The 56,767-nt window shown below is 72.2% G+C and carries 50 protein-coding genes and 2 pseudogenes (1 of these 52 cut by a window edge); 26 read left to right on the forward strand and 26 right to left on the reverse strand.

Features of this window, described 5'->3' with window-relative positions:
- Positions 1-89 precede the first annotated feature (89 nt).
- The 7 genes from ACFWBF_RS07750 to ACFWBF_RS07780 all read right to left on the reverse strand — a co-directional run bounded on the left by ACFWBF_RS07750 (position 90) and on the right by ACFWBF_RS07780 (position 9,635).
- Positions 90-1,235: an ABC transporter substrate-binding protein gene (locus ACFWBF_RS07750; RefSeq protein ID WP_385596795.1), complete on the reverse strand. Its 1,146-nt coding sequence runs from the start codon at positions 1,233-1,235 to the stop codon at positions 90-92.
- A gap of 123 nt (positions 1,236-1,358) precedes the next feature.
- Positions 1,359-4,025 (reverse strand): SpoIIE family protein phosphatase, encoded by a 2,667-nt coding sequence (locus ACFWBF_RS07755; RefSeq protein WP_385596798.1) that lies wholly within the window; start codon positions 4,023-4,025, stop codon positions 1,359-1,361.
- A gap of 319 nt (positions 4,026-4,344) precedes the next feature.
- On the reverse strand, positions 4,345-5,187 hold the full coding sequence (locus ACFWBF_RS07760; RefSeq protein WP_385596801.1) for an ABC transporter ATP-binding protein: 843 nt from the start codon (positions 5,185-5,187) through the stop codon (positions 4,345-4,347).
- Positions 5,154-6,149, reverse strand: a complete 996-nt coding sequence (locus ACFWBF_RS07765; protein WP_385596804.1) for an ABC transporter ATP-binding protein — start codon at positions 6,147-6,149, stop codon at positions 5,154-5,156. The genes ACFWBF_RS07760 and ACFWBF_RS07765 overlap by 34 nt, the downstream gene beginning before the upstream one ends.
- A gap of 5 nt (positions 6,150-6,154) precedes the next feature.
- Positions 6,155-7,054: an ABC transporter permease gene (locus tag ACFWBF_RS07770; RefSeq protein WP_385596806.1), complete on the reverse strand. Its 900-nt coding sequence runs from the start codon at positions 7,052-7,054 to the stop codon at positions 6,155-6,157.
- Positions 7,051-8,004, reverse strand: a complete 954-nt coding sequence (locus ACFWBF_RS07775; protein ID WP_385596809.1) for an ABC transporter permease — start codon at positions 8,002-8,004, stop codon at positions 7,051-7,053. Before ACFWBF_RS07775 ends, ACFWBF_RS07770 begins: the two co-directional genes overlap by 4 nt.
- A complete protein-coding gene (locus ACFWBF_RS07780; RefSeq protein WP_385596812.1) occupies positions 8,001-9,635 on the reverse strand; it encodes an ABC transporter substrate-binding protein in 1,635 nt (544 codons plus the stop codon). The genes ACFWBF_RS07775 and ACFWBF_RS07780 overlap by 4 nt, the downstream gene beginning before the upstream one ends.
- 131 nt (positions 9,636-9,766) lie before the next feature.
- Between ACFWBF_RS07780 and ACFWBF_RS07785 the strand changes: the two genes are divergently transcribed.
- On the forward strand, positions 9,767-10,861 hold the full coding sequence (locus ACFWBF_RS07785; RefSeq protein ID WP_385596815.1) for a LacI family DNA-binding transcriptional regulator: 1,095 nt from the start codon (positions 9,767-9,769) through the stop codon (positions 10,859-10,861).
- Here ACFWBF_RS07785 and ACFWBF_RS07790 read toward each other — a convergent pair.
- A complete protein-coding gene (locus ACFWBF_RS07790; RefSeq protein ID WP_385596819.1) occupies positions 10,828-12,468 on the reverse strand; it encodes an amidohydrolase in 1,641 nt (546 codons plus the stop codon). The genes ACFWBF_RS07785 and ACFWBF_RS07790 overlap by 34 nt on opposite strands.
- Before the next feature lie 91 nt (positions 12,469-12,559).
- Between ACFWBF_RS07790 and ACFWBF_RS07795 the strand changes: the two genes are divergently transcribed.
- Positions 12,560-13,270 (forward strand): TetR/AcrR family transcriptional regulator, encoded by a 711-nt coding sequence (locus ACFWBF_RS07795; protein WP_385596822.1) that lies wholly within the window; start codon positions 12,560-12,562, stop codon positions 13,268-13,270.
- A gap of 119 nt (positions 13,271-13,389) precedes the next feature.
- Here the strand turns inward: ACFWBF_RS07795 and ACFWBF_RS07800 are convergent, their stop codons facing one another.
- From ACFWBF_RS07800 to ACFWBF_RS07815, 4 genes are read right to left on the reverse strand one after another with little or no spacing between them, the layout of a single operon-like run.
- Positions 13,390-13,845 (reverse strand): MaoC family dehydratase, encoded by a 456-nt coding sequence (locus ACFWBF_RS07800; protein WP_385596824.1) that lies wholly within the window; start codon positions 13,843-13,845, stop codon positions 13,390-13,392.
- Between the two features lie 50 nt (positions 13,846-13,895).
- Complete coding sequence (locus tag ACFWBF_RS07805; protein WP_385596827.1) at positions 13,896-15,416, reverse strand: long-chain fatty acid--CoA ligase; 1,521 nt, start codon at positions 15,414-15,416, stop codon at positions 13,896-13,898.
- Between the two features lie 2 nt (positions 15,417-15,418).
- A complete protein-coding gene (locus tag ACFWBF_RS07810; RefSeq protein ID WP_385597096.1) occupies positions 15,419-16,294 on the reverse strand; it encodes an amidohydrolase family protein in 876 nt (291 codons plus the stop codon).
- A 14-nt stretch (positions 16,295-16,308) separates the two neighbouring features.
- A complete protein-coding gene (locus ACFWBF_RS07815; RefSeq protein WP_385596830.1) occupies positions 16,309-17,220 on the reverse strand; it encodes an SDR family NAD(P)-dependent oxidoreductase in 912 nt (303 codons plus the stop codon).
- 156 nt (positions 17,221-17,376) lie between these two features.
- Between ACFWBF_RS07815 and ACFWBF_RS07820 the strand changes: the two genes are divergently transcribed.
- Complete coding sequence (locus ACFWBF_RS07820) at positions 17,377-18,243, forward strand: PaaX family transcriptional regulator C-terminal domain-containing protein (RefSeq protein WP_385596833.1); 867 nt, start codon at positions 17,377-17,379, stop codon at positions 18,241-18,243.
- 183 nt (positions 18,244-18,426) lie between these two features.
- On the opposite strand, the gene ACFWBF_RS07825 is transcribed toward ACFWBF_RS07820, so the two are convergent.
- The gene (locus tag ACFWBF_RS07825; protein WP_385596837.1) at positions 18,427-19,122 is read right to left on the reverse strand and encodes a substrate-binding domain-containing protein; all 696 of its coding nucleotides are present in this window, start codon (positions 19,120-19,122) and stop codon (positions 18,427-18,429) included.
- Between the two features lie 75 nt (positions 19,123-19,197).
- Here ACFWBF_RS07825 and ACFWBF_RS07830 point away from each other — a divergent pair, with 75 nt between their 5' ends.
- From ACFWBF_RS07830 to ACFWBF_RS07870, 9 genes are all read left to right on the forward strand, one after another.
- Complete coding sequence (locus tag ACFWBF_RS07830; RefSeq protein ID WP_385596839.1) at positions 19,198-19,965, forward strand: IclR family transcriptional regulator; 768 nt, start codon at positions 19,198-19,200, stop codon at positions 19,963-19,965.
- A gap of 104 nt (positions 19,966-20,069) precedes the next feature.
- Positions 20,070-21,281 carry a 4-hydroxybenzoate 3-monooxygenase gene (locus ACFWBF_RS07835; RefSeq protein WP_385596842.1) on the forward strand — a complete coding sequence of 404 codons (1,212 nt, stop codon included), beginning with the start codon at positions 20,070-20,072 and terminating at the stop codon, positions 21,279-21,281.
- Between the two features lie 26 nt (positions 21,282-21,307).
- On the forward strand, positions 21,308-22,333 hold the full coding sequence (locus ACFWBF_RS07840) for an amidohydrolase family protein (protein ID WP_385596844.1): 1,026 nt from the start codon (positions 21,308-21,310) through the stop codon (positions 22,331-22,333).
- Between the two features lie 18 nt (positions 22,334-22,351).
- The gene (ligK, locus tag ACFWBF_RS07845; RefSeq protein ID WP_385596847.1) at positions 22,352-23,041 is read left to right on the forward strand and encodes a 4-carboxy-4-hydroxy-2-oxoadipate aldolase/oxaloacetate decarboxylase; all 690 of its coding nucleotides are present in this window, start codon (positions 22,352-22,354) and stop codon (positions 23,039-23,041) included.
- Between the two features lie 12 nt (positions 23,042-23,053).
- A complete protein-coding gene (locus ACFWBF_RS07850) occupies positions 23,054-23,971 on the forward strand; it encodes an amidohydrolase family protein (protein ID WP_385596850.1) in 918 nt (305 codons plus the stop codon).
- Between the two features lie 24 nt (positions 23,972-23,995).
- The gene (gene ligA, locus ACFWBF_RS07855) at positions 23,996-25,303 is read left to right on the forward strand and encodes a protocatechuate 4,5-dioxygenase subunit alpha (protein WP_385596853.1); all 1,308 of its coding nucleotides are present in this window, start codon (positions 23,996-23,998) and stop codon (positions 25,301-25,303) included.
- A gap of 1 nt (position 25,304) precedes the next feature.
- Complete coding sequence (locus tag ACFWBF_RS07860) at positions 25,305-26,279, forward strand: Gfo/Idh/MocA family oxidoreductase (RefSeq protein ID WP_385596856.1); 975 nt, start codon at positions 25,305-25,307, stop codon at positions 26,277-26,279.
- Between the two features lie 132 nt (positions 26,280-26,411).
- Complete coding sequence (gene panD, locus ACFWBF_RS07865; RefSeq protein ID WP_385596859.1) at positions 26,412-26,837, forward strand: aspartate 1-decarboxylase; 426 nt, start codon at positions 26,412-26,414, stop codon at positions 26,835-26,837.
- Positions 26,838-26,851: 14 nt separating this feature from the next.
- Positions 26,852-27,193, forward strand: a complete 342-nt coding sequence (locus tag ACFWBF_RS07870) for a GNAT family N-acetyltransferase (protein ID WP_385596863.1) — start codon at positions 26,852-26,854, stop codon at positions 27,191-27,193.
- Positions 27,194-27,533: 340 nt separating this feature from the next.
- On the opposite strand, the pseudogene ACFWBF_RS07875 reads toward ACFWBF_RS07870, so the two are convergent.
- A pseudogene (locus ACFWBF_RS07875) lies at positions 27,534-28,312 on the reverse strand (NADP-dependent phosphogluconate dehydrogenase); the annotation flags it as partial.
- A 244-nt stretch (positions 28,313-28,556) separates the two neighbouring features.
- Here ACFWBF_RS07875 and ACFWBF_RS07880 point away from each other — a divergent pair.
- Positions 28,557-29,801: a transglycosylase family protein gene (locus tag ACFWBF_RS07880; protein ID WP_385596866.1), complete on the forward strand. Its 1,245-nt coding sequence runs from the start codon at positions 28,557-28,559 to the stop codon at positions 29,799-29,801.
- A gap of 180 nt (positions 29,802-29,981) precedes the next feature.
- Here ACFWBF_RS07880 and ACFWBF_RS07885 read toward each other — a convergent pair.
- Positions 29,982-30,692: pseudogene (locus ACFWBF_RS07885) on the reverse strand (DMT family transporter); the annotation flags it as partial.
- A 512-nt stretch (positions 30,693-31,204) separates the two neighbouring features.
- On the opposite strand from ACFWBF_RS07885, the gene ACFWBF_RS07890 reads away from it, so the two are divergent.
- Positions 31,205-32,686 (forward strand): SDR family NAD(P)-dependent oxidoreductase, encoded by a 1,482-nt coding sequence (locus tag ACFWBF_RS07890; RefSeq protein ID WP_385596869.1) that lies wholly within the window; start codon positions 31,205-31,207, stop codon positions 32,684-32,686.
- 72 nt (positions 32,687-32,758) lie between these two features.
- On the opposite strand, the gene ACFWBF_RS07895 is transcribed toward ACFWBF_RS07890, so the two are convergent.
- The gene (locus ACFWBF_RS07895) at positions 32,759-33,286 is read right to left on the reverse strand and encodes an HD domain-containing protein (protein WP_385597098.1); all 528 of its coding nucleotides are present in this window, start codon (positions 33,284-33,286) and stop codon (positions 32,759-32,761) included.
- A 333-nt stretch (positions 33,287-33,619) separates the two neighbouring features.
- Here ACFWBF_RS07895 and ACFWBF_RS07900 point away from each other — a divergent pair, with 333 nt between their 5' ends.
- Complete coding sequence (locus ACFWBF_RS07900; RefSeq protein WP_385597118.1) at positions 33,620-33,796, forward strand: hypothetical protein; 177 nt, start codon at positions 33,620-33,622, stop codon at positions 33,794-33,796.
- Between the two features lie 137 nt (positions 33,797-33,933).
- Positions 33,934-34,917 carry an NAD-dependent epimerase/dehydratase family protein gene (locus ACFWBF_RS07905; protein WP_385596870.1) on the forward strand — a complete coding sequence of 328 codons (984 nt, stop codon included), beginning with the start codon at positions 33,934-33,936 and terminating at the stop codon, positions 34,915-34,917.
- On the opposite strand, the gene ACFWBF_RS07910 is transcribed toward ACFWBF_RS07905, so the two are convergent.
- The 3 genes from ACFWBF_RS07910 to ACFWBF_RS07920 are packed head-to-tail and all read right to left on the reverse strand — an operon-like array spanning position 34,903 to position 37,762.
- Positions 34,903-36,342, reverse strand: a complete 1,440-nt coding sequence (locus ACFWBF_RS07910; protein WP_385596873.1) for a lipase maturation factor family protein — start codon at positions 36,340-36,342, stop codon at positions 34,903-34,905. The genes ACFWBF_RS07905 and ACFWBF_RS07910 overlap by 15 nt on opposite strands.
- Before the next feature lie 20 nt (positions 36,343-36,362).
- A complete protein-coding gene (locus ACFWBF_RS07915) occupies positions 36,363-36,911 on the reverse strand; it encodes a DUF1990 family protein (protein ID WP_385596876.1) in 549 nt (182 codons plus the stop codon).
- Positions 36,908-37,762 carry a YndJ family protein gene (locus ACFWBF_RS07920; RefSeq protein WP_385596879.1) on the reverse strand — a complete coding sequence of 285 codons (855 nt, stop codon included), beginning with the start codon at positions 37,760-37,762 and terminating at the stop codon, positions 36,908-36,910. Before ACFWBF_RS07920 ends, ACFWBF_RS07915 begins: the two co-directional genes overlap by 4 nt.
- A gap of 236 nt (positions 37,763-37,998) precedes the next feature.
- Here ACFWBF_RS07920 and ACFWBF_RS07925 point away from each other — a divergent pair, with 236 nt between their 5' ends.
- The 4 genes from ACFWBF_RS07925 to ACFWBF_RS07940 are packed head-to-tail and all read left to right on the forward strand — an operon-like array spanning position 37,999 to position 42,743.
- Entirely contained in the window at positions 37,999-39,366 is a 1,368-nt protein-coding gene (locus ACFWBF_RS07925; protein WP_385596882.1) for a DUF6777 domain-containing protein, read from the forward strand.
- A gap of 7 nt (positions 39,367-39,373) precedes the next feature.
- Positions 39,374-41,437: a SpoIIE family protein phosphatase gene (locus ACFWBF_RS07930; RefSeq protein ID WP_385596885.1), complete on the forward strand. Its 2,064-nt coding sequence runs from the start codon at positions 39,374-39,376 to the stop codon at positions 41,435-41,437.
- Between the two features lie 4 nt (positions 41,438-41,441).
- Positions 41,442-42,302: an Fpg/Nei family DNA glycosylase gene (locus tag ACFWBF_RS07935; protein ID WP_385596888.1), complete on the forward strand. Its 861-nt coding sequence runs from the start codon at positions 41,442-41,444 to the stop codon at positions 42,300-42,302.
- A 27-nt stretch (positions 42,303-42,329) separates the two neighbouring features.
- Positions 42,330-42,743, forward strand: a complete 414-nt coding sequence (locus ACFWBF_RS07940; protein ID WP_385596891.1) for a hypothetical protein — start codon at positions 42,330-42,332, stop codon at positions 42,741-42,743.
- A 4-nt stretch (positions 42,744-42,747) separates the two neighbouring features.
- Here the strand turns inward: ACFWBF_RS07940 and ACFWBF_RS07945 are convergent, their stop codons facing one another.
- A complete protein-coding gene (locus ACFWBF_RS07945; RefSeq protein WP_385597101.1) occupies positions 42,748-43,248 on the reverse strand; it encodes a hypothetical protein in 501 nt (166 codons plus the stop codon).
- Positions 43,249-43,428: 180 nt separating this feature from the next.
- Positions 43,429-43,968, reverse strand: coding sequence for a sigma-70 family RNA polymerase sigma factor (locus ACFWBF_RS07950; RefSeq protein ID WP_385596893.1), 540 nt, complete (start codon positions 43,966-43,968; stop codon positions 43,429-43,431).
- Positions 43,969-44,238: 270 nt separating this feature from the next.
- Between ACFWBF_RS07950 and ACFWBF_RS07955 the strand changes: the two genes are divergently transcribed.
- A complete protein-coding gene (locus ACFWBF_RS07955; protein ID WP_385596896.1) occupies positions 44,239-45,456 on the forward strand; it encodes a CapA family protein in 1,218 nt (405 codons plus the stop codon).
- Positions 45,457-45,507: 51 nt separating this feature from the next.
- Here ACFWBF_RS07955 and ACFWBF_RS07960 read toward each other — a convergent pair whose 3' ends face one another.
- Complete coding sequence (locus ACFWBF_RS07960) at positions 45,508-45,969, reverse strand: universal stress protein (protein WP_385596899.1); 462 nt, start codon at positions 45,967-45,969, stop codon at positions 45,508-45,510.
- Positions 45,970-46,029: 60 nt separating this feature from the next.
- Here ACFWBF_RS07960 and lysX point away from each other — a divergent pair, with 60 nt between their 5' ends.
- Both lysX and ACFWBF_RS07970 read left to right on the forward strand, forming a co-directional pair.
- The gene (lysX, locus tag ACFWBF_RS07965) at positions 46,030-49,332 is read left to right on the forward strand and encodes a bifunctional lysylphosphatidylglycerol synthetase/lysine--tRNA ligase LysX (protein ID WP_385596902.1); all 3,303 of its coding nucleotides are present in this window, start codon (positions 46,030-46,032) and stop codon (positions 49,330-49,332) included.
- A 70-nt stretch (positions 49,333-49,402) separates the two neighbouring features.
- The gene (locus ACFWBF_RS07970; RefSeq protein WP_385596905.1) at positions 49,403-50,311 is read left to right on the forward strand and encodes a polysaccharide deacetylase family protein; all 909 of its coding nucleotides are present in this window, start codon (positions 49,403-49,405) and stop codon (positions 50,309-50,311) included.
- A gap of 52 nt (positions 50,312-50,363) precedes the next feature.
- Here ACFWBF_RS07970 and ACFWBF_RS07975 read toward each other — a convergent pair whose 3' ends face one another.
- Complete coding sequence (locus tag ACFWBF_RS07975) at positions 50,364-51,032, reverse strand: class F sortase (RefSeq protein ID WP_385596908.1); 669 nt, start codon at positions 51,030-51,032, stop codon at positions 50,364-50,366.
- Between the two features lie 353 nt (positions 51,033-51,385).
- On the opposite strand from ACFWBF_RS07975, the gene ACFWBF_RS07980 reads away from it, so the two are divergent.
- Complete coding sequence (locus tag ACFWBF_RS07980; RefSeq protein WP_385596912.1) at positions 51,386-51,898, forward strand: hypothetical protein; 513 nt, start codon at positions 51,386-51,388, stop codon at positions 51,896-51,898.
- 100 nt (positions 51,899-51,998) lie between these two features.
- Here ACFWBF_RS07980 and ACFWBF_RS07985 read toward each other — a convergent pair whose 3' ends face one another.
- From ACFWBF_RS07985 to ACFWBF_RS07995, 3 genes are all read right to left on the reverse strand, one after another.
- A complete protein-coding gene (locus ACFWBF_RS07985; RefSeq protein ID WP_385596915.1) occupies positions 51,999-52,700 on the reverse strand; it encodes a hypothetical protein in 702 nt (233 codons plus the stop codon).
- Between the two features lie 183 nt (positions 52,701-52,883).
- On the reverse strand, positions 52,884-53,654 hold the full coding sequence (locus ACFWBF_RS07990) for a hypothetical protein (protein ID WP_385596918.1): 771 nt from the start codon (positions 53,652-53,654) through the stop codon (positions 52,884-52,886).
- A gap of 32 nt (positions 53,655-53,686) precedes the next feature.
- Entirely contained in the window at positions 53,687-53,896 is a 210-nt protein-coding gene (locus ACFWBF_RS07995; protein ID WP_385596922.1) for a hypothetical protein, read from the reverse strand.
- Positions 53,897-54,674: 778 nt separating this feature from the next.
- Between ACFWBF_RS07995 and ACFWBF_RS08000 the strand changes: the two genes are divergently transcribed.
- Complete coding sequence (locus ACFWBF_RS08000; RefSeq protein ID WP_385596925.1) at positions 54,675-55,505, forward strand: SAM-dependent methyltransferase; 831 nt, start codon at positions 54,675-54,677, stop codon at positions 55,503-55,505.
- A 74-nt stretch (positions 55,506-55,579) separates the two neighbouring features.
- Positions 55,580-56,767 carry the 5' portion of a putative bifunctional diguanylate cyclase/phosphodiesterase gene (locus tag ACFWBF_RS08005; protein WP_385597104.1) on the forward strand. It continues 975 nt past the right edge of the window, so the window shows 1,188 of its 2,163 coding nt (coding positions 1-1,188); its start codon is at positions 55,580-55,582; its stop codon lies off the right edge, out of view.

Genomic DNA, 56,767 nt, shown 5'->3' on the forward strand with positions numbered 1-56,767 from the left:
TTGCGATGCACCGCACCGGACACCGCGACCCGGCAAACCTTTCCGGCCACAGCACCAGTGCTGTGGCATCGGTCGGACAGTCCCGGTCCTCAGCCCGAGACGGCCTCGGCCCAGTTGCGGTTGACGGTCTCTCTCGCCTTCTCCGTCTGTGCCTCCGTCGGAAACGTCGGCGTGCCCTCGACCGTCGGCAGTTTTGCTGCGGCGGCCTTGTCGAGGGTGCCGTCCTTCTTCATGGCGTCCATGAGGACGGGGCGTGCATAGGCGCCGAGCCGGATGTTCTGGCCTTCCGGGCTGAACACGTACTCCTGCCACAGACGTGCCGCCGCGGGGTGCGGGGCGTCCTTGTTCACCCCCTGCGCGTAGTACTCGGCGAAGCTGCCGTCGAAGGGGATGGACGTCCGCCAGTCGACGCCCGCGCCCTTCTCGCGGAATTCGTCGGCGTAGCCGAGGTTGAGGAAGTCCCAGTCGATGCTGATCGGGGTCTGGCCCTTCGCGATCGTGGCCGGTGTGGATTCGACCGGGTTGAAGTTGCCGTTCTTGCTGAGCTCGGCGAAGAAGTCGATGCCGGGCTGGATGTCGTCGAAGGAACCCCCGTTCGCCAGGGCCGCCGCATGGACTCCGGCGAAGGCGGAGCCGGATTTGGTGGGGTCGCCGTTGAGCGCGACCTGGCCCTTGTACTCGGGCTTGCGCAGATCGGCGAAGGTCGAGGGGCAGGTCTTGACGCGCGTGGCGTCACAACCGATCGAGATGTAGCCGCCGTAGTTGTTGTACCAGCGGGCATGCGGGTCCTTCTGTTGCTTGGGGATCTGGTCGTACGCGGCGACCTTGTACGGAGCGAGCAGGCCCTGCCTGGCCGCGGACTGTGCGAAGGAGCCCCCCACGTCGATCACGTCGGGGGCGCGGCCTTCGCCCCTGTGCTCCTTCAGGGCGTTGATCTCGTCCTGGCTCGTACCTTCCGGCTTCTCCACCATGACCTTGATCCCGTACTTCTTCTCGAAGCCGTCGATCAGTGCGCCGTAGTTGGCCCAGTTGCCCGGGAGCGCGATCGTGTGGAGCGAGCCCTCTTGCTTCGCCGCTGTGGTCAGTGCCGCCATTCCGCCGGCGTCCGCGGCGGAGGTGGCCACCGCGGGCGCTCTGGGCCCGGCGGGGGGTTTGTCTCCGCAGGCGCCGAGGGGCGCCGCCGCGAGGGCCAGGCAGGCGGCGACGGAGGCTGTCCGGAGACGGGGTGCGGGCACAAAGGCTCCATTACGGGCGGATCGCGTACTGATCGAGGCCAGGGTACGTTCGGCGGCCTGGGCAGCGCAGTCCCAGACGGTGGTGTCCGCGTCTTCCCTGCGACTGCCGACCCCGGCGCGTTCTCAGAACCCCTCGTCGTCCCACGCGGACAGGAGAGCCTCCCCGAGATCCGCCGCGGGCGGTCCGGCCTCGTCGTGGAGGGCCTGTTCGCTCCAGATGATCTTGCCGCGGGCGGTGTAGCGGGTGCCCCAGCGCTCGGCGAACTGCGCGACGAGGAACAGGCCGCGGCCGCCCTCGTCGGTGGCCTCGGCCCGGCGCAGGTGGGGGGAGGTGCTGGACCCGTCGGAGATCTCGCAGATCAGGCTGCGGTCGAACAGCAGCCTCACCCGGATGGGCTCGCTGCCGTAGCGGATGGCGTTGGTCATCAGCTCGCTGAGGATGAGTTCCGTGGTGAAGGCGATGTCCTCCAGGCCCCAGTCCGCGAGTCGGCGGGCGCAAGCCTTTCGCACCGGGGACACCGCCGCGGGGTCGGGGGGCACGTCCCACTCGGCGATCCGCGCGGGGTCCAGTCGGCGGGTGCGTGCCACCAGCAGCGCGACGTCGTCGCTGGGCCTGGTGGCCAGCATCGCGTCGATCACCGCGGTACAGGTTTCCTCCGGGGTGCGGGCGGGCCCGGCCAGGGCGGCGCGCAGCGCTGCCAGGCCCGCGTCCGGATCGCGGTCGCGGCTCTCGATCAGCCCGTCGGTGAAGAGCGCCAGCCGGGAGCCCTCGGGCAGGGTGACCGTCACGGTCTCCACGGGCATGCCCGCGCCCAGGCCCAGCGGCGGGGAGACCGGCACCTCGGGGAAGGACACGGTTCCGTCGGGGTGGACCAGAGCTGGGCCCGGATGCCCGGCGGTGGCGGCGGTCACCTGCCCCGAGACGGGATCGTAGATGGCGCACAGGCAGGTGGCTCCGGTGATCCCCTGCCACTCCTGCTCGTCGGTGTCGATGTGGGCGACCAGTTCGTCCAGGTGGCTCAGGAGTTCGTCCGGGGGCAGGTCGAGGGTGGAGAAGTTGTATACGGCGGTGCGCAGGCGGCCCATGGTGGCGGCGGCGTGGAGACCGTGGCCGACGACGTCGCCGACCACCAGGGCCACGCGGGCGCCGGGCAGCGGGATGACATCGAACCAGTCACCGCCCACCCCGGCCCGGGCGGCCAGATAGCGGTGCGCGACCTCGACGGCGGACTGCTCCGGTACGACCCGGGGCAGCAGGCTGCGCTGCAGCGTGACGGCCATGTTGTGCTCGCGGGTGTAACGGCGGGCATTGTCGACGGACAGTGCCGCCCGGGCGGTCAGCTCCTCGGCGAAGGACACATCCTCCTCGTCGAACGGCGGGGAGTCCTGCTCCCGCCAGTAGCCGGCCATCCCCAGCACCACGCCCCGGGCCCGCAGGGGCACGACGATCAAGGAGCGGATGCCGCGGTCCAGGATCTGCGGCGCGTTGGCCTGGTCCTGGGCCCGCCAGCGGTGGGTGGCACGCAGGTCCGCCTCCAGGACCGCACGGCCGCCGGCCAGCCCGGCGGCCACGGGGCCGGTGGGTGCGAACCGGATCAGCTCGCCGACGGGGGAGAGCGGGTGGTCGCCCTGAAGGCCGACGACGGCGGTGCGGCGCATCTCGGTGCTCGCTTCGGGCGGCTCCTCGCCGCGCAGTACCGGGTCCAGCAGGTCGACGGTGACCAGGTCGGCGAACCGCGGGACCGCCACCTCTGCCAGTTCCTCCGCGGTGCGCTCCACGTTCAGCGTGGTTCCGACCTGCACCCCCGCGTCGTAGAGCAGCTTCAGCCGCTCTCGGGCCACCTCGGCCCTGCCGGAGAGTGCCCGCAGCTCGGTGGTGTCCCGCAGCGTGACGACGGTCCCGGCCTTCCCGTAGGGGGCGGTGGGCCGGATGTTCACCGCCAGTAGCCGATCGGCTGCCATGTGCAGCTCGTCGGTCGCGGAACGGCCCGATGCGATCGGATGGGCGATCCCGTCCTCCAGACCCAGGTCCGTGACGGGGAGCCCTTCCGCGTCCGCCGGCAGGTCCAGCAGCCGCCGCGCCTCGTCATTGGCCAGCAGCAGCCGTCCGCCGCCGCCGACGATCAGTACGCCCTCTCGCACCGCGTGCAGCACCGCGTCGTGGTGCTCGTACATCCTCGTCATCTCGGCGGGTCCCAGGCCGTGCGTCTGGCGCAGCAGCCGACGGCTCACCAGAGCAGTCCCGCCCGTGGACAGGGCGAGCACCACGGCTGCGCTGCCGAGGACGACCGGCAGTTGCCGGTTCACCATGCTCTGGACGTTCTGGACCGTGACCGGGGAGGAGACGACGGCGATGACGGAGCCGTGGGAGTCCTTGACGGGGACCACCGAGACCACGGACCGCCCCAGGGACCCTTCGAAGGTCTCGGTGAAGGACTTGCCGGCCGCCGCTCCGGCGAAGGGGCCGACGACGCGTTTCCCGATCTGTTCCGGGTCCCTGTGGGTGAGGGTGACCCCGTCGAGCGTGTACACGTTGATGCCGTCGACCCCGGCGATCTTCCGGGCCGCCTCGGCGCTCGGCTGTAGCACCGCGCTCGGATGGGGGCTGTGCAGGGCCGCGACGATTCCCGGCGATTTCGCGAACGTTCCGGCGGCGGCGAGCGTACGGTGCCGGGCGTCCAGCATGCCGGCGCTCCCGGCCTGCACCACGAGCGCCACCACCGCGGCGGCGACGAGGAGAACCACGACGGCCAGCTGCAGGAGGAACACCTCGCCGGCCACGCTGCGCACGCTCAGCAAAGAGGACAGACGCCACGCCCTTCCCGCGGGGGGCCGGGAGTGCTCCTGATGCTCCTGGTGGTGTCCTGAGCGCGGACGCCGAGGGGCAGAGGGAGAGCTCGTGGTCCAGCCGAGCAGCTGACGCCGGAAACGTCCATGGAGGTCGCCCATACTCCATTTTCTAACCTCTACGGGCCGACGGCAGCGGGGAGCGAGCGGTAGCCGATCAGTAGCGTTCCGGCAGCCCCCTCGGCGGAGCGAGGATGTGGCGCGACGCGTGGGGGCGCGGGCGGGATCCGGGCCGCTGATGTGGCCGGTGTCCCGGTGCCGGTCAGTCGAGCGCTCGGCGCCCCGGCACCGCGGCGCCCGGGTCCCAGCCGCGCCGGGGTACGGAGTCGAGCAGCAGGCGCGTGTAGGGGTGCTGCGGTGCGTCCAGTACGTGGCCGGTCGGGCCCGATTCCACGACCTTCCCCGACTTGAGCACCAGCACCTCGTCCGCGATGTGCCGGACCACCGCCAGATCGTGGGTGACGAAGAGATAGCCGATGCCCGCCTCGCGGCGGATCGTGGAGAGCAGTTCGAGGATCTGCGCCTGGATGGACACGTCGAGCGCCGCGACCGCCTCGTCGAGGACGAGGACCCTGGGCTCCACCGCGAGGGCACGCGCGATGGCCACGCGCTGGCGCTGCCCGCCGGAGAGGCGCCGCGGCAGCGCCGAGGCCTCGCGTTCGCCGAGGCCGACCTGGTCCAGGAGCTCGGCGACCCGGGCCCCGCGGGCGGCGGTGTCCAGCCGGGTGTGGAGCCGCAGGACCTCGTCCACGCATCCGGCAGCCGTCACCCGCGGGTCCAGCGAGAGGTACGGGTCCTGGAAGACCATTTGGATCTCCCGGGCCCGGGCCAGCCGTTCGGCTCGGCCGCGGACCCGCGCCGAACGGTCCCGGCCGCCGAGGCGTACGGTGCCGGCGTCCGGGCGTTCCAGGCCGACGAGCATGCGGACCGTCGTGGTCTTGCCGCTGCCGGACTCCCCGACGAGGGCGAGGGAGGTCCCCGGTGCGAGGGTGAACGACACGTCATCGACGGCGGCGTGGTTCCCGTACCGCTTGCACAACCCCTCGACGACGAGATCCTGGGTCGCGGTGGTCACAGCGTGATCCCTTCGTCGGCGCGGTGGCATGCGGCGAGTCCGTCGCCGTACCGCGCAAGTGCGGGTGTCTCCTCGGCGCAGCGCGGCAGCGCGTGGGCGCAGCGCGCGGCGAAGGCGCAGCCCGGCGGCGCCTCGGCCAGGGAGACGGGGCGGCCGGGGATCGGCCGGGGGGCCGGTGAGCCCCGTTCGATGCGCGGGGTGCAGGCGAGCAGCCCCGCCGTGTACGGATGGCGCGGCCGTTCGAACAGCTCGTCCGTGCCCCGCGTCTCGACGATCCGGCCCGCGTACATCACGTACACGCGGTCGCAGATGGCGGAGGCCAGTTCGAGATCGTGGGTGACGAAGAGCAGGCCCGTGCCGCGCTCGGCCCGCAGCCGGGTGAGGATCGCGATGATCTCCGCCTGGGTCGTGACGTCCAGGGCCGTGGTCGGCTCGTCGGCCACGAGCAGGGCGGGTTCGGCCGCGAGCGCCGCGGCGATGACCACCCGCTGGAGCATGCCGCCGGAGAACTCGTGCGGACGGCGGCGCAGGGCGCCCCGCGGATCGCGGATGCCGACCGCGCTGAGGAGTTCCTCGGCCCGGGCGGTGGCCTCGGCGGCGGGGGTTCCGGCGGCGCGCAGCCCCTCGGTGAGGAAATCGCCGACCCGGCGCAGGGGGTTGACGCAGGACCGCGGGTCCTGGAAGACCATCGCGACCTGCCGGGCCCGCAGTGCGGTCAGCTCGGCGCGGTCCATGGTGAGCACGTCCCGGCCGGAGACCCGGACGTGTCCGCTGGTGCGGGCGCCTGCGGGCAGCAGCCCGAGAACGCTGCGACAGGCCACCGATTTGCCGGAGCCGGATTCGCCGACCAGGCCGACCGTCTCGCCGGGCAGTACCCGCAGGCCGACCCCGTCCAGGATCGGCCGGGCCGCCCGGTCGTCCGGCAGGCGGATGCCGAGCCCGTCGATCTCCAGGAGGGGCGGGCCGCCGGCCGGTGTCTTCTCTTTGGCCATGGTGTTCACCGTTCCCGCCTCGCGATCCGGTCGGCGAGTCCCTCGCCGACGATGCCGAACGCCACCACGGCGAGCACGATGCACGCCGAGGGGGCCAGGGCGGGCAGCATCGCCCCTTGCTGGACGGCCGACTGGCCTTCGTTGATCATGGCGCCCCAGTCGGCGGTCGGCGGTTGCACACCGAAGCCGAGGAAGGAGAGCGCCGCCAGGTCCATCAGCGCGTACCCGAAGTTCATCGCGGACTGGGCGAAGACGGTCGGGGCGATGTTCGGCAGCAGGTGCCGCAGGCACACGTTCCAGCCGGACCAGCCCTGTACCCGGTACGACTCGATGTACGGGCGGGCCTTCTCCTGGCGCGCGATCCCGCGCACCAGCCGTCCCACGTACGGGGTGTAGGCCACCGCCATGGCGATCACGGGCGCGGTCATGCCGGAGCCGACGACGGACACGAGCAGGATCGCGAGCAGCAGACCGGGGATGGCGAAGGCCATGTCCATCGAGCGGGACAGGACCGAGTCCGCCCAGCCGCCGCGCCAGGCCGCCACGACGCCGAGCAGGGTGCCGAGGAGGGTGGAGACCCCGACGACGAGCAGCGGCCCGAGCAGACCGGTGCGGGCGCCGTGGATCAGCCGGGACAGGACGTCCCGCCCGGACTGGTCGGTGCCGAGCAGGTGCTCGCCGGTGGTTCCGGCCAGGGGCGAGGAGAGGTCGAGGACCTCGGGGTCGTACGGGGAGAGGACGGGCGAGAGGACGGCGACCAGGACGAGTACGGCGAGCACCGCGACCGAGGCCGTGAACAGCGGGCCCTGGCCGAGCCGGCGCAGGCCGCGCAGGCCGGGCCGGCGGCGCAGCGGCGTCGGCGCCGCGCCGGCCGGGGAGGACGCGGAGGGCGTGGTGAGGGTCATGAGGAGCCTTCCCCGTGGAGGGACAGCCGGGGGTCGATGAGCGGGGCGAGCAGGTCCACGGCGAGGTTCACCAGGACGAAGGCCGCCACGCTGAGCAGCGTGATCGCCTGGACCACGGCGAAGTCCTTGGCGGTCACCGACTGCACCAGCAGGGAGCCGAGCCCGGGCACGTCGAAGGCGGTCTCGACGATCGAGGTGCTGATGAGCAGTCCGGCGAGCGTCGTGCCGCCGACGGTGACGACCGGGCCCAGGGCGTTGCGCAGCACGTGCTTGCGGACCACGGTCCGTGGTGCGACACCGCGGGCGTGTGCCACCTCGACGTGTTCGCGGCCGAGTTCGTCGAGCATCGCCGAGCGGGTCACCCGGGCGAGCAGACCCGCGAAGGTCAGCGCCAGGGCGAAGGCCGGCAACGTCAGGTGGTACAGCCGGTCCGCGAAGCCCACGGGGGTGCCGCCCGGCCCCGGGAACCAGCCCAGTTGGACGGAGAAGAGCGACACGAGCGCGATGGCGGTGACGAACGAGGGGGTCGCCGTGGCCACGCCGGTGCCGAGGAGCACCGCGCGGTCCAGCGGACCGGGGCGCAGCGCGGCGAGGATGCCGGCCGCCACACCGAGGACGGCGACGAGCAGGGCCGCGTACCCGACGAGCAGGGCGGTGCCGGGCAGCCGGGAGGCGATGAGCTCGGTGACGTCCTGGTGGAACTGGGCGGAGCGGCCGAAGTCGCCCCGCAGGACCCCTCCGAGCCACTTCGCGTACTGCACGGGCAGCGGATCGTCCAGGTGGTACTGCGCGCTCAGGGCAGCCACGGCCTCGGGGGTCGCGGGGCGGCCGTGGAGCAGGAACGACACCGGGTCGCCGGGGGCCAGGTGGATGGAGCCGAAGACCACGAGGGAGGTCACGAAGAGCACCGTCACCAGGCCGAGGAGCCGACCGACGAGGTAGCGGGTCATCGCTTCGCGGCCCCGATCGTCGCGGCCCACGGGTAGTACAGCTGCGCGATCCCGGTCGGTGCGCCGGTCACCCGATTGCCGAGGAAGACCGAGTAGGGCGCCTCGTACACGGGGATGACGGGCAGTTCGCGCAGCGCGATCCGCTGGAGCTCGGCGGTCAGCTCCGCCCGTTCGGCCGGATCGGGCTGCGCGTTGGCCCGGTCGAAGGCGGCGTCGTACTCGGCGTTCGACCAGCTGCCGTAGTTCCCGAAGTCCCCGGTGCGCAGGTACTGGTAGAACTCCAGCGGGTCCGGGGTGTTGTCGTATCCGTTGGTGATGACCAGGTCGAGGCCGGCCCGCGCGTTCGGGTCGACGAAGATGCTGCTGTACGCGTCCGGAGCGACGGCCTTGAGCCGGACGTCGAGGCCGATCTGCCGACCGGCGGCCTGGACGGCGTTGGCGACGACGCTGATCTCGGGCGAGAGCGTGCTGGTGGCCAGGGTGATCGTGCGGCCGGTCGCTCCCGCCTCCTGGACGAGCTCCTTCGCGGCCTTGACGTCGTAGACCGGCTCGGACAGGGAGTCGTAGAACTCGGCGGTCTTCTCCGGGGCCAGTGCCCAGGCGCCGCGTGCGGCGGGGGCCTTGGCGGGGAAGCCGACGCCGCCGGCCGCGGCCTTCACGATGTTCTTCCGGTCGAGTGCCATGGACAGGGCCTTGCGGACCTTGAGCTCGCCGAGCGGGCCGTGGAAGTCGAGGACGGCGAGGTCCGCCGCGGCGGTGTTGGGGCCGAACAGCACCGTCCCCTTGCCGCCGGTGCGCAGTTGGGCGAGGGAGGAGGAGGGCAACATGTACCCGCCGTCGGCGGTGCCCGAGAGGAAGGCGTTGGCCCGGGCGGCGGGGTCCTCGACGAAGGTGAACTTCACGCCGTCGGACTTGGGGGTCAGCGACCGGTCCCAGTAGTCGGCGTTCTTCTTGAGGGTGATGCTCTCGCCCTGGGTCCACTGGTCGAGGGCGTACGGCCCGGTGCAGTTGACCGTGCCCTTGGGGGTGCCGTACTCCTTGCCGGCCTTGGCCAGGGTGGCCGCGCTCTCGACGGTGCCGGGGGAGGCGGCCATGAGTTCGTTCAGGAGGACGTCCGGCCGGGCGAGCCGGATCGTCACCTCCAGGGGGCCGGTCTTCTCGATGGCGGTGACGTTCTTGAACGCCGAGCCCCAGGGCGACCCTGTCGCCGGGTCCACGTGGCGCCCGAGGGAGGCGACCACGTCGTCGGCGGTCATCGTCGTCCCGTCGTGGAACTTCACCCCGGGCCGCAGGGTGTAGACCAGCGTCCGGGGGTCGGGCCGGTCGTACTTGACCGCGAGACCGGGCTCGATCTTCAGGTCGGGCGTGACCCGCAGGAGCTGCTCGCAGACGTTGGCGAGCACGGTGTTCGGCGGGTAGTCGTACGCGAGGGCGTAGTCGAGCGTGTAGGGCTCGGCGTACAGGGACCACGTGAAGGAGGTCAGGGGGCCCTGCGCGGGCGGCGAGGTCGCGGTGATCCGGTAGCCCGCGGCGTCGGGTGACTGGTGGGTCGTGACGCCGGAGCAGGCGCCGGTGGTGGCCGCGAGGGCGGCGGTACAGGCGAGCAGCGTGATGGTTCTGGGCGTGCGCATGCAGACCCACCCCTTTACGGGTGTAGTGACGGGCGCTGGGGGATGGAGCGAGTATTGATGCGGGAACGTTCCCGCACAAGACTTTGCGGGAACGGTTTTGCGGAGGTCAGGAGGGTGGCAGCATCGTCCCCATGACCGATGTTTCACGGCATGACGGGGCCGCCTCGCAGCCCACCCAGCGCGTCCGGCTCGTCGACGTGGCCCGCGAGGCGGGACTGTCCAAGACGACCGTCTCGGCGGCGCTCAACGGCACCGGACGGCTCTCTCCTGAGGTACGGGAGAAGGCGCGCGAGACCGCGCGCGTCATGGGCTACCGGCCCAACGCCACCGCGCGCCAACTGCGCACGGGGCGGGCCCGGCTGATCGGATACATGGTCGGGGAACTTGCCGACACCCCTTGGTCCTTCCTGGAATCGCCGTACTTCGCCAGGCTGACCGCAGTCACCGCCGCGACCGCGCTGAAACGCGGCTACGCCGTGGTGCTGCTGCCCGCCGGCTCCCTGCAGAGCGAGTGGGCCGGCCTCCCGCTCGACGCGGTGGTCGTGGCCGACCCCGTCACCGGCGACCCGATCGTCGACGATCTGCTCGCCGCCCGGATCCCGGTGTTCAGCGACCGCTCCGTCGAGGGGCGGCCGGGTGCGTACTGGGTGGACGTCGAGGCCGGGCCGGCCGTGTGCGGGACCTTGGACCACCTCCTGGAACAGGGGGCACGGCGGCCCGCGCTGGTGCTGCTCGACAGCCCCACCCGGTTCCATACGGAGGTGCTCGCCGCCTACCGCGACTGGTGCACCGCGCACGGCGTGGCGCAGCGGGTGGTGCGCGCCGCGGACCCGGGCAACGGGCCGGTCGTACGAGCGGTCGAGACCGCCCTGGCGGGTGACGGGGAGGGGCCGGACCGCGTGCGCCCCGACGCCCTCTTCGTCGTGGCCGAGGCGAGCCCGCCCCTCGTCCTGGAGGCGGCGCGCCGCCAGGGCTACGAGGTACCCGGCGATCTGCTGCTCGTCTGTGTGAGCGAGGACGTGACGGCGGAGCACACCGAGCCGCCGGTGACGACGCTCAGCCTGCAGCCCCGGGAGATCGCGGAGGCCGGCATCGAACTCCTCGTAGCGGTCCTGGAGGACGGCCGCGCGGAGTCGGACGGGATGCTCGTGCCGACCCGGCTCGACGTACGGGCGTCCTCGGTACGGCGCCCTCAGAGGGAGTGGACGAGCCTGCCCCCGACGTAGGTCCGCTCCACCTGGGCCCGGGCGATCTCCTCCGGGGGTGCGGCGAAGATGTCGCGGTCCAGTACGACCAGGTCGGCGAGGTGGCCGGGGCGCAGGCTGCCCGCATCGTCGAGGCCGTTCACATGGGCGGAGCCGGCCGTGTAGGCGGCCAGCGCGGTCGCGAGGTCGAGGCGCTGTTCGGGCAGGAAGACCCGGTCGTCGGCGGCGTCGGCCTCGGGTTCCCTGCGGTTGACGGCCACGTGGATGCCTTCGAGGGGGTCGGGGCTGCTGACGGGCCAGTCGCTGCCGGCGGCCAGGGTGGCGCCGGCCCGCAGCAGATCGCCGAAGGGGTACTGCCAGGCGGCGCGTTCGGGGCCGAGGAAGGGGATGGTCAGCGCGTCCATCTGCGGTTCGTGCGCGGCCCAGAGAGGCTGGATGTTGGCGATGGCGCCGAGCCGGGCGAAGCGGGGGAGGTCGTCGGGGTGGACGACCTGGAGGTGGGCGAGGTGGTGGCGGTTGCCGCGCGGGCCGTTGGCGGCGACGGCGGCTTCGAGGGCGTCGAGGGCCTCGCGGACGGCCCGGTCGCCCAGGGCGTGGAAGTGGATCTGGAACCCGAGGGCGTCGAGCGCGGCGGCGTACCCGCGCAGCGCGATGGGTTCGACGAAGCTGAGGCCGGTGTTGGCCGTCGCGCAGCCGCAGCCGTCGAGGTACGGGGCGGTCATGGCGGCCGTGAAGTTCTCGGCGATCCCGTCCTGCATGATCTTCACGGAGCCGGCCCGGAAGCGGCCGTGGCTCAGCTTCTCCCGCAGCGCGACCAGTTCCTCGATCTGCTCGGCGCCGCGGTCCCGGTCCCACCAGAGCGCGCCGGTCACCCGGGCGGTGAGCGAGCCGTCCCGGGCGGCGCTCACGTAGGCGTCCGAGGGATCGGGCTTGCCGCCGAACACGCCGAGCAGCGCGTCCTGCCAGCCGGTGATGCCGAGCGAGTGCAGGAGTTCCTGGGCCCGCAGGAGACCGGACAGCCGCTCGGCGGGGGTGCTCGCGGGCACGAGACGGGAGACGAGAGCGGTGGCGCCCTCCTGGAGCACTCCGCTGGGACCGCCGTCCGGCTCCCGTTCGATACGGCCGTCGGCCGGATCGGGGGTGTCGGCGGTGATCCCGGCGAGTTCGAGTGCCCGGGTGTTGGCCCACGCGCCGTGATGGTCCCGGTTGACGAGGAACACCGGCCGGTCCGGGAGCACGGAGTCGAGCAGCTGCCGGGTGGGCAACCCCCCGTCGAAGCTCTCCATCGACCAGCCGCCGCCGGTGATCCACGCGTGGTCCGGGTGGGCGTCCGCGTACGCCCGGATCCGGGTCAGGTACTCCGCGACGCCGACCGTCCCCGTCAGATCGCACTCGGCCAGCTCCGTACCGCCGTAGACGGCGTGGACATGGGCGTCCTGGAACCCTGGGATCAGCAGCTTCCCGGTCAGGTCGACGACCTCGGTACGGGGGCCGATGAGCTCCCGCACCTCGTCGTGGCCGACGGCCGCGATCCGGTCGCCGACGACGGCGAGCGAGGTCGCTCGGGTGCGGGCCGGATCGACGGTGAAGACGGGGCCGCGGGTGAAGACCAGATCGGCCTTGGCCATACGGAGCTCCAGTACATGAGGCGACGGTTGGTGGGGACATGGAAGCGGGACGGCCGTTTACACGTCAATGGTGTTGACGTAAGGTCCCGTCATGTCCGAACGAGTGGTTCCCGAAGGCAGGCGCCAGCGCCACCGACCGACCAAGCAGGGCGCCGTACTCTCGGAACGGCTGATCATCGACACCGCCCTGCGTCTGGTCGCTCAGCACGGCGCGGCGGCGCTCTCGGCGCGGAGGCTCGGCGCGGCGCTCGGCGCGGATCCCAGCGCCCTCTATCGCTACTTCCGCAACACCGACGCCCTGCTCCTCGCCCTCTCCGACCAGCTGATCGGCCGTGCGCAGGAAGGCTGGTCGGCCACCGGTGACTGGCGGACCGACCTGCGTGCCATCGGGCTGCGCATCCACGCCTCCTACCAGTCCAACCCTCAGGCCGCGCTCCTCACGGCGCACCGCACGACAGGGCGCCCCCATGAGACCCGGGCCGTCGAGGCGATCCTCGGCATCCTGCGTTCCGGGGGCTTCCCGGACGCCCTCGCCGTGCGGATCTACCACGCCTTCGTCGACCAGGCCCTGGCCTTCGCCGCCCAGGACGCCGCCGCGCTCGCCCTGCCGGAGGCGGCGCGGGAGTCGGACGAGGAGGTCTGGCACGAGGTGTACGGCAGGCTGTCGCCCGAGACTCACCCGAACATCGCGGCGGCCTTCCCGCTGCTCGCCGCCGACATGCGCGACAGCGGATACCCCTTCGCCCTGGAGCTGATGCTCGGCGCGGTGGCGGCGCTCCGCCCGACGGCGGACGGCGGCTGAGCGGCGGCCCTCCTCCAGCTCCGGCCCTCCTCCAACTCCGGCCCCACCCAGCTGTGGCCGCGCCCGGACGAGAAGGGAGCAGCTGCTTTGTGCAGCCGCCCCCTTGTCGTGCTGGTACGTCAGGCGTAGAAGCGGTACACCGCCTGGGCGACGCACGCAGGCTTGTCGGTGCCGTCGATCTCCACGGTCAGGTCCGCGACGACCTCGACGCCGCCCTTGACGTCCTCGACGGACGCCACGCGGCCATGCGTACGGATCTTGGAGCCGACGCGCACGGGCGAGGGGAAACGCACCTTGTTCAGGCCGTAGTTGACCTTCATCGACACGCCCTCGACCTCGAGCAGCTCGCTCCACATCGGGATGAGCAGGGAGAGCGTCAGATAGCCGTGGGCGATGGTGCCGCCGAACGGACCCGCGGCCGCGCGCTCCGGGTCGACGTGGATCCACTGGTGGTCGTCGGTGGCGTCGGCGAAGGTGTCGACCCGCGACTGGGCGATCTCGACCCAGGCGCTGTGCCCGAGGTCGGCTCCGGCCTGGTTCCTGATCTCGTCGATTCCGTGGACGGTGACGGGCATGGTGGTGCTCCTTGCCTGGTGAGGGTGGTGAGGGTGGTGCCGGGGCGGCGTCAGGCGCCGGTGCCGTACCGCGCCCGGATCGGGTCCTTGAGCAGCTTTCCGGTGGCGTTGCGGGGCAGTTCGGGAGCGAGGACGATGCTCCGAGGGATCTTGTAGCGGGCGAGCCGGCCCTCCAGGTGGGCGATCAGCTCCGCGGCCGTGAGGGCGGATCCCGCGCGCAGTACGACGACGGCCCGCCCGACCTCGCCCCACGTGGGGTCGGGCACGCCGATGACGGCCGCTTCGGCTACGTCGGGGTGCCCGAGGAGGGCGTCCTCCACCTCGGCCGGGTAGATGTTCTCCCCGCCCGAGATGATCATGTCCTTCAGGCGGCCGACGAGCCGCACGTAGCCGTAGGCGTCGACCGTGGCCACGTCGCCGGAGCGGAACCGGCCTCCGTCGAGGAAGGCCGCCTCCGTCGCTTCCGGCAGGTTCCAGTAACCGGGGGTGACGTTCGGCCCGGAGACCACCACCTCGCCCTCCTCACCGGGTGCGGTTTCCTCGCCCGAGGGCCGCAGGACCCGTACATCGGTGAAGAAGTGCGGCACACCCGCCGAACCGGCGTGCGTCAGCGAGTCGGCCCGGTCGAGGACCAGGGCTCCCGGCGCGGTCTCCGTCATGCCGTACCCCTGGACGAAGGCCAAACCCCGGTCCAGATAGGCGCGCGCCGTGCGGCTCGGCACCGGGGCGCCGCCGCACAGCAGTGTGCGCAGGCTCGACAGGTCCGCGTCGGCCCACCCGGGCGCGGCGGCCATCGCGTCGTACATCGTCGGTACCCCGAACATGCAGGTCACCTGGTGCTGTTCGACGAGCCGCAGGCTGCGCTCCGCGTCGAAGGAGGACTCCAGGACGACCGTGCCGCCCTTCAGCAGGGTGGGCAGGCAGCTCATGTTCAGTGCGGCGGTGTGGAACAGCGGCGCGCAGACCAGGGCCACCTCGTCCCCGGCGAGGTCGGTGTCGACCAGCACGTTGAGGCTGTTCCAGACGAGGTTGCCGTGGGTGAGGACGGCGCCCTTGGACCGGCCGGTGGTGCCCGAGGTGTACATGATGAGGCACGCGTCCTCGTGCCCCACCTCCTCGTCGACCGGCGCCGCGGACGCGGCCGCGAGCAGTTCCTCGTAGGGCAGCCCCGGCCCCGACTCGACGGCGAGGAGCGTGGAGATCCCCGCGCCCGCCGCGAGTTCGGCCACCCGCCCCTCCGGCGTCCCGGAGTGGACCAGGACCCGGCTGTCCGAGTCGTTCAGCTGGTTCAGCAGCTCGGGCACGGCGAGCCGGGTGTTGAGCGGGACGAAGACGGCACCGAGCAGTCCGGTGGCGAAGAGCGTCTCCAGGTAGGCGGGATGGTTGGGGCCGAGGTAGGCGACCCGGTCCCCGCGCCCGACTCCGGCGCCGCGCAGGGCGTGGGCGAGGCGGGTGGAGCGGTCGTGGAGCTCGGCGTAGCCGACCGCGCGGCCCTCGTACAGGAGGGCGGTGCGCCGGGGGGTCTTCCGGCTGCGGCGGGCGGGCCAGGAGCCGATGCCCTGATTGCGCATGGTTACCCCTCAGTTCGGGTGAGACCGAGCAGTGCGGCCGCGTTCTCCTTGAGGATCTTCGGACGCACTTCGTCCTTGATCGGGAGCTCGGCGAAGTCGGCAAGCCAGCGGTCGGGCGAGAGCAGCGGATAGTCGGATCCGAACAGCACCTTGTCCTTCAGCAGGGTGTTGGCGTACTGGACCAGGCGGGGCGGGAAGTACTTGGGGGACCACCCGGAGAGGTCGATGTACACCTGGGGCTTGTGCGTGGCCACCGCGAGCGCCTCGTCCTGCCAGGGGAAGGACGGATGGGCGAGGATGATCCGCATCCCGGGGAAGTCCGCGGCGACGTCGTCCACGTCCATGGGGTTGGAGTACTTCAGCCGGACGCCCCCGCCGCCGGGAGCGCCCGCGCCGATGCCGGTCTGACCGGTGTGGAAGACCGCGATGGCGCCGGCTTCCTCGATCGCCTCGTACAGCGGGTACGCCATTCGGTCGTTGGGGTGGAACGCCTGGATGTTCGGGTGGAACTTGAAGCCGCGGACCCCGAACTCCTCGACGAGGCGCCGGATCTGACGGACCGCCGCCTTGCCCTTGTACGGATCGACCCCGGCGAACGGGATGATCACGTCGGGGTTCGCCAGGGCGGCCTCGGCGATCTCCTCGTTCGGCACCGGCGGGGTGCCGGTGGCCGACTCCGCGTCGACGGTGAAGACCACGCACGCCATCCGGCGCTCGCGGTAGTACGCGGCGATCTCCGGCAGCGTGGGATGGCGGTGCTCGGCCTTGAAGTAGGCGCCGGCGGCCTGGTCGAGCTCGGCGGAGAGCGAGGCGCCGCCCTTCGCGGAGACCTCCGCGTGCGTGTGGACGTCGATGGCGACGAGCTCGTCGGGATTCAGCACGGCCTTGCTCCTCACAGCTGCGGGGCGGGGATGCCGAAGGTCTCCGGAGTGCGGCCCACCGTCAGCGGCCAGGCCGCCGCGATGGCTTCGGCGCTCCAGCCCCCGTCCGCGTACGCGACCGACACCTCCTGCGGGTGCGACCACAGGGCGAGCTTGTCGCCGCCGATGCCGATGCACTGGCCGGTGATCCCGGCGGAGGCGTCGGAGGCGAGGAAGGACACCAGGCCCGCGACGTCCTCGGGCGTGCCGAAGCCCTCGCCCTTGCGGAGGCTGTCGGGGAAGGCGGTGCCCTCCTGCTCCAGCGCCTCGACGTGCGGGGCGAAGGCGGGGATGGTCTGCGTCATCGCGGTCGCGGCGACCGGGATGACGGCGTTCGCGGTGATGCCGGCCCGGGCCAGCTCCATGGCCCAGGTGCGCACCATCGCGGCGATGCCGGCCTTGGCGGCGGCGTAGTTGGTCTGGCCGAAGTTGCCGCGCTGGCCGGCGGGGGAGCCGGCGACCACGATCCGGCCGCCCTCGCCCTGGGCCCGCATCTGTTCGACGGCGGCGCGGACGCAGGTGAAGGTGCCGCGCAGGTGCACCTGGACGACGGTGTCGAAGTCCTCGTCCGTCATCTTCCAGAGCACCCGGTCCCGGAGCACGCCGGCGTTGGTGACCATGGCGTCGAGCCGGCCGTAGCTGTCGACCGCGCGGGCCACGAGGGCCTCGGCGGCCTCGCTGGAGCCGACCGGCACCACCTCGGCCACGGCGCGGCCGCCGGCCTCGGTGATCTGCTTCACGGCCGCGTCGGCCGCTTCGGCGTCCACGTCGTTGATCACCACGGCCGAGCCCGCGGCGGCGAGCGAGCGGGCGTAGGCGAGGCCGAGGCCGCGGCCGCTGCCGGTGACGACGGCGACCTTGCCGGAGAGGTCCAAGTGAGCCATGAGAGGGGGTCCTTCCTATGGGCCGGGTGCGGGACGCGGGGAGCCGCGGCCTGGGCACGCACCGGCCGCGGCCAAAGCTAGGCATATTTTTGTCTGCGGTCAATGAAGTGCCGAATGTAAGCCGGGGTGAGCGGGTCCCGCGCCTACGCTGTCCCCGTGACCCCTCCCGATCCGAAGCGGCAGCCGGAAGCCGAGCCCGACGCGGCCGGCCCCGGCGCCCCGGCCCGCCCCCAGTCCCTGATGCTGAGCTTCTTCGGCATCCACGTCCTCGGCACCGGCACCGCCCTGTCCTCGGCGAGCGTGATCGACGCCTTCGCCCGCGTCGAAGTGGGTGAGGACGCCGTGCGCTCGACCCTGACGCGGATGGTCGGTCGAGGCCTGCTCGCACGGCATCGGCGCGGTCGCCGGATGTACTTCTCGCTGACGGACCGCGCAGCCGCGGTGCTCGCCGACGGGGAGGAGCGGATCCAGCGGACGGGCGCCGTCAACCGGGCCTGGGACGGCACCTGGACCCTGGTCGGCTACTCCCTGCCCGAGTCCTGGCGCCGCGAACGGCACGACCTGCGCTCCCGGCTCGTCTGGGCGGGCTTCGGCCCGCTGCAGAGCGGTCTGTGGGTCGCCCCCGGACGCGTCGACGTCGCGCCCATCGCGCGGGAGCTCGGGCTCGGGGACCGTATCAGGGCGTTCCACGGGGAGGCCGCCGCGCCCACCGAGGCCGGGCCCCTGCTCCGTACCGCCTTCGACATCGACGGGATCGCCGAGGGCTACCGGTCCTTCCTGGCCCGCTGGGGCGACGGCGGCGCGCCCGTCGAGGCGCGCGACGACCTGGGCCGCCTGCTCCTGCTGCACACCGACTGGCTCGACCTGGTGCGCCGGGACCCGCACCTGCCGGCCGAGCACCTGCCCGAACGGTGGCCCGCCGCGCACGCGGAGGCGCTGTTCCGCGAGCTCTCCGCGCGCTTCGAGCCCGGGGCGCGGCGGATCGCGGAGGAGATCCTCGACCGCTGGGAGCCGCAGGCGTAGCCCGCCCGAGGAGCCGGACCGCCCGGCTTCGGCGGCGTCGGGCGGGGGCTTGTCAATCCGGACTGGACCGGCATGTGCGGGTGAACTCGCCTGCGTGAGCCGCCCGTTCGTCCCCGGGGTGGCGCCCTGCCCCGGCCGGGGCGTTCGTCGTGGCGCACGCCGTCGACCGATCGATACGGGCCACTACTCCCCGGGCGTCCGCATGCCCCTGGCGCGGGCGATCCGCGACGCCGCGTCGGAACCGAGAAGGTCAAGGACTTCGCGGGCACGGCGCGGCTGCGCGGAGGCGGCCAGTACGCCCCCGCTGAACATCGAGCTGATGGCGGTATCGCCCGGCAGCGGGCCGATGACGACGACGCCCGGCAGGTCCATCAGTTCGCTGTGCTGTTGAAAGGCCAGGTCGGCTTGGCCGGACGACAGCAGGCTGCCCGCGGGCACCCCCGGCGGGGCTTGGACAAGCCGGCCCCCGAGCATGGCGGCGAGATCCATCCGGGTGATCAGGTCGACGAGGGACGTACCGCTGGGGCCGGTGGAGTACGCGATCCTCTTCGCGGACAGAAGAGCGGCTCGCAGGTCGGATTCCGAGCCGAGTGCCGGAACCGGCGTTCCCTCCGGGACGGCGGCGACGACCTGGGAGATCCACAGCGGACGCACCGTGCCCCCGAGGAGGTGCCCTTCCTCCTCCAGTTCGGCCAGTGCTCCGTCGGCGAGCACGAGCACGTCCGCCTCGGCGCCCTCGCGCACCCGCCGTGCGATCTCGACCCCGCCGGCGGACTCGAAACGCACCGGAATCCCGTGAGCGAGTCGGATGTGTTCGCAGAGCTCGCCCACTATCGGCCGCGTCGCCATCGAGGACAGCCCAGAGATCTCTTGGTTCACGTCGTCTCCTTGGTGTCCGGCAGATGGTACGGCGCACGGTCGGGCGGCGGGGCGCCCGTCTGCGAGACTGCCCGCGTGAGCGCAACCCGGAGCACCGCGGCTGGAAAGGTCCTCAAGGTCCTCTCGGCCTTCGATCGCGAACACCCCTCGCAGACACTGTCGCAGATCGCCCAACGCACAGGTCTGGCCTTGAGCACCACGCACCGCGTGGTCGCGGAGCTGGCGGAATGGGGAGCGCTGGAGCGCGGGGAGGACGGGTCGTGGCATGTCGGGTTGAGGCTCTGGGAGATCACCTCGGGATGCCCCCGTACCCAGATTCTGCGTGACGCGGCCCTGCCGTTCATGCAGGACCTCTACGAGGCGACTCACGAGAACATCCAGCTCGCGGTGCGCGAGGGCACGGAGCTCGTCTTCGTCGAACGCATCACCGGGCATCGATCGGTACACCTGTTGACGGCGGTCGGGACCCGGTTCCCCGTCGGCTCCACCGGGATGGGCCGGGTGCTGTTGGCGCACGCACCACGGGACATCCAGGAGGAGGTCCTCGAAGCGCCGCTGCGAGCCTGGACCCCGCACACCGTCACCGACCCGAAGACGCTGCGCGCACAACTGGACCGTATCCGCCGCGAGCAGGTCTTCATCAGCGACCGGCAGCTCTCGCAGGACACGGTCGCGGTGGCCGCACCGGTGCGGATCGGCCGGGCCGGGCCCGTCAGCGCCGCTTTGGGGATCGTCGTCGCGGCGCGTGGTGCGAACGACGCGCGCGGGCTGCGCGAGCCGCTCCTGAGGGCCGCGTACGGGATCTCCGACGAGCTCGGGCGGCGCGCCCACACGACGGTCTGACGTTCGAGCAGGCTTCCGTCTGACGGAAACACCGGCGACCGGCGGCGGCTCCCGGTGCCAACGTTCGGGGTGTTCCGAACGTTCGCAGTCGCTCAGGAGATGCCATGGCCGACGCCACCGTCGACACCGTTGCCTCGGTTCCAGTCGCCGTCATCGGTGCCGGTCCGGCCGGCCTGATGCTGGCTCACCTGCTCGGGCGCGCAGGGGTCGAGACGATCGTCATCGACACCCGCTCCCGGCGCGAGATCGAAACGACGCAGCGGGCCGGCATCCTCGAGGCCGACGCGGCGCGGGACCTGATCGAGACCGGCGTCTGCGACCGGATCCTGCGCGAGGGCCACGAGCACGAGGGCGTCGAGCTCCGATTCGGCGGCCGGCCGCACCGCATCGACTTCAAGGAGCTGGTGGGACAGTCGGTGTGGCTCTACCCGCAGACCGACGTGTTCATCGACCTGGCCGACGCCCGGGACCGCGACGGTGGCACGGTCCACTTCGGCGTCAAGGACACCGAGGTCCTCGACATCACGACCGACGCTCCCCGGGTCCGCTACACCGCGCCCGACGGGTCCCGCCACGAGATCCGGGCGCGGTACGTGGTCGGTGCGGACGGGTCGCGCAGCATGTGCCGCGATCTGGTGCCCGAGGACCGGCGGGTGCGCTACGGCAAGGAGTACCCCTTCGCATGGTTCGGCATCATGGCCGAGGCGCCGATGAGCGCGCCCGAGCTGGTCTACGCCCACTCCGAGCACGGGTTCGCGCTGATCAGCCAGCGCACCGAGACCGTTCAGCGGATGTACTTCCAGTGCGACCCCGACGAGTCCGTCGACGCCTGGCAGGACGACCGCGTCTGGGAGACGCTCCAGGCTCGGGTGGCCGGCCAGGACGGCTTCCGTCTCAAGGAGGGGCCGATCCTCGAGAAGACGGTGCTGCGGTTCCGCTCGTTCGTGCAGGAGCCGATGCGCTGGGGCTCGATGGCGCTCGCGGGCGACGCCGCGCACACGGTGCCGCCGACCGGCGCCCGCGGGCTCAACCTCGCGCTGCACGACGTGAAGGTGCTTGCCACTGTCCTGTTGCGGGCACTCGGCAGCGCGGGCGAGGCCGCGCTGGACGACTACCAGCCGCGCGCCCTGCAGCGGGTCTGGCGGGCGCAGAACTTTTCCTACTGGATGACCCAGCTGCTGCACACCGCGCCCGGAGGCGCTCAGTTCGACCTGCGGCGCCAGCTCGGCGAGCTCGACAACGTGGTCGGCACCCGCGCCGGGCGCACCTATCTCGCCGAGCAGTACACCGGCTGGCCCGCCGGCTCCCTGGGCTGACCCCGACGACCAGCAGGAGCGAACACATGATCATCGACTGTCACGGTCACTTCACCACCGCGCCGCCGCAGCTGGCGCAGTGGCGGGACCGGCAGGTGGCCGCGGTCGGCGCCGCCGAGCACGCGCCCGATCCCGACGACCTGGTCATCACCGACGACGACCTGCGTCAGGCGATCGAGAGCAACCAGCTGCGGTTCATGGACGAACGCGGCAGTGACCTGACGATCTTCTCCCCGCGCGCCAGCTTCATGGCCCACCACATCGGCGACTTCGAGGTCTCCTCGGTGTGGGCGCGGATCTGCAACGACCTGATCCACCGTGTCAGCACGCTCTACCCCGGCCGCTTCGCGATGGGCGCGATGCTGCCGCAGTCGCCGGGTGTCGACCCCGCGACCTGCCTTCCCGAGCTGCGCCGCGCGGTCGAGGAACTCGGCGCGGTCACGGTCAACCTCAACCCCGATCCGTCGGGCGGCAAGTGGACCGCGCCGCCGCTGACCGACCGCAGCTGGTACCCGGTCTACGAGGCGATGGCCGAGTACGGCATACCCGCCATGATCCACGTCAGCACGTCGTGCAACCCGGCCTTCCACACCACCGGCGCCCACTACCTCAACGCCGACACCACGGCGTTCATGCAGCTGCTCCAGGGCGACCTGTTCGCCGACTTCCCGACGCTGCGGTTCGTGATCCCGCACGGCGGCGGCGCGGTGCCCTACCACTGGGGCCGGTTCCGCGGCCTGGCGATGGCGCTGGGCAGACCGGAGCCCGAGACGCTGCTGGACAACGTCTTCTTCGACACCTGTGTCTACCACCAGGCCGGCATCGACCTGCTCACCCGGGTGATACCCAGCCGGTCCGTCCTGTTCGCCAGCGAGATGATCGGCGCGGTCCGCGACATCGACCCGCGCACCGGTCACCACTTCGACGACACGAAGCGGTACGTCGAGGCCACCGCGAACCTCTCCGACGAGGAACGCGCCGCCGTCTACAGCGGCAACGCCCTGCGCGTGTACCCCCGACTCGCCGCTCGCCTCGCCGCGGCCTGCCACTGAATCCCAGGAGAAGAACGCATGGAACACACCGAGATCGGTGTCGTCCACACATCGATCACCCGCGCCGATCCCGAGGCCGTCGCCGCGCTGTCGGCATTCGGCGTCGCGACGATCCACGAGGCCATGGGCCGGGTGGGACTGATGCGCCCCTACCTGCGCCCCGTCTACCCCAAGGCCCGTCTGTGCGGTACCGCGGTGACCGTGCTGCTGCAGCCCGGCGACAACTGGATGCTCCACGTTGCCGCCGAGCAGATCCGAGAGGGCGACGTCGTGGTCGCGGCCTGCACGACCGAGAGCGAGGACGGCTTCTTCGGCGACCTGCTCGCCACTTCCTTCCGCTCCCGGGGGTGCCGGGGCCTGGTCATCGACGGCGGCGTGCGCGACGTGGCCGACCTGGAGGAGATGGACTTCCCGGTCTTCTCCCGGGCGATCAACGCCAAGGGCGCGGTCAAGGCCACGCTCGGCTCGGTCAACGTACCGGTGGTCTGCGCCAACGCCCTGGTCAGGCCCGGTGACGTCGTCGTGGCGGACCGCGACGGTGTCGTGGTGGTGCCGCGCGAGCGGGCCGCCGAGGTCGCCGAGGCGTCCGCCAGGCGTGAGGCCGGCGAGGAGAGCAAGCGCGCGCGGTTCCGCGCGGGCGAGCTCGGCCTGGACATGTACGGCATGCGCGGCCCGCTGGCCGGGCTCGGGCTGCGCTACGAGGACTGAGGAGGACTGAGGATGACGACCTTCGAGAAGACCCCTGGCTGGCTGGACTGGTACGCCGGTCCGAGCCGGCCGCGGTTCCAGGTGCCCGAGGGCGCCGTCGACGCGCACTGCCACGTCTTCGGCCCGGGGGCGCAGTTCCCGTTCGCCCCCGAGCGCAAGTACACCCCCTGCGACGCGTCCAAGGACCAGCTGTTCGAGCTGCGCGACCATCTGGGTTTCGCCCGTAACGTGGTGGTCCAGGCGACCTGCCACGGCGCCGACAACAGTGCGATGACCGACGCCCTGCGAGCCTCGGGAGGTCTCGCCCGGGGTGTCGCGACGGTGCGGCAGGGCATCTCGGACGCGCGGCTGCGGGAGCTGCACGAGGCTGGAGTCCGCGGCGTACGGTTCAACTTCGTCAAGCGGCTCGTCGACGCGGCGCCACGGCAGGACCTGTGGGACGTCGCCCGGCGGATCGCGCCCTACGGCTGGCACGTCGTCGTCTACTTCGAGGCGGCCGACCTCGCCGACCTGCGCGAATTCTTCCTCTCGATCCCGGTGCCGCTGGTCATCGACCACATGGGCCGGCCGGATGTCACCAAGGACCCGCACGGCCCGGAGTTCGAGGCGTTCTTGAACTTCATGCGGGCAAGGCCGGACATCTGGTGCAAGGTGACCTGCCCGGAGCGGCTGTCCGTGAGTGGCCCGCCGGCCCTCAAGGGGGAGCAGCAGGCCTACCGCGACGTCGTCCCGTTCGCCCGGCGCGTGGTCGAGGAGTTCCCCGACCGCGTGCTGTGGGGCACCGACTGGCCGCACCCGAACCTCACCGACCAGATGCCCGACGACGGTCTGCTCGTCGACTTCATCCCGCACATCGCGCCGACGCCGCGGCTGCAGCGGGGGCTCCTCGTCGACAACCCGATGCGTCTGTACTGGCCGGACGCCGGCTGACCACCGCACGATTGGAGGCTCACCATGTCACTGGACAAGACCTACAAACTGGTTCCGGGGACGACCATCTTCGACACCGAGCAGTCCGCCAAGGGGTACCACCTCAACCAGTTCTGCATGTCACTGATGACGGCGGAGAACCGCGAGCGCTACCTCGCCGACGAGCGCGCCTACCTGGACGCGTGGCCACTGCGGGAGGAGCAGAAGCGGGCGCTGCTCGACCGCGACCTCAACGCCGCGATGCGCGAGGGCGGCAACATCTACTTCCTCGCCAAGTGGGGCGCGACGCTGGGGCTGTCGTTCCAGCAGATGGCCGGCTCGATGACCGGCATGACCGAGCAGGAGTACCGCGACATGATGGTCGGCGGTGGTCGCTCCGTCGAGGGGAACCGGATCGACCACGCCGTCCTCGAAGCGGCGTACGCCGACCCGGTACCGCCGGCCGAGCACGCCACGATCACCGGCGCGGTCTTCACCTCGCACGTGCCTGCGATCGGCGCGGCGATGGACCACCACAAGACCGACGAACCTTACTGGAGGCCGGTTTTCGAGGGCTACGAATTCTCCAGGCGGTGGGAGAAGGAGAACCTCCCCGACGTGATCTTCCTGGTCTACAACGACCACGCCACCACGTTCGACCTGTCGCTGATCCCGACCTTCGTGCTCGGCACCGGCGCGGCGTACGCCACCGCCGACGAGGGCTACGGTCCCCGCCCGGTCCCGGGCATCGAGGGCGACCCCGACCTGGCCGCGCACATCGCGCACTCGCTCATCAGGGACGACTTCGACCTCACCCTGGTCAACGAGATGACGGTCGACCACGGCCTGACCGTCCCGCTGTCGCTGATGTTCGGGGACGTCGAGAAGTGGCCGTGCAAGGTGATCCCGTTCCACGTCAATGTGGTGCAGTACCCCGTGCCCTCGGGCGCCAGGTGCTTCAAGCTCGGCCGGGCGCTGCGCAAGGCGATCGAGTCCTACGACAGGCCGCTGAAGGTCCAGGTGTGGGGCACCGGCGGCATGAGCCACCAGCTGCAGGGCCCCCGCGCCGGCCTCATCAACCGGGAGTGGGACAACGCCTTCCTCGACGAACTCGTCGCGGACCCGGTCGGCCTGTCGCAGGTGCCGCACCTGGAGTACGTCGAGGAGGCGGGCTCGGAGGGCATCGAGCTGGTCATGTGGCTGATCGCCCGCGGGGCGATGAGCGACCTCGACGGGTCCGGGGAGATCGAGGTCAAGCACCGCTTCTACCACGTGCCGGCGTCCAACACCGCCGTCGGCCACCTGATTCTGGAGAACCACCCGCGGGCCCAGGAGCCCGCCGTGAAGGAGTGACATGACCGACGATCAGAACGTCCGGATCGCCCTGGCCGGAGGCGGCGCCTTCGGCGCCAAGCACGCGGCCGCGCTCAGGCGGATCAAGGGCGTCGAGGTGGCTGCCGTCGTGAGCAGCACCCTCGAAAGCGCCCGGAAGTTCGCCGCGGAACAAGGTATCGGCCGTGGCGTCGCGACCCTGGAGGAGGTGCTGGCGATGGACGACATCGACGCCGTCATCCTCGCCACGCCCACACCCCTGCACGCCGCGCAGACGCTGGCCTGCCTCGAAGCGGGCAAGCACGTCCAGGTCGAGATCCCGCTGGCTGCCTCGCCGGCGGATGCCGAGGCGTGCCTGGAGGCACAACAGCGCACCGGACTGGTGGCGATGGTGGGGCACACGCGGCGCTTCAACCCCAGCCACCAGTGGGTACGGCGGCGGGTCCGGGCCGGGGACTACCACATCCAGCAGATGGACGTGCAGACCTACTTCTTCCGCCGCACGAACCTCAACGCCCTCGGCCAGCCGCGCTCCTGGACCGACCATCTGCTGTGGCACCACGCCGCGCACACCGTCGACCTGTTCGCCTACCAGACGGGCTCGCCGATCGTGCAGGCCCATGCGGTCCAAGGCCCGATCCACCCCGAGCTCGGCATCGCGATGGACATGTCGATCCAGCTGCGCGCGGAGAGCGGCGCCATCTGCACCCTGTCGTTGTCGTTCAACAACGACGGGCCGCTCGGCACGTTCTTCCGCTACATCGGTGACACCGGCACCTACACCGCGCGGTACGACGACCTGGTCACCGGCAAGGACGAGCCGATCGACGTGAGCGGGGTCGACGTCTCGATGGACGGCATCGAACTGCAGGACCGCGAGTTCGTCGCCGCCATCCGCGAGGGCCGCGAGCCGAACGCCTCCATCGCCCAGGTGATGCCCTGCTACCGGACGCTGGCGGCCCTCGAGGAGCAGCTCGACGCCGCCTCGGTCTCGTGAACACGCCACCGGCGGCGGGCCCGGGCGAGACCCGGGGGACAGCTGACCGGACAGGCGAATCGTTGTAGGCTGCCCGGACCGCCCTTGACCTGCGATGAGCAGGCAGGGAGCAGACATTTCGGGAGCTTCTTCATGATTCGCACCATGTTCAAGTCCAAGATCCACCGGGCCACGGTCACCCAGGCCGACCTGCACTACGTCGGGTCCGTGACCGTCGACGCCGATCTGCTCGACGCGGCGGACCTGCTGCCCGGAGAGTTGGTGCACATCGTGGACATCACCAACGGGGCCCGGCTGGAGACGTACTGCATCGAGGGCGAGCGCGGGTCGGGGGTCATCGGGATCAACGGGGCTGCCGCTCACCTCGTGCACCCCGGGGACCTCGTCATCCTCATCAGCTACGCGCAGGTGGAGGACGCCGAGGCGCGGGTGCTCAAGCCGCGGGTCGTGCACGTCGACGGGGACAATCGGATCATCGAGCTGGGTGCGGATCCGTCCGCCCCGGTACCGGGCACGGACCAGGAGCGCAGCCCCCACGCGGTGGCCGCGCGAGTCTGAGGGAGTCGGGGAGCATGGCGGTCGAGTTCACGGACGAACGCAAGGCCGGGCGGCTGCTGGCCGTCGAGGACGGCGGGGTGGTCGGATCCATCGCCTACTTCGTGCTCGCCGCGCCGCCCCACGCCCTGGTGGCGGTGCACACCATCGTCGAGCCGGGCCACGAGGGCCGGGGCATCGCCGGGGGGCTGGTGAAGGCCTTCTACGGGATCGCCGCCGCCGAAGGTGTGCCCGTGGTGCCGCTCTGCCCGTACGCCGCGAGCTGGGCCGCCAAACACCCCGACCAGGCGCCCGAGGCGCCGGCCGCGGTGGTCGAGGCCGCCAAGGCGCAGCTGGACTCGGACTCCGACCTGTGGTGACGCGGGCGGGGCTCCGGCCCTGACCACCCTGGCCGCCGTGCCCGCCAGGCGCATCGGCACGGATCAGGGGAAGGTGGATCCATGGTGCGAAACACAGAGGCACGCGCAGAAACACGCGCAGAAACACGCGCAGAGACACGGGCAAGGGCAGACGAGACGCAGCCGCCCGTCCCCGATCCGACGCCGGGCCCCCCGCCCAGCCCCTTCCCCGAGCCCGCGCCCCGGCCCGTGCCCCCGGTGCCGGGCCCGGTGCCCGAGCCGGATCCGGTGCCCGCGCCGCCCGGGCCCGCGCCGATCCCGCAGCCCGGCCCGCTGAGCTGAGCCGAGCCCGGCCGGCGGGGGCCCGCGGGCCCCCGCGGAACGAGCCCTCGCGGTCGGTGCGGCGGTAGGTGTGCGCCCCGAAGAAGTCGCGCTGGCCCTGGGTGAGGGCCGCGGGGAGCCGCTCCGCGCGCAGCGCGTCGTAGTACGCGAGCGAGGCCGCGAAGGCCGGTACCGGGACGCCCTGGCGCACCGCCGCCACCAGCACCGCACGCCAGTCGTCCTGGGCGGCGCCGATCTCCCGCGCGAACCCGGCGTCCGCCAGCAGGCTCGGCAGGCCCGGCCGGGCATCGTAGGCGGCGCGGATCCGGTCCAGGAACGCGGCCCGGATGATGCAGCCGCCGCGCCACAGGGCCGCCACCGCTCCGGGGTCGACGCCCCAGCGAAGGCGTCCGCAGCCCGCGGAGTCAGCGGCGCGGCCGTGGGCCCCGCGAGGCCGCGAGCGGCCGTACGCAGCTCGCCGTGGCCCGAAACCGCGCGGGCGAAGACCGCCTCGGCGATGCGGGCGATCTGCACCGTCCAGCGGCCGGTGCCCTTCTGCTCGGCGGCATCGGCCACGACGTCCACGTACGGGCGGCCGGTCGCGGCGTCCGTGTGCGCGAGCACCTCCGCCGTGATCTCGATCAGGTACGAGTCCAGCCGGCCCCGGTTCCAGGCCCGGAAGGTCTCCGCGATCTTCTCGGGGGAGTAGCCGGCGACCTCGCGCAGCAGGTGGTAGGCCTCGGCGATGAGCTGCATGATGATCAGGCGGCGCGGGCGTTCCAGCGCGTCGACGAACTCCTTCGCCGACTCCGCCGCCACGAAGTGTGGACGGCGACGGTGAAACCGTTGCGGGCGAAGTTCCGGGCGAGGTTGCTGCCCTGCGTCGGCGTGCGGGGGAGGGCAGGGCGGCACTGGGGGACACCGACGCTACCCCGGCACCGGCACGGGGTGACCTACTCCGGGCAAGTCAACTCCCGCTCGCGTGCGCCCTGTTGCGCCCCTTGTCATGTCTTGGTCGCAACGTTAAGTTGTGCGGTTCCTGATGTCTTCAATGGGGGCTCCCATGGGTGTACGGGGCCGGCACCGCCGGTATCAGCCGAGCAGCATCAACCGGGCCTCGCTCGCCGTCACCGCCGGTGGCGCCGGGATCGCGCTCCCTCTCATGGGCGCCGGAGCCGCCCACGCCGCCTCGGTGGACACCTGGAACAAGGTCGCCACCTGCGAATCCACCGACAACTGGCACATCAACACCGGCAACGGCTATTACGGCGGGCTCCAGTTCAGCCAGAGCACCTGGCGCGCCTTCGGCGGTACCGCGTACGCCGCCCGCGCGGACCTGGCCACCAAGGACCAGCAGATCGCGGTCGCGGAGAAGGTCCTCAAGGGGCAGGGCCCGCAGGCCTGGCCGGCCTGCGGAAAGCAGGCCGGCCTCAGCCGCAGCGGCCCGGCTCCCGCCTCCGTGCCCACCAAGGCCCAGGCCCAGGCACAGGCCCGGAGTCAGCCTCAGGTCCCGGCCCGGCAGGCTGCCACGCCCCGCCCGACCGGGACTTCGGTCCTGCCCAACCCGTACGTCGTCGCACCGGGGGACTCGCTGTCGGCGATCGCCACCGAGCAGCACGTCGAGGGCGGCTGGCAGGCGCTGTACGAGACCAACCGGGCCACCGTGGGCGGCAACCCGGACCTCATCTTCCCGGGGCAGCGGCTCACCCTGCGCATCACCGCCGCGCCGCCCGCGCAGAACCCGGAGAAGCCGCCCCGTACGGCGGAGCCGGTCAAGCCCGTGGAGCCGGCGGCCGAGAAGCCCGCCGCGAATCCAGCTGAGAAGCCGGTCGAGAAGCCGGTGGAAAAGCCCGCCGAGAAACCGGCCCCGGAGCCCGCCTCAGTGAAGGAGCAGCCGGCGGCGGGCGGTTTCTTCGCCCCCGTCGACGCCGGTCTCGGCACCGCGTACCGCATCGCGGGTTCCTCCTGGTCCAGCGGCTACCACACGGGCGTCGACTTCCCGGTGGCGACCGGCACCACCGTCAAGGCCGTCGGCTCCGGCGAGGTCGTCTCCGCCGGCTGGGCCGGTGCGTACGGATACCAGGTCGTCATCCGGCACGGCGACGGCCGGTACTCCCAGTACGCGCACCTGTCGGCGCTCGGGGTCAAGGCCGGCTCGAAGGTCTCCGGCGGGCAGCGGATCGGCCGCTCCGGCTCGACCGGCAACACGACGGGACCTCACCTGCACTTCGAAATGCGCACGGGGCCCGGCTACGGCACCGACATCGACCCGCTGAAGTACCTCCGCGGCCACGGAGTCGACATTTGACGTCCGGGGCCCCGCATGGGCGAGGGCGGGTTCGGGGGCGGCGGCGGGCTCCGGGCCGCGCACGTGCTGCGGCACGACGGTGAGCAGGATCAGCCCGGCCGCCGCCAGCCCGCCGCTCGCCAGTGCGGCGGCCGTACCGGCCGCCCCGTAGCGGAAGCCCTCGTCGAAGAGCGAGATCCCGACCGCCGCCGCGACCACCGGGTTGACCACCGTCACGGTGGCCAGCGGCGCGGTCAACCCGGCGCCCCGGTACGCCGCCTGCGACAGCAGCAGCCCGACGGCCGCGAGCGTGACGATGGCCGCCAGCTCCGGCCACAGGGAGCCCAGGGCGTCGAAACTGAAGCCCTCGGCCACCGACTTGGTGAACACCGAGGCCATACCGAAGGCCGTTCCGGCGGCCGCGGCCAGCAGCACGCTGCGCAGCACCGCCCGGTGCATCCGGTGCGCGGCCAGGAACAGCACGGCCACCCCGGCTCCGGTCGCGGTCAGCAGCACGCTCTGCTCACTTCCGGCCAGCGTCTGCTCGTCCCGTCCGCCCCCGCCGGTCAGGGCCAGCAGTCCCGCGAGTCCGACGGTGGCCAGTACGGCCCCGCGCCAGGCGGCCGCGCCGGCCCGGCGCCGTACGAAGACGGCCGCCAGCGGCAGTGCGAAGACGATGGTGAGCGCCCCGAGGGGCTGCACCAGGCTCAGCGGCCCGTACGCGAGCGCCAGAACGTGGAGCAGCGCGCCGAGGCCGTTCAGCGTGATGGCGGCGTACCAGCCGCATCGGCGCACGGGGGCGTACGGCCGGCCCGTCGTACTCGACGCGACCCGTTCCTGGACGATCGCTCCACCCGCGTATGCCACGGCGGACACAAGGCAGAGGAGGACCGAAAGCACTAGGGCACTCATGAAATCCACAATGCCCCACCCGAGCGGGCTATTCCTCCCCCTACAGGAGGTCACCAGTCCTACTCAAGGCATACTCCAGACGCAGTACACGAGGGTGGAACGTGGTGCTTTCAGCCATCTCGGGTGCGCAAGCGCCCTCCTCGCGCCGCCCGGTCGCAGCAAGGCGCCGATCAGACCGTCGCATTCGCGCCGGGAGCCCAGCCCGGCCGCCGGCCGTGAGGGGGCGCGCGGTGCGACGTTTCTCCACCAGAGTTCGAGCCCGGACAGACCCCCGCGAGACCCGCTCCGGCCTCCGGCGAGACCCGCTCCCGACTTCGGCGAGACCCGCTCCGGCCCGCCGCGGAGGCGGATGCGGAGCATCGCGAATCAACCCATACCGTGACAGCCCGCTCGCCGTAGGTGAGGAGCCCGGAACGAGTTTGGTTCCGGGCGCGGGGGATCCGTACAGTTTCCCTTTTGAGGCCTTCCGCAGCAGGCGGATGCGGACGAGTGAGCAAGGAACGGCAGCGGCCATGACGGTGACCGAAGACAACCACGTGACCGGGGACGACCACGCCTACGGGCCGGGCATCGACCCCGAGCGCCTGGCCCTCTGCCTCGGCGTGATCGACGAGCTGGACAAGCTCGACGTCGACCACCCGGACGCCATCACCGTACGCCGCGCCACCGCCGGCCTGTACCGCACGGTCAAGCAGCGCCGCCGCCAGGAGCGCCGCGCCGCCAAGACCGCCAACGACAAGGCCGTCACCGAGGCGACCGCGACCGGCTCCGCCGAGCGCATCGACGACGAGACCCAGGGCAACGCGCTGACCGCCGCCACCAAGGGCCCGATCGCCGGGATACTCCAGCGCCCGCGCTCCTGCTACGTCTGCAAGGCCCGCTACGTCGAGGTCGACGCGTTCTACCACCAGCTCTGCCAGGACTGCGCCGCCTTCAACCACGCGCGCCGCGACGCCCGCACCGACCTGACCGGCCGCCGCGCGCTGCTCACCGGCGGCCGCGCCAAGATCGGCATGTACATCGCGCTGCGGCTGCTGCGCGACGGCGCGCACACCACCATCACCACCCGCTTCCCGAGCGACGCGATCCGCCGCTTCAAGGCGATGCCCGACAGCTCCGAGTGGATGCACCGCCTGAAGATCGTCGGCATCGACCTGCGCGACCCGGCCCAGGTCGTCGCGCTCGCCGACTCGGTGGCCGCCGAGGGCCCGCTCGACATCCTGATCAACAACGCCGCGCAGACCGTACGCCGCTCCCCGGGCGCCTACAGCGAGCTCGTCGCCGCCGAGAACGCCCCGCTCCCGGCCGGCGAGCTGCCCGCCGCCGAGGTCATCGGCACCTTCGGCAGCGGCACCGTCGACCGCGTCGCCGCCCTGCCCACCGGCAAGGGCGAGAAGCTCAGCGCCCAGGACATCACCGAGCTGGCACTGGTCTCCGGCTCCGCCTCCCTGGAGCGCATCGCCGCCGGCACCGCCATCGACGCGGGCGGCCTGGTCCCCGACCTGCACGACACCAACAGCTGGATCCAGACCGTGTCCGAGGTGGACCCGATCGAGCTGCTCGAAGTGCAGCTGTGCAACTCCACCGCGCCGTTCATCCTGATCAGCAAGCTCCGCCCGGCGATGGCCGCAGCCGAGGCCGGCCGTCGCTACGTGGTCAACGTCTCCGCGATGGAGGGCGTGTTCAGCCGCGGCTACAAGGGCGCCGGCCACCCGCACACCAACATGGCCAAGGCCGCGCTGAACATGCTGACGCGCACCAGCGCCCAGGAGATGTTCCAGAAGGACCAGATCCTGATGACCGCCGTCGACACCGGCTGGATCACCGACGAGCGCCCGCACCCGGACAAGATCCGCCTCGCCGAGGAGGGCTTCCACGCCCCGCTCGACCTGGTGGACGGCGCGGCCCGGGTCTACGACCCGATCGTCCGCGGCGAGCTCGGCGAGGACCTGTACGGCGTCTTCCTGAAGGACTACGCCCCCGCCAACTGGTAAACGGCCCGGCGAGGGCGCGCGCGACGCGGGGGCTCAGGGCCTCGCGGGCTCAGCGCCCGCGCCCTCGCGGGCTCACGCCGTGCGTTCGTACGCCCTCGCCGCCACCAGCTCCAGCACCGGACGCCAGTCCTCCATCTCGCCCGCGTCCAGGCCCACCACCTTGCCCGCGTCATCGGCCTGGCGCAGGATCACCGCGGCCTCCCCGTCCGGATCGGCCGCGAAGGCACCTACCTCCGCCTCGCCCATCACCCCGCCCTGCGCGCGCAGCGTCAGCGCGCTCTGCGGTGACAGCGTCCGCTCCGGCTCCACGGCGGCCAGGTAGCGCTTGGCCGGCACGTGCAGGCGTACCAGCCGGGCCACCCGCGCGCCCAGCAGCGGGCGGAGCGCCGCCGCCGCGTGATCGGCGTGCCCCGCGTCGTCCCCGGGGAACAGCAGATGGCCCAGATCGTGCACCAGGCCCGCCACCTGCAACTCCTTGTCGAAGGGGTGCGAGCGGCGCAGCAGCGCCGCCGTCTGGAGCCCGTGGTCGTGCAGGTCGACCGGATCGCCGCTGCGGTCGGGCGTGTCCCACGCCCCGCGGCAGGCGAACAGCACGTCCATCAGCTCCCCGACGCTCCCGATCACTCGCGGCCCCCCGGACTCCGACACGCCCCGCCCCCTCCGTCGCACCCGCGTACGGGCCCGAGCAGACCATTGCCTGGCGACACTCCGGCCCACGACTTCCTGAACTCGCGGCGAAAACTCGCGGGCGGAGTGGATTTTGCCTTTCCATCGAGCGGGGGTCCGCTCATATGTGTACTCTGAGGGACACGGACGGCCCCACCAGGGCCACACTCCGTATCGAGAACCATGGCGCCACCGCGTCCGGAAAACCTTTTATCCCTGCCCGGGAGCGGTCCGCCCCCGGGTTACGCGACACAAAAGGAGTGCGCGGTGACAGCAGAACTGACGAAGACCGACCAGGCGCTGAAGGAACGTACGGGGCCGAAGAAGACCAGCCGCCCCGACAAGCTCGGCAACCTGGAGGTCTGGGCCCGGTCCGCGCCGATCCGGCTCGCCGGTTACGAGGACGACCTCGCGGAGCCGCACATCCTGCCGGGCATCGACTGACCGTCGGACGACACCGAGCCCCCGCGCCGAACCGGCGGCGGGGGCTCGCTGGTTCCCGTCACCCGTACGCCATGAGCGTCATCGCTGTCGGCGATCAAGGCTTTCGCCGCCCGGTCGTCACGGGCAGGCTCACCCGCATGAGACTGCTGATGCTGGGTGGCACCGAATTCGTCGGACGCGCGATCACCGAAGACGCCCTGGACCGGGGGTGGGATGTGACCGTCTTCCACCGCGGCCACCACGCGCCCCCGCCCGGCGCCACCGCCCTGCACGGGGACCGAGGGGCGCCCGGCGGCCTGGACGCCCTCGCCGAGGGGCAGTGGGACCTCGTCGTCGACACCTGGGGAGGCGCCCCCACCGCCGTGCGCGACACCGCCCGGCTGCTCCGCGACCGCGTCGGCCGGTACGCGTACATCTCCAGCCGCTCCGTGTACGCCTACCCCGCCCCGGCCGGGCTCGCCGAGGACGGCCCGCTGGTCGAGGGCTCCCCGGACGCCGGGGCCGTCGCCTACGCCGAGGACAAGCGAGGCGCCGAACTCGCGGCCCTGGACGTCTTCGGCGACCGCGCCCTGCTGGTCCGCGCCGGCCTCGTCATCGGCCCGTACGAGAACGTCGGCCGGCTGCCCTGGTGGCTGAACCGCACCGCCCGGGGCGGCCGCGTGCCCGCCCCCGGGCCGCGCGAGCTGCCGCTCCAGTACATCGACGTACGCGACCTCGCACGCTGGACCCTGGACGGCGCCGAGGCCGGGCTCGGCGGCGCGTACAACCTGGCCTCCCCGGTCGGGCACGCCACCCTGGGAGGGCTCCTCTACGCCTGCTCGGCCGTCACCGCGAGCGGTGCGGAGCTCCACTGGATCGACGCGGCCCGGATCGAGGAGGCCGGTGTGGCGCCGTGGACCGAGCTGCCGATCTGGCTCCCCGAGGGCGAGACGCACGACTTCATGTACGGCGGTGACGTGACCAAGGCCCTGGCCGCAGGCCTGAAGTGCCGGCCCGTGGAGGAGACCGTGGCCGACACCTGGGCCTGGCTCCAGGAGCTCGGCGGGACCGCCCCGCAGCGCCCCGACCGGCCCGCGCCGGGCCTGTCCCCACAACAGGAGGCGGCCCTACTCGCGCTCTGACGGCGCCGGCCGCGCGAGCCGGGTCGCAGGCATGTACTCGCGCACCAGCCTGCGGTGCCACCACGCACCCGTCTCGCGCAGCTCCCGCCAGGTGGTGAAGCGGTAGCGGTACAGCCGGGCCCTGATGTAGAGGGGCGGGGCGTCCGGGAAGGGGTTGTGGCGGATCAGCCGCAGCGTGTCCCGGTCGCCCGCCAGCAGCCGCTCCACGAAGGGCCCGAACCAGTCCCGCGCATAGCCGGGGGACAGCGCCGCGAACCACATCAGCCAGTCCAGGCGCAGATGGTACGGGGCGAACTGGCGCGGAATGCTGCGGGGCTGACCCGGTTTGCCCTTGAAACCGTACTCCCGCCACGCACCGTCCTCCCGCGGCCGCGGGTCGGCGGTGCCCTCCACCACGATCTCCTCGCGGATCCGGCCCACCGTGCCGAACGCCCCGTAGGTGTTGACCAGGTGGAGGGAGTCGAAGGAGCGGTTCATCACCTGGCGGCGCGAGACCATGTTCGCCACCGGGCGCCGGCTCAGGAACAGCACCAGGGCGGTCACCGCGCACACGAGGACGACGAACCAGACCGGCGCCTGGCGGGAAGCCGCGGCCGGCGGCGGCCCGGCGAGGCCGGTGAAGTCGACCGCAGGCAGGGCGAGCGTGATCGTCAGCCAGTTCAGCCAGGCGAAATTGCCCGACAGCACCAGCCACAACTGCGTGGCCACGATGATCCCGGCCGCGTACGAAGCCACCGGCTGCGGAGTGAACAGCAGCACCGGAACGAGCAGTTGCGTCACGTGGTTGGCCGCGCACTCCACCCGGTGCAGCGGCCTCGGCAGGTGGTGGAAGAACCAGCTCAGCGGCCCCGGCATCGGCTGGGTCTCGTGGTGGAAGTACAGGCAGGTGAGCTCCCGCCAGCAGGCGTCCCCGCGCATCTTGATCAGCCCCGCGCCGAACTCCACCCGGAAGACCACCCAGCGCAGCAGCCACAGCACCAGGACCGGCGGCCCGGTCCGCGCGTTGCCGAGGAAGACGGCGAGGAAGCCCGCCTCCAGCAGGAGCGACTCCCAGCCGAAGGAGTACCAGGTCTGCCCCACGTTCACGATCGACAGGTACAGCAGCCACAGCAGGGCCCACATCGCCATCGCCGCGGCCAGCGGCGCCGCGTCCCCCGCCCCCGCCGCGAGGGCCGCCGCCAGTGCGGCCCCGGTCCAGGCGCACGCGGCGAAGAAACGGTCCGAGTAGTGGAGTTGGAACAGGCTCGGGGCGTGACGGAACGGCGCGTACCGCACGTAGCGCGGCACGGGCAGCATGCCGTGCGCCCCGATCAGTGCCCGGAACTGCAGGGCGGCGCCGGCGAAGGCGACGAGGTAGACACCGGCCAGGGCCCGCTGGAAGACCAGCCGGCCCAGCCAGTATCCGGGCGCCGTGAACCAGTCCATCGCCTCCAGTATCGGGCCGGTCAGGCGCCCGCGGCCAGCTTGCGCAGGGCGCGGCCCAGCAACCGGGCGTAGCCCTTCTGCAGCACGGGGACGACCGGGCCCGCCAGGCGGGTGTACCAGACGCCCGGGCGGCTGAAGGCGGTGACCTCGAACCAGACCGCGCCGTCCGCGGCGAGCCGCACCAGGAAGGACTCCTCCCCGGCCTCGGGGTGCCCGGTGAGGGTTCCGTAGGCGAAGCCGGCCAGGTCGGGCTCGTCCGGCGTCCACAGCACCCGGCACGGCACGGTGATCCGCAGCGCCCCGAAACCGAGCCCGATGTCCACCCGGACGCCGGGCCGCGCGGTCTCCCCGTCGGCCCGCACGAGCGCGCCGGTGGCCCGGTGCATCGCGAAGGTGCGGACCGCGTCCCCGGCGGCCTCGAAGACGGCGCGGCCGTACCCGATCCGGGTCCGGTGGTGCAGGTGGTGGTAGGCGGCGGGCAGCGGGCGCCGCCGGGTCGCGCCGCGGTCGGGGTAGTTGAACTCGGTCCCTACCGGGGTGGGGCGCCCGGTGTTGATGAGGCGGGTCATGACAGGGTCTCCATTCGGTCGGCGGCCAGGCGGCGCCAGGCCAGCACCGAGCACAGGGCGAATCCGAGCGAGTTGCCGAGGCCGTGGGTCGCGGCCATCCAGGTCAAGGTCGGGTGCACGACCCCGTTGGCTTCGCCGAGCGCCCACCACAGGGCGAGCAGCATGGTGGCCACGAGCACCACGGCCGAGGTCGCGAGCAGCGCCCCTGTCGTACGGTCGCGGGCCCCGGGCCGGATCTCCCGCCAGGTCAGCAGGGCCACCGCCCACATGCCGCCGGTCAGCACCACCGCACCCACCAGCTCGGCCCAGTCGTCGATGAAGTAGCCGAGGAGCACGAGCAGGGTGCCCGCCGGGACGCTGTACGCCGCCCAGCGCGACAGCCCGCTCGCGGTCCGGGCCCCGGCGCTGCGGCACACCAGGCCGGCGACCAGCGCGGCCGTGAACCCGGCGAAGTGGAAGTGCGGCACGGTCAGCGCCAGGATGTCGAGGTCGAAGCCGAAGAGCCGGTAGCCGGCGCGCTCGGCGACCAGGGCGGTCCCGGCCACCGAAGGCGAGACCAGCGCGGTGAGCACCGCGACCTCGGGAGGGGCGAGCGGGTTCGCCGTGGCCCGGGTCCGCAGCAGCCGGGCCGGGGCCCGCGCCGCGAGGGCCAGGGTGGCCGCCGCGTACAGTACGGCGAGCGCGGTGGCGGCGGCCCCGCGCGGCAGCCAGAGGCACAGCGCCCCGGGGGCGGCGGCCAGCGGCCAGAGCCGGGCGGTCCGGCGCAGCCCGGCCGGATCGATCAGGCGCAGGCCGACGGGGACGACGTAGAGCATGCCCAGGGTGACGATCAGATTCACCAAGACCGTCACCGTGGACTCCCCTCCCGCACGAACGCATTGAACGCGTTCAACTCATGGTCGTGACCTTACGGGGTTCCTTGAACATGTTCAAGACGCCCGGGCGGCGCTCCGGTTGCGGTGATCGCGCGGATGCGGCAGACAAGAGGGAGCAACCGGGGCGAAAAGGGAGATCCCACGTGCATGCACCGACACCTCCGACACCTCGTCAGGCGCCGCGCCGTCACGCACCGGCCCGGGCAGCCCTCTTGACCGCCCTCGGGCTGTTCGCCGCGGCCTGCGGCGCCACCGGCGACGACGGGCAGACCAAGGGCCCGGCCGCCGAGACCCAGGAGCTCCACCTCCAGCCCGTGGCCGCGGCCGGCCCCGATCCCTTCACCCCCTCCTCCGCCACCCGCGAGTCGGCCCCCGTCCAGCCCCCGCTCCCCAACGCGACGGGCCAGGGAATCCGCACCGTCAACGCGGCCACCCCCGGCCTCTACGGCGGGACCCACCGCCTCGGCAGCTGCGACGTGGAACAGCAGGTCCGCGCCCTCACCGACGACGACGCCAAGGCCCGCGCCTTCGCCGAGGCCTCCAACGTCGAGCAGGGGAAGATCCCGGACTTCCTGCGCGGCCTGACCCCGGTGGTGCTGCGCGCCGACACCCGCGTCACCAACCACGGCTTCAGCGGGGGACGGGCGAACAGCTTCCAGTCCGTCCTCCAGGCCGGAACCGCCGTCCTCGTGGACGACCACGGGATGCCCCGGGTCCGCTGTGCCTGCGGGAACCCGCTGCTCGCCCCGCGCGCCGCCAAGGGCTCCCCGGCGCAGAAGGGGGACGCGTGGAGCGGCTTCCACCCCAACCAGGTCGTGGTGATCGAGCCGACCATCCAGGTCATCAACAACCTGGTCATCGTGAACGTCGCCAACAACACCTGGATCGAGCGCAAGAGCGGCGACGACGGCGCGCAGGACCGCACCCCCCGGGTACCACCCCCGTACGATCCCTCGGACGGCATCCCGAGCGGACCGCCCACCCCGCCCGGAACCACACCGGAGGGCCCGTGCCCGACCCCGGACAGCAACAGCCTGGCGCGGACCGCGCCGCCCGGCGCGAGTCCGGCTCCGGCACCCGCGCGGGCCGACTGCCCGCCGAACAGGCAGATCGCGCCGGACGCTCCGAACGTGCCGGACGCGCCGAATGTGCCGGACGCGCCGAATGTGCCGGACGCGCCGAATGTGCCGGACGCTCCGAACATGCCGAACATGCTGAACATGCCGAACATGCCGAACATGCCGAACATGCCGAACATGCCGAACGTGCCGGACGCTCCGAACGTGCCGAACACCCCCGATGTCCCGTCGGTTCCGAACACGCCCCCGGCACCGAACGCCCCCAGCGGCCCGGGGGTTCCCACCCCGCCGCAGCAGCCGCCCTCGGACGTCCCGGCGGACGTCCCCTCGGACCTGCCGCCCTCGTTCCCGGGCGAGTCGGGGGTGCCGCAGGAGCCCGGCGGCCCGACGGCCCGGCCGAGCGACCCGTACGACTCCTACGACCCGAACGGCCCGTACGTCGTCCCGGACCAGCAGCAGCCGCCCGCCTCGGACACCGGCCAGCACTTGGAGAGCGCCTGACCGGCCCGTGTGTCATGGTGGACCGGTGCCGACCGCCGTATCGCTGCCGGACGACTGGCCCGCGCACCCGGACCGGTCGCTCTCGCTGAACCGCATGGGCAGTTTCGACTGGGACCTGGTCACCGGGCTCATGCACATGGACGAGGCGGCCCTCGACGTCTTCGACACGGCCCCCGGAGAGTACGACGGCCGGCCCGGCTCCCTCGGCGCCCGCGTCCCGCCCGCGGAGGCGACCCGGCTCGACGCCCTCGTCTCCAGTGCGCTCAAGAGCGGCGTCGACAGCTACGGCGCGTACTTCCGCATCCGCTGCCACGACGGGCGGCTGCGCTGGACCCACACCCAGGGCCGCGTCATGCGCGGCCCCGACGGCCGCCCGTACCGCATCATCGGCATCGTCCGGGACGCCACCGAGGAACTCAGCCACTCGGCCGAGCGCCTGGGCCTCGACGAGGAGCGTCGCCGCCAGACCTCGGTGGTCGAGAGCACCACCGCCGCGCTCGCGCACGCCCGTACCGTCCAGGACGTCATCGACGCGCTCGGTGACGCCCACGGCCTGGAACGGCTCGGCTCGATGGGCATGGTGATGGGCCTGGTCGAGGCGGGGCGGATCCACCTCGTCGCCGAAGGCCCCGAAGGCAGCTTCGTCCCCGGCACGCGCTACACCCGCATCGACGAGGAGTACCCGATGAGCGAGGTCGTGCGCTCGCTCCAGCCGCGCTTCCTCGATTCCGCGGAGGAGTTCGCGACGGGCTACCCCTTGCTCTGGTCGAAGATCTCGGCCATGGACATCTCGGCGGCCGCCTATCTGCCGCTGATCGCCCAGGCCCGCCCGATCGGCGCCATCGGGCTGCTCTACCAGGACAAGGACGGCTTCACCCAGGAGGAGCGCAACCTGCTGGTCGCACTGGGCAGCAGCATCGCGCAGAGCCTGCAGCGGGCCATGCTCCTGGAGCAGGAGCACGACCTGGCGGAAGGCCTCCAGCAGGCGATGCTGCCCCGGAGGATCCCGTCCGTACAGGGCGGCGAGATCGCCGTACGCTACCGCTCGGCCCGGATGGGCCAGGACATCGGCGGCGACTGGTACGACGTCATCCCCCTGCCGGGCGGCCGGGTCGGTGCCGTCATCGGCGACGTCCAGGGCCACGACACGCACGCGGCGGCGGTGATGGGACAACTGCGGATCGTCCTGCGCGCCTACGCCGCCGAAGGGCACTCACCGGCCACCGTCATGGCGCGGGCCTCCGTCTTCCTGCACGAGCTGGACACCGACCGCTTCGCGACGTGCACCTACGTGGAGGCAGACCTGTCGACGGGAGTGCTCCAGCTCGTCCGGGCGGGCCACATCGACCCCTTGCTGCGCGCCCGCGACGGGGATTGCCGGCGGGTGCTGGTGGAAGGCGGCATGCCGCTCGGCCTCTCGGCCGAGTTCGGCCGCCTGGAGTATCCCGTGACCACGGTGGAGATGGACCAGGGAGAAACGCTCCTGCTGTGCACGGACGGCCTGGTGGAACAGCCCGGCGCCGACCTGGACGACGGGATCCGGCTGCTGACCGACCTGATCCGCAGCGGACCGGAGGACCTCCAGCGGCTCGCCGACCGCCTCTGCGAGGTCGTGGACGACAGCGGCGGGGACGACGACATGGCGCTCCTGCTGCTGCGCCGCCACGTGGAGGACGCCCCACGGGGCGGCGGCCGGCTCCAGCAGCACGTGGCACCGGGCGACCCCGAGGCCCTGGTCGCGGCCCGCCACATGATCGGGGCCGCGGTGCGCGCCTGGGGCGCGCGGGAACGGGCCGACGAGATCGAACTGGTCGCGGACGAGCTGATCGTGAACGCCCTCATGCACACCGACGGCCCGGCCATCGTGACCCTGCGCGTCCTGCCGGGCGCGCAGCGCCGGCTCCGCGTGGAGGTGGAGGACCGCTCCAGCGCCCTGCCCCGACGGCGCGAGGCGGGCGATTCGGGGGTGTCGGGGCGGGGCCTGATGCTGGTGGACCGGCTGGCGGACGTCTGGGGAGTGGAGTCCCGGGGCAGTGGCAAGTGCGTGTGGTGCGAGTTCGTGATGGGGTAGGAGAATGCCCGAGCTGCCGGAGGTCGAGGCCCTGAGGGAGTTCCTCGACGAGCACCTCACCGGGCGGGTGGTCGAGCGCGTCCTCCCGCTCGCCGTCAGCGTGCTCAAGACGTACGACCCGCCGCTCACCGCCCTGGAGGGACAGCCGGCCCGGTCCACCGCCCGGTACGGAAAGTTCCTGGCCCTGGCGATCGGCGACCTGTACCTCGTCACCCACCTGGCCCGGGCCGGGTGGCTGCGCTGGCAGGAGACCCTGCCGGCGCAGCCGCCCCGCCCCGGCAAGGGGCCGCTCGCGCTGCGCCTCGTACTGGAGGGCGGCGGCGGATTCGACCTCACCGAGGCGGGTACCCAAAAGCGCCTCGCCGTGTACGTGGTCCGCGACCCGCAGGAGGTCCCGGGGATCGCCCGCCTCGGGCCGGACCCGCTGGCCCCCGGCTTCGACCGAGCGGCGTTCGCGGCGCTGCTCGCCGGGGAGCGGCGGCAGATCAAGGGCGTGCTGCGCGACCAGGGCGTCATCGCCGGCATCGGCAACGCGTACAGCGATGAAATCCTTCACAAGGCCCGCGTCTCGCCCTTCAAACTCGCCGCCTCCTTCGACGAGGGACAGGTCACCCACCTGTACGAGGCCGTCCGGGACACCCTGCGCGAGGCCGTCGAGCGCTCGCACGGAGTGGCGGCCGGTCACCTCAAGGCCGAGAAGAAGAGCGGGCTGCGGGTGCACGGCAGGGCCGGTGAACCGTGTCCGGTGTGCGGGGACACGGTCCGCTCGGTGTCCTTCGCCGACTCCTCGCTCCAGTACTGCCCCACCTGCCAGACCGGCGGGAAGCCGCTCGCGGACCGTCGGCTCTCCAGGCTCCTCAAATAGCCGGGCCCTTGCGTAGACTCCGGCACCATGGCCGAGGAGCAGCAGCCGCCGCCCCGGCGGGAGACCGTCACCGGGGTACCCCGGGGCGCCCGTCGCAGGCCCCCCGCGCACACCCCGGCACGGTCCGAGATCTCGGAGCAGACCACCCTCGGCGCGACCTACGTACGGGCCCTCATGCGCAGCCAACTGCGGGCCGCGCTCGGCGCACTGGCCGCGCTCGCGCTGCTGGTCGGGACCCTGCCGCTGGTGTTCCTGCTGCCGGACACCGCGTCGGGTCCGCTGGTGTGGGTGGCGCTGGGCCTGCTGGTGTACCCGGTGCTGTGGCTCATCGCGCGCTGGTACGTGACCCGGGTCGAGCGCAACGAAGCCGATTTCACCGGCCTGGTGACCGACCCGGCGGAGGCCCCGGCGGGGCCGCGGCGTCGCGCGCACATCCGCTGACGTCTCAGAACAGGTGCATCGCCAAGTGTCCGAGCGGGAGCCCCAGTTGCCAGGCGGGGGTCCAGACGCGGGCGTTCTCGTCCAGTCCGGGCGGGGTGTCGGCGTGGCCGTGGCGGCCCGGGTCGAGGTTGGTGGCGAACAGTTCGGTGCGGTCCAGCCAGCGCCACGCGGCCCGCGCCAGTTCCAGGTCGGGGTCCTCGCCGCGGCCGCGCTCCCTGGCCTCCTCGCCCAGCGCCAGGAAGCGGGTGTGGACCCAGTCGCGCCAGGGGTGACCGTACGCCGTCAGCGAGAGCCACTCCTCGAGCTGGGAGACCACCCGGATCCCGGAGAGTTCGCCGGCCGCGTCGGAGAGGTAGATGGTCAGCGCGAGCGTGTCGCGGCCGGCACGGAACTCCAGGGTGCTGACCGGGATCAGCCGGCCCGTGCGCAGCAGTTCGTCGGCGATGTACTCCGCGTAGAGCCATGCCATGGGCACCGCGAGCCCGCCGTCACTGGTGCCGTTCATACCCTCGGGCTGCACCGTTCCACCTTCTCCCGCGCGTCGAGCATTCCCGCCGTCAGCCGAGAGCCTTCACCGAGCGGCTCGCGGAGCGGGGGATGTTTACTCAACTTGAACGGTCTGATGCTGATTTCGATGCGGTTCATGTCCGATTCGGATGCGTTCAGGTCGCTGGTTGCGTGATTCTCAGGCGCCGAGCCCGTACCCGTACCCCTGCAGCCCCTTCTTGAGGGCGCGCAGGGCGTAATACGTCCGGGACTTGACCGTTCCCGCCGGAATGCCCAGCTCCGCGGCGGCCTCGGCCACGGAACGGTCCTGGAAGTAGACCTGCATCAGCACCTCCCGGTGCTCCGGCCCCAGACACCCCACCGCCCGCCGTACGTCGATGGCCGTCACCGAGCCGGCCACCGCGTCCTCGGGGGCCGGTGCCTGCTCCAGCCCTTCCGGGTCCACCTCCAGCGGCCGCGACATCCGGGCCCGCCGGGCGTCGATCGCGAGCCGCCGGGCCACCGTGAACAGCCAGGGCCGCAGGGATTCGTGACTGCTCGCCAGCACCTCCGGGTGCTGCCAGACCCGTAACAGCGTCTCCTGTACGAGGTCCTCCGCGCGCTGCGCGTCCCCGGCGGCGAGGCCGAGCAGGAAACCGAACAGAGCCCGCCCGTGCTCGCGCTGGAGTTCGGCCAGCGTCTCGGGGTCCGTGCGGTCGAGGGTGGGGGAGAGGGGCACGAGGGGCTCCTTCCAGGGGGCCGTCCGGGTCCGATGGATCCACCCTGACCTGCACCGGGCCCGCCCGGGAACCGTCAGACCCGGGCGGTGCGCCCAAGCCCCCGGGTCTTCCGGTGGGCGGCCGCGCGGGGCGACGAACGGTCGAACGGCGCGGCGAACGGCCATTGGGGTGAGGCTGCGGCCGGAGGCGGGGCCGTCTCTTGACTTGAGACCTCTATTTCTATGGATTGCAGGTGATCGGATAGTCCTACTTAAAGAGAGCCGGGACAGATGACCACGACGCCGACCACGACGCCGACCACGCTTCCGACCGCGCCGCGCACCCGCCACGCCCTCGCCCTGCTGTCCGCCGTCCTGCTGTCGGCGGTCGCCGCCTGCTCCGCGGGCGGTCAGTCCGCACCGACCCGCCTCGGGAGCCCCGCCGGGCTTCCCGCCGCTCCCGCCGGCCGGGGATTCACCCTGGTCGCGAGCGGGGACGTACTGCCGCACGACTCCATCATCAAGCGGGCGTCAGCCGACGCGGAAGGCTCCGGATACGACTTCCGGCCGATGTTCCGGAGCGTCAAACCCATGGTCTCGGCCGCGGACCTGGCCATCTGTCACATGGAGACCGTCTACGGCGAGGACGGCGGGCCCTTCACCGGCTACCCGGCCTTCCAGTCCCCGCCCGAGGTCGCCGACGCACTGAAGGACGCCGGCTACGACGGCTGCTCCACCGCCTCGAACCACACCCTGGACGACGGAGCCGACGGCCTGAAGCGCACCCTCGACAAGTTCGACAAGACCGGCCTCAAGCACGCCGGTTCCGCGCGCACGGCGGCCGAGGCGGCCACGCCCACGATGTACACGGCGGGCTCCGCCAAGGTCGCGCACCTCGCCTACACCTACGACACCAACGGCTACCCGCTCCCGGACGGTCAGCCGTGGGCCGTCAACCTGATGGAGCAGGACAAGATCGTCGCCGACGCCCGGGCCGCCCGGAAGGCGGGCGCGGACGTGGTCCTGGTCAGCCTCCACTGGGGCACCGAATGGCAGACCGAGCCGGACGAGAGGCAGCTCTCGCTCGGCAAGGCGCTGACCGCCTCGCAGACCGGCGGGCGCCCGGACATCGACATGATCCTGGGCACCCACGCGCACATCCCGCAGGCCTACCAGAAGGTCAACGGGACGTGGATCGTCTACGGCATGGGCGACCAGGTCGCGGGCGAGATGTTCAACTATTCCGGCGCGCGGGACATGCGCGGCAACTACGGTTCGATCGGCCGCTTCACCTTCGCCCCGCCGGCCGCCGCAGGGCAACGCTGGCAGGTCACCAAGGCCGAGTTCACGCCCCAGATGATGGACCTGTCCACGGGCCGGATCGTCCACCTCCCCGCCGCCCTCGCCAATGACCCCGGCCGGGACGACTACCAGGAGGCCCAGGACACCGTCAGCGAGGCCGTCCTCGGCCGCGGCGCGGCCAAGGACGGGCTGACCATGGCCAGGTAGCGCACGCACCCACTGGTCGGTCGGCCGGCCGGCCGGTCCCGGGCGCGGCCGCTACGGAACGACCGTGACCGGCCAGCGGCCCGCCTTCACCAGGCGGACCGCCACCGAACCCACGATGCGGTGGCCGGCCTGCTCCGAGGCGCCGACCACCACCGCGTCCGCCGTCAGCTCCTGCGCCGCGCTCACCAGGCCGGCGTACGGGTCGCCGCGGAAGGTGTGGAACTGCCAGCGCACGTCGTAGATGCCCTTGAGGCGCTCGGCCGCCTCCCGGATCTCCGCCACCAGCCCCTCGGCGATCTCCCCGGTCGTGTCGGCGACCGGCGCGCCCAGCGAGGCCCCGGCCGGCATCACCGGCTGTACGTACACCAGCGCCAGCAGCGCGTTCTGGCGCCGGGCCAGCCCCGCCGCGTAGGCCGCGGCGCGGAGCGAGGACTGCGACCCGTCGACCCCCGCGAGGATCACCTTCGGGCCGTCCGTACCGCGTTCGAATCCCGTGTTCACTTGCTCTGTCACCCTTCCGAGGCTATCCGGCTCGGCGCGCGGAGCGGCGCGGGCCTCCCTACAGTGCGAACCATGAGTGCCACGGTGGAGGAGACGCGCGGGACCCGGAACCGCTTCCTGAACCGGGTGCCGGACGCCTTCGGGGCGTTCTTCGGAACGCTCGGTCTGCTGTGCGCCCTGCTGTCGCTCTCCCCGACGCTGCGGCGGCTGCTGAGGCACATCGTCCGCTTCCTCGACGAGATCGTCGTACCGGTCAGCGCGAACCTCGCCTACGCCGTCTTCCTCTTCCTGCTCGCCGCGGCCCTCGGCACCCGCAAGAAGGTCGCCTGGTGGATCGTCGTCACCTATCTGGCCCTGTTGGTCCTGGTCGACGTCCTGACCATGGCCGTGGGGGACTACTGGATCGGCATCCCCTCCATGGCGCTGGCCGTCGCCGCCCTCGCGCTGCTCGTCGCCGCCCGCGAGGAGTTCTACGCCGCCTCCCGCCCCGGCGCGCTGTGGCGGGCGATGACGGTGCTCGGGCTGGGCCTGCTCGCTGCCGTGCTCGTCGGCTGGGGACTCGTCGCACTCTTCCCCGGCACCCTCCCCAAGGGCCAATGGCTGGACTGGGCCGCCAAGCAGGTCTTTGGCGGCCTCTTCTCCGCCCGCCAGTTCGACGGCCGCCCGCCCCGCCCGCTCTACTTCCTGCTCGGCCTCTTCGGCGCCCTCGCCCTGCTGAACGCCGCCTCCGCCCTGTTCCGGTCCCAGCGGCTCACCGCCGCCCTGCACGGGGACGAGGAGCCCCGCATCCGCGCCCTCCTCGGCGCCTACGGGCGGGGCGACTCCCTCGGCTACTTCGCCACCCGGCGTGACAAGGCCGTCGTCTTCGCGCCCAACGGCAAGGGCGCCGTCACCTACCGCGTCGAAGCCGGCGTCTGCCTCGCCAGCGGCGACCCCGTCGGCGACCCCGCCGCCTGGACTCCCGCCATCAACGCCTGGCTCGCCGTCGCCCGCCGCTACGGCTGGCAGCCCGCCGTCATGGGCGCCTCCGAGGTAGGTGCGACCGCGTACGCCCGATCCGGCCTCAGCGCACTCCAGCTCGGCGACGAGGCCATCCTGCAGGTGGCCCACTTCGACCTCGACGGCCGCGACATGCGCGTCACCCGCCAGGCCGTCAACCGGGTCCAGCGCACCGGCGCCACCACCGTGATCCGCCGCCACTCCGCCCTCACCGAGGAGGAGATGCGGCTCATCGTCGAGCGGGCCGACACATGGCGCGACACCGAGACCGAGCGCGGCTTCTCCATGGCCCTGGACCGGCTCGGAGACCCCGGCGACGGCGACTGCCTGCTCGTCGAGGCCTTCGACCACGAGGGCGAACTCATCGCCCTGCTCTCCTTCGTGCCCTGGGGCAAGGACGGCATCTCACTCGACCTGATGCGCCGCGACCGCTCCGCCCCCAACGGGGTCATGGAGTTCATGGTCGCCCAGCTCTGCGCCGCCGCCCCGAGCCTGGGCGTGCGCCGGATCTCCCTCAACTTCGCCGTCTTCCGCTCCGCCTTCGAAGAGGGCGGCCGGATCGGCGCCGGACCCGTCCTCAAGCTGTGGCGCAAGCTGCTGCTCTTCTTCTCCCGCTGGTGGCAGCTGGAGGCGCTGTACCGCTCGAACGTCAAGTACGGCCCCGAGTGGTACCCGCGGTTCCTCTGCTACCAGGACGCCGGCTCGCTCGCCCGGGTCAGCCTCGCCTCCGGCATCGCCGAGGGGTTCGTCTCCGTACCGAGCCTGCGCAAGCTGTGGGGCAACGGGCACCCCAAGGGCCTTACCGCCCCCGCCAACACCGCGGGCCTGCCCTCCATCGACTCGCTCGGTCTGGAACTCGTGGGAGAGGAGGGCGCGGCCGCCCGGGGCGAGCGGCTGCCCGAACAGGTCCGCGTCCGGCACGACAAGCTGGAGCGGATCCGGGCCGGCGGCACCGACCCGTACCCCGTCGGCATCCGCCCGCGCACCCACACGGTCGCGCAGCTCAAGGCCGCCCACCCCGGGTACCCGGCCGGCTCGCGGACCGGCGAACAGGTCACCGTCGCCGGGCGCGTGATGGTCGTGCGCGACCTCGGCGGCGTGGTCTTCGCCGTGCTCCGCGACTGGTCCGGGGACATACAGCTGATGTTCACACGGGACGAGGCGGGTGCCGGCGTACTGGACTCCTTCACCACCCAGGTCGACTTCGGCGACCACGTCGCGGCGAGCGGCGAGATCGGCGCCGCCAAGAGCGGCGAGCTGTCCGTCGTGGTCGACTCCTGGCAGCTCACCGGCAAGTGCCTGCGCCCGCTGCCCGACAAGCGCAAGGGTCTCGCCGACCCGGAAGCCCGGGTCCGGCGCCGCTATCTCGACCTGGTCGCCAGCCCCGAGGCGCGCGACGTCGTACGGGCCCGCTCCAGCGCGGTGCAGGCGCTGCGCCAGGGGCTGCTGGACCGCGGCTACCTGGAGGTCGAGACCCCGATGCTCCAGCAGATCCACGGCGGCGCCAACGCCCGGCCGTTCCGCACCCACATCAACGCCTACGACCTCGACCTGTACCTGCGCATCGCACCCGAGCTGTATCTCAAACGGCTGTGCGTGGGCGGCATGGAGAAGGTCTTCGAGATGGGCCGGACCTTCCGCAACGAAGGCGTCTCCTACAAGCACAACCCCGAGTTCACGATGCTGGAGGCCTACCAGGCCTTCGCCGACTACGACGTCATGCTCGACCTCACGCGCGAGCTGATCCAGGGCGCCGCCACCGCCGCCTTCGGCTCGCCCGTCGCCCACAAGGCGGGCCCGGACGGCAAGCTCGTCGTGCACGACATCTCCGGGGCGTGGCCGGTCAAGACGATGTACGGGGCCATCAGCGAGGCGCTGGGCGAGGAAGTCGACGCGGACACCGGGGAACACGTGCTGCGGCGGCTGTGCGACCGGGCGAAGGTGCCGCACACCCCCGAGAACACGCGGGGCGACGTGGTGCTGGAGATGTACGAGCGGCTGGTGGAAGAGAAGACCAAGCTGCCCACCTTCTACAAGGACTTCCCGACCGACGTCTCGCCGCTCACCCGGCAGCACCGCAAGGACCCGCGGCTCGCCGAGCGCTGGGACCTGGTGGCCTTCGGAACCGAACTGGGCACCGCCTACTCCGAGCTGACCGACCCCGTCGAGCAGCGGCGCCGGCTCACGGCCCAGTCGCTGCTGGCGGCGGGCGGCGACCCGGAGGCGATGGAACTCGACAACGACTTCCTGGACGCGCTGGAGTACGCGATGCCGCCGACCGGCGGCCTGGGCATCGGCGTGGACCGGCTGGTCATGTTCCTCACGGGTCTGACGATCCGCGAGACGCTTCCGTTCCCCCTGGTGCGGCGCGGCTGATCGGGTGAGGGGGAGGGGGAGGGTTCGCGCCTCTCGACATCTTCGGGGATGTCGTTGATACGTAGTAGTAATGAAAAATGACGAGCCGACAGTAGGGCGACGCGTGCTCCTGCGCTCCGCCGTCTTCCTCGGAGTCGCTGCCGCCGCCGGTCTGATCACCACCGGCAACGAGGGCGGCGCGCCCGGCCCGGCCGCCGGACGGGGCATCGGAGCGGGCCCCGGACCGGGGCATGGCCCCGGGGCTGCGGGCGCTCCCGCCGCCGGCGCGCCCGGGCTGCGCGCCCCGGCACTGTCCGAGAAGTCCTACCGGCTGCGGCCGATGACCGCCGACGCCCCCATCCGGCCGCCCGCGGCGAAGCCCGTCGTACGGACCAGGCCGATCCTGGAACTCCCCGCCACCACCGCCTCGGCGAGCGACATGGTGCTCACCTTCGACGACGGCCCCGACCCCCGCTACACCCCCGGGATCCTCGACACCCTCGCCCGGTACGGCGTACGCGCGATGTTCTTCGTCTGCGGGGAGATGGCGGACGAGAACCGCGACCTGCTGCGCCGGATGACCGCCGAGGGCCACGTCATCGGCAACCACACCTGGACCCACCCGCTCATCCCCCAGCTCAGCCGGCCCGCCCTCGCCTCCGAGATCGGTCGCACGAGCGAGGTCGTACAGCAGAGCGTGGGGGAGGCGCCGCAGTGGTTCCGGGCGCCGTACGGAGCGTGGAACCGCGCCGCCTTCGAGATCGGGGCCGAGCTGGGCATGGAGCCGCTCGCCTGGACCGTGGACAGCCTGGACTGGACGGAACCGGGCACGACCGCGATCGTCTCGCGCATCCTCAAGGGCGCGGCCCCCGGCGTGGTCGTGCTGTCCCACGACGCGGGCGGCAACCGCTCGCAGAGCGTCCAGGCGCTCTCCTCGTACCTGCCCCAACTGCTCGCCCGGGGCTACCGCATGACGCTGCCGGTGCTGCCGCCGCGCTGAGGATGCGAGCCCCCGGCGCGGCGGCGCTGCGGCCCGGCGGGAAGGCCGCCGGTCAGCGGGTCGCCACCATCCGGGCGAAGACGACGACGTTGCCGTCATAGCCCTTGGCCTTCGAATAGCCGCCGCCGCAGGTGATCACCCGGAGTTCCGGCTGGCCGGTGTCCCCGTACACCCGGGCTCCGGGGAACGCGTTCTTGGCGAAGACCTCCACGCCGTACACCTCGAACACCGCCGTGCGTCCGTCGTACCGCTCCACCTCGATGTGGTTGCCCTTCTGTACCGAGCCCAGGCCGTAGAAGACCGCCGGGCCCTGCGCGTTGTCCACGTGGCCCACCAGCACCGCCGAGCCCGACTGGCCCGGCGAGATGCCGTTGAGGTACCAGCCGGCCAGATTCGGATCCTGCGGCGGCGGTGCGTCGACGTAGCCCTGCGCGTCCAGTCCGACCGTCATCACCGGTGCGTCGACCTTGATCGCCGGGATCCGGATGCGCTGCACCGACGAGTGCTCCAGCACTTCCAGGCCCTGCGGTGGTGCGGGTGGCGGCTCCGTCGCCTGCTGATCCGGCTGTACGGCCACCGCCGCCGCGGCGGCCGGCTGTGGCGGGCCGTCCTCGACATTGGCCCCGTTCCGCATCATGGCGAGGCCGGTGAGCATGACCAGCGCGATGGCTCCCCAGGGGGATCGCCTTCTCGATGGCCTCTCACTCTCGTCCTCGGTCATGGCTCTCCCTTCCCGACGCGGGGGTCCCGACCCGCGTTCTTGTCCCACCCCATGTACGCCCTACTTCACGCACGCTAAGGGTGCGCGCGCGGGACGGCGATCGGTGAAGGGCGAACGGGTGGTGGGGCCGGAAGGGGTGCGCCCATCCAGGTAATCGTCACATAAATGCCTGACAGGTCGTGACCTGCGGATCCGTCAGCGGACCCGTCCGCTCCTCGGCGTGTCGCTCAACCGGGCGGCCCAAAGGCGGAAATGCGCTGGTTGCGAGACGCCGTGAGGGTTCGTCATGGGAGGCGTTCTCGTCGATCTGCCCGGGCCACCGCTCCGGGGCGCTTTCCGCTGGAGGTTCCACCATGCGTGTTCTCCGCGCTCTGACAGTGACCGCGGCCGCCTGCGCCGCGATCGGCCTCAGTGTCCCGTTCGCCGCCGCGAACCCAGTCGGGGGTCCGCCATCGGGCGGAAACGGCGGGCCCAGCAATGTCACGGTCAACCCGTACTCCGTGCACCAGGGCTCCTCGATGCAGGTCAGCGCCGCCGGCTGCGGCCACGGCGGCACGGTCTGGTCGAACGGCAACTTTCCCCAGACGAACCTGTCGGCCGGCTCCATCGGGTTCGCGACCGTCCGGATCTTCAACCACGCCTCGCCCGGCAACCACACGCTGTCGGTCAAGTGCCACGACAACAGCCTGGTCGCCACGCACCGGTTCACGATCCTGCCGGGCAACGGCGCACAAGGCGGTATCGGCGGCTCCTTCGGCCCGTCCGCCACCGAGACCGCCATCGGCGCGAGCCTCGTCGGGGCGGCGGCGCTGGGCGCCGGCGCCCACGTGATGCGCCGTCGCCGTCCGATCCGCGGCCGGGCCTGATCGGCCGACCTCCCCGGTCGGCCCGGAAAACCGCCGGTCGCCCCCAGTCCTGGCCAGGACTCGGGGCGACCGGCGGTTGCGGGGCGCGGTGCGCGGTGCGTCAGTGGCTGCGGCGGGCGCCCCGCCTGCGCAGGGCGTACGCGGTGCCGCCCGCGGCGGCGAGGACGAGCCCGGCGCCCGCGCCGAGCTCGACGGAATCCAGTCCGGCCACGCTGCCGCCGAGCCCGCCGCGGACGCCCAGGGTGGCGCCGCGCGAGGACGCGGTGCCGGTGGCGGTTCCGTTGCTCCTGCCGGTGCCGGTGCCGGTGCCGGTGCCGGTGCCGGTGCCGTTGCTCCTGCCGGTTCCGGTTCCGGTTCCGGTGCCGTTGCTAGTGCCGGTACCGGTACCGGTGCTCGTGCTGGTACGGGGCCCCGCGGTGGAGCTCGTCGTGGGCCTGCTGGTGGCGCCCGCGATCGTGAGGTCGGCTGAGCCGGTCTCCCCGTTGCAGGTGAAGGAGACGGAGTACTGGGCTCCGCGCCGGGCGTCCCGGTCCACCGTGACCCGTACGGTCTTGCCCCGCGCGATGTTCACGGTGTCGAAGACTCCGGAGGAGGCGGTGGCGAAGGCGGCGTTGCACCCGGTGACGGAGAGCACGGCCTGCCCGCCGGGGGCGACCGTCGAGGGGGTGATGGCGAAGCCGAACGAGGTGACGGGCTGCGGGGCCGCAGTCGCGGCGGGAGCCCCGAGGACGCCGACTGCGAGGGCGGCGCCCGCGGCGCCGGCGCTCATCAGGGCGGTGGCAGAGGTACGTATCGCACCCATGGTTGATTCTCCGGATCCCCGAGGAGCAGCCGCGGAACGGGTTTCCGCACGTGGGGGGACGTGCGCCTCGATGTCCGCCACGCTAGGCGCGGCCGCTGCGGGCCGCGATCAGGAACGGGCGAATGGGGCATGGCGCTGGGCCGAACCGGGGACAGGAGGCCCGCCCCCGGTTTGCCCGGGGCGTCAGTCGTCCAGTCCCAGATGCGGGAACTGGGCGAGGAACGGCTCGGCGGTCGCCGCGATGCCCCGCCCGAAGGGCGCGTCGAAGTCCCAGATGAGGAACAGCAGGAACGCGATCAGCGCACTGAACAGACCCGCCAGCAGCAGTTCCCGGAACGACCGGCGGATCTGCAGCGTGAAGATCAGCCCCACCGTCACCAGGGCCCCCACGATGAGCCCGAACCACACCACGCCCGGCATGGTGGCCCCGGCGCTCTGGCCGCGCGCGCTGCGCGCGTCGTCCACGACGGCCACCTGGTCCACCAGCGGCTGGTACGCCTGACCCTCGTGGTCGGTCTGCGGTTCGTAGTCCGTCACGTCGCGGCGGATGCGGTCCAGCAACTCCCCGCTGCGGTCCGTGAGATTGCCGTTGTCGGCCATCTGTTTCCACTCCGTGTCCACGACGTAGGAGACGTACGTGTCCACGTCGGACCGGATCTTCCCCCGCACGGCGGCCGGGTAGACCTCGGAGCGCACGCTGATCTCGTGCAGGGCCTGCGCCTCCTGGCGCACGTACTCCTGGGCGGCGCCGCGGCCCTCCCAGACGCCGGCGATCGCCAGGCCCAGGACGATCGCGTAGATCACCCCGATCATCATCGTCATGTACTCGATGACGTCCGGGGTCTCGCTCGGATCGTCGTCCTCGCCGATGCGGCGGTGGTTGACGAAGGTGATGGACAGCACCACGGCGCAGGCCGCGGCCATCGCGATGGTCAGGACGAGCCATTCCGACAAGACGACTCCCAATGCGTAACGGTCGGGCGGGTCTAGCGCGGGCGCAGCGCGATGATCGCGAGCACCGCGGGAGCCGCGGTCATCAGGGTGAAGGTCACCGGTGAGATGTGGTGCTCCACCGGCTTGCGGGTTGCCGCGTGGTACGTCGGCCGCGCCACCGGCTTCTTCGGCGCGGGCGCGGGCGCGGGTGGGGGCGGGGTCGGGGTCGGCGTGGGCGGCGGCGGGGCGGGTGCCCGCTGCACCGGGGGCGGTGGCGGAGCGGGCGCCGGCTTCGGCGGGGCCGGTTTGGGCGGCTTCGGCGCCGGTGGCGGCGTCGGCTCGGGCGGAGGGGCCGGCGGGGTGGGCGTCGGCTCGGGGGGCGGGGGGGTCGGCGTGGGCTTCGGCGGCGGTGGCGTCGGCGTCGGCGTCGGCTCGGGAGGGCACGGCGGCGGAGGTGGAGGAGGTGGCGGACAGTGCGGCCGCCCGTGATGGCCGCCTCCGTGGCCATGCCCTTCGTGGTCGCGGCCGTCGCCGTGATGTCCGCCACCTCGACGGCCTGCGGGCCCGTCTCCGCCGGTGGCCGAGAACGCCCGGACGGCAGCCGCGCCGTCATCGGCGTCGATCGTCGGGTAGGCGCTGCTATCGGCCACGGCCGGGGTGGCGGCAAGGGCCGCCCACAGCAGGACCGGGATTGCCAGCAGGCGCCTGGTTGAGGCTCTGTTCACCCGGGGAGCATGGGCCCGCACGCGCCGGTGCACGCCGTGGACGAGCGCGGTTCGCCTGAATGGGTGGAGTGGCGACCGGAGAGGTTTGAGCCACCGCGGGATGGTGTCCCCGCGGGCAGCGGCCAATTCTCAAAAGGTATTTGTCGGTTTCGATCATTCTTCGCGTCCGGGGCGGTACAGGCCTTTGGTGTGTGACGAAGAACGGATGGCCAATTTCCGCTTTTGCTCGCTCCGTTGGGCAATGATCAGTACATTCGGCTCGGACAGGAGTCCGACCTCGTCCGGACCACCGCAGGACTACGGCTTGGAGACCCCGATGGAGCGCCCCGCCTGGGCCCCGCCAGGCATCGACATATCGGTGCCGAGCGTGTCCCGCATCTACGATTACTACCTGGGCGGCTCCCACAATTTCGAGGTCGACCGCCAGGCCGCCCGCCGGGCCATGGAATTCATGCCGGGCCTGCCCAAGATCATGCAGGCGAACCGGGCATTCATGCGCCGGGCCGTCCGCCACGCGGTCGCCGAGGGCGTCACGCAGTTCCTCGACATCGGCTCCGGCATCCCCACCTTCGGCAATGTCCACGCGATCGCCCAGGCCGCCAGCCCCGAGGCCCGCGTGGTCTACGTCGACCACGACCCGGTGGCCGTCGCGCACAGTCAGGCCGTCCTGGCCGGCGAGGACCGCACCGCGGTCGTCGCCGCCGACCTGCGCAAGCCCCGGGACATCCTGGGCGCCCCGGAGGTTGCCCGGCTGCTCGACTTCGACCGGCCCGTGGCCCTGCTGTTGGTCGCCGTCCTGCACTTCCTGGAGGACGCGGACGATCCGTACGCCCTCGTCGCCGAGCTGCGCGACGCGCTGGCTCCGGGCAGCATGCTGGTGCTCACGCACGCCTCGTACGAGGGGATCCCCCTCTCCGAGGACGTGGCGGGCGGCGCCGTGGGCGTCTACCGGGACATCCGCAACCCGCTCGTCATGCGCAGCGGCGAGGAGATCAGCCGCTTCTTCGACGGCTTCGAACTGCTGGAACCGGGCGTCGTGGCCATGCCCAACTGGCGGCCCGACGGCCCCGAGGAGCCGCGGGTGGCCGACGTCCAGGAGGACCCGTACGCCTTCTCGGGCTTCGCCGGAGCGGGACGCAAGGCGTGAGACTCCCGGCACAGACGGCGGTCCCGGCCGCTCCCGCGGCGGCTGCCCCGGGGCCCCAGGGCGCGGCGGTCCCGGTGGCGGCCGAGGCCGCCGCGCACAGTGGTGGCCTCGAGGACCGGATCGGGCGGTTCGCGACCATCTGGGGGCGGGCGATCTTCCCCGTCACGGCGACCTCGCTCACCCGGGTCGAATTCGAGCAGCACCTCGTACCGCTCACCCGGACGCTCGTCGAGGCACTCCACGCCCGGCCCTTCGACGCCGGGGTCGCCCAGCGCGTCGGGGCCGAACTCGTCGCCGTGCACTGCACCGACCCCGAGGCGCTGGCCGGCACCCTCGGCGTCGTCGAGTCGTATCTGGTGCTCTACTGCGGCCCGGACGGCTCCGGCGTCGCCGGCACCGAGGAGTACCGTTCCCGCTGCGCCCGGCTCCAGCACGGGATCGCCGCCGGTTTCGCCCGCGCCCTGCGCGAGCGGACCCTCAAGGAGCAGGAGGCCATCGCCCGCTCCGCGCTGACCGCCCGCATCGACGCCCAACAGGCGCTGCACGCGAGCGAGGAGCGCTTCCGGGCGGTCTTCGAGGGCGCGGCCATCGGGATCGGCATCGCCGACCTGGAAGGCAACGTCCTCGAGGTCAACGACGCGCTGATGCAGATGTTCGGCGGCATGGACGGGCACGTCCGGGGCCGCAACGTCAGCGAGTGGGGCCACCCCGACGACCACCCGCACGTCTGGCGGATGTACGGGGAGCTCGTGCGCGGCGAGCGCGAGAGCTACCGGGTGGAGAAGCCGTACTACCGGCACGACGGGACCGTGCTGTGGACCAACCTGACGGTCTCGCTGCTGCGCGACACCGAGGGCGTGCCGCAGTACCAGCTGGCCCTGATGGAGGACACCACCGAGCGCCGGCTGCTGAACCTGCGCCTGCGCTACGAGGCCACCCACGACGCACTGACCGGGCTGCCCAACCGGACGCTCTTCTTCGAGCGGCTGGAAAAGGCCCTGAGCGGGGCCGGAGGCAGCCGCTTCGGCCTGTGCTACCTGGACCTCGACGGCTTCAAGGCGGTCAACGACAGTCTCGGCCACTCGGCGGGCGACCGGCTGCTGGTGGAGGTCGCGGACCGGCTCCAGAGCTGCGCGACCGGCCCCGGCGAGGTCGTCGCCCGGCTCGGCGGCGACGAGTTCGTGGCGCTGACCACCGGCTCCGACACCGAGGAGAAGGCCACCGAACTCGCGGTCCGCATCCTGTCCGCCCTGTCCGCGCCC

This window comes from Streptomyces sp. NPDC060028 (assembly GCF_042736725.1).
Classification (GTDB): Bacteria; Actinomycetota; Actinomycetes; order Streptomycetales; family Streptomycetaceae; genus Streptomyces.

Bases quoted from the DNA above. Each gene is read 5' to 3' on its own strand.
- ACFWBF_RS07760 (WP_385596801.1), bottom strand. From the start codon at position 5,187: ATGCCACCGCGCCGACGAAGGGATCACGCTGTGACCACCGCGACCCAG.
- ACFWBF_RS07765 (WP_385596804.1), bottom strand. From the start codon at position 6,149: ATGGCCAAAGAGAAGACACCGGCCGGCGGCCCGCCCCTCCTGGAGATC.
- ACFWBF_RS07770 (WP_385596806.1), bottom strand. From the start codon at position 7,054: ATGACCCTCACCACGCCCTCCGCGTCCTCCCCGGCCGGCGCGGCGCCG.
- ACFWBF_RS07775 (WP_385596809.1), bottom strand. From the start codon at position 8,004: ATGACCCGCTACCTCGTCGGTCGGCTCCTCGGCCTGGTGACGGTGCTC.
- ACFWBF_RS07780 (WP_385596812.1), bottom strand. From the start codon at position 9,635: ATGCGCACGCCCAGAACCATCACGCTGCTCGCCTGTACCGCCGCCCTC.
- ACFWBF_RS07785 (WP_385596815.1), top strand. From the start codon at position 9,767: ATGACCGATGTTTCACGGCATGACGGGGCCGCCTCGCAGCCCACCCAG.
- ACFWBF_RS07790 (WP_385596819.1), bottom strand. From the start codon at position 12,468: ATGGCCAAGGCCGATCTGGTCTTCACCCGCGGCCCCGTCTTCACCGTC.
- ACFWBF_RS07795 (WP_385596822.1), top strand. From the start codon at position 12,560: ATGTCCGAACGAGTGGTTCCCGAAGGCAGGCGCCAGCGCCACCGACCG.
- ACFWBF_RS07800 (WP_385596824.1), bottom strand. From the start codon at position 13,845: ATGCCCGTCACCGTCCACGGAATCGACGAGATCAGGAACCAGGCCGGA.
- ACFWBF_RS07805 (WP_385596827.1), bottom strand. From the start codon at position 15,416: ATGCGCAATCAGGGCATCGGCTCCTGGCCCGCCCGCCGCAGCCGGAAG.
- ACFWBF_RS07815 (WP_385596830.1), bottom strand. From the start codon at position 17,220: ATGGCTCACTTGGACCTCTCCGGCAAGGTCGCCGTCGTCACCGGCAGC.
- ACFWBF_RS07835 (WP_385596842.1), top strand. From the start codon at position 20,070: ATGGCCGACGCCACCGTCGACACCGTTGCCTCGGTTCCAGTCGCCGTC.
- ACFWBF_RS07840 (WP_385596844.1), top strand. From the start codon at position 21,308: ATGATCATCGACTGTCACGGTCACTTCACCACCGCGCCGCCGCAGCTG.
- ligK (WP_385596847.1), top strand. From the start codon at position 22,352: ATGGAACACACCGAGATCGGTGTCGTCCACACATCGATCACCCGCGCC.
- ACFWBF_RS07850 (WP_385596850.1), top strand. From the start codon at position 23,054: ATGACGACCTTCGAGAAGACCCCTGGCTGGCTGGACTGGTACGCCGGT.
- ligA (WP_385596853.1), top strand. From the start codon at position 23,996: ATGTCACTGGACAAGACCTACAAACTGGTTCCGGGGACGACCATCTTC.
- ACFWBF_RS07860 (WP_385596856.1), top strand. From the start codon at position 25,305: ATGACCGACGATCAGAACGTCCGGATCGCCCTGGCCGGAGGCGGCGCC.
- panD (WP_385596859.1), top strand. From the start codon at position 26,412: ATGATTCGCACCATGTTCAAGTCCAAGATCCACCGGGCCACGGTCACC.
- ACFWBF_RS07870 (WP_385596863.1), top strand. From the start codon at position 26,852: ATGGCGGTCGAGTTCACGGACGAACGCAAGGCCGGGCGGCTGCTGGCC.
- ACFWBF_RS07880 (WP_385596866.1), top strand. From the start codon at position 28,557: ATGGGTGTACGGGGCCGGCACCGCCGGTATCAGCCGAGCAGCATCAAC.
- ACFWBF_RS07890 (WP_385596869.1), top strand. From the start codon at position 31,205: ATGACGGTGACCGAAGACAACCACGTGACCGGGGACGACCACGCCTAC.
- ACFWBF_RS07895 (WP_385597098.1), bottom strand. From the start codon at position 33,286: ATGGACGTGCTGTTCGCCTGCCGCGGGGCGTGGGACACGCCCGACCGC.
- ACFWBF_RS07905 (WP_385596870.1), top strand. From the start codon at position 33,934: ATGAGACTGCTGATGCTGGGTGGCACCGAATTCGTCGGACGCGCGATC.
- ACFWBF_RS07910 (WP_385596873.1), bottom strand. From the start codon at position 36,342: ATGGACTGGTTCACGGCGCCCGGATACTGGCTGGGCCGGCTGGTCTTC.
- ACFWBF_RS07915 (WP_385596876.1), bottom strand. From the start codon at position 36,911: ATGACCCGCCTCATCAACACCGGGCGCCCCACCCCGGTAGGGACCGAG.
- ACFWBF_RS07935 (WP_385596888.1), top strand. From the start codon at position 41,442: ATGCCCGAGCTGCCGGAGGTCGAGGCCCTGAGGGAGTTCCTCGACGAG.
- ACFWBF_RS07940 (WP_385596891.1), top strand. From the start codon at position 42,330: ATGGCCGAGGAGCAGCAGCCGCCGCCCCGGCGGGAGACCGTCACCGGG.
- ACFWBF_RS07945 (WP_385597101.1), bottom strand. From the start codon at position 43,248: ATGAACGGCACCAGTGACGGCGGGCTCGCGGTGCCCATGGCATGGCTC.
- ACFWBF_RS07955 (WP_385596896.1), top strand. From the start codon at position 44,239: ATGACCACGACGCCGACCACGACGCCGACCACGCTTCCGACCGCGCCG.
- lysX (WP_385596902.1), top strand. From the start codon at position 46,030: ATGAGTGCCACGGTGGAGGAGACGCGCGGGACCCGGAACCGCTTCCTG.
- ACFWBF_RS07970 (WP_385596905.1), top strand. From the start codon at position 49,403: ATGAAAAATGACGAGCCGACAGTAGGGCGACGCGTGCTCCTGCGCTCC.
- ACFWBF_RS07975 (WP_385596908.1), bottom strand. From the start codon at position 51,032: ATGACCGAGGACGAGAGTGAGAGGCCATCGAGAAGGCGATCCCCCTGG.
- ACFWBF_RS07980 (WP_385596912.1), top strand. From the start codon at position 51,386: ATGCGTGTTCTCCGCGCTCTGACAGTGACCGCGGCCGCCTGCGCCGCG.
- ACFWBF_RS07985 (WP_385596915.1), bottom strand. From the start codon at position 52,700: ATGGGTGCGATACGTACCTCTGCCACCGCCCTGATGAGCGCCGGCGCC.
- ACFWBF_RS08000 (WP_385596925.1), top strand. From the start codon at position 54,675: ATGGAGCGCCCCGCCTGGGCCCCGCCAGGCATCGACATATCGGTGCCG.